Annotated in this window: 47 protein-coding genes, 1 rRNA gene and 1 riboswitch; of the genes, 18 read left to right on the forward strand and 30 right to left on the reverse strand. The window is 39.9% G+C overall.

Features of this window, described 5'->3' with window-relative positions:
• Together IEO70_RS10090 and IEO70_RS10095 are read right to left on the reverse strand one after the other, a co-directional pair.
• Positions 1 to 182: ribosomal RNA gene (locus tag IEO70_RS10090) — 16S ribosomal RNA — on the reverse strand; the annotation flags it as partial.
• 368 nt (positions 183 to 550) lie between these two features.
• Positions 551 to 1,417, reverse strand: a complete 867-nt coding sequence (locus IEO70_RS10095; protein ID WP_190998255.1) for a nucleotidyltransferase-like protein — start codon at positions 1,415 to 1,417, stop codon at positions 551 to 553.
• Positions 1,418 to 1,587: 170 nt separating this feature from the next.
• Between IEO70_RS10095 and IEO70_RS10100 the strand changes: the two genes are divergently transcribed.
• Entirely contained in the window at positions 1,588 to 1,941 is a 354-nt protein-coding gene (locus tag IEO70_RS10100; RefSeq protein ID WP_190998256.1) for a YgzB family protein, read from the forward strand.
• A gap of 211 nt (positions 1,942 to 2,152) precedes the next feature.
• Here IEO70_RS10100 and perR read toward each other — a convergent pair whose 3' ends face one another.
• The 4 genes from perR to IEO70_RS10120 form a co-directional block, all read right to left on the reverse strand.
• Positions 2,153 to 2,590, reverse strand: a complete 438-nt coding sequence (perR, locus tag IEO70_RS10105) for a peroxide-responsive transcriptional repressor PerR (protein WP_190998257.1) — start codon at positions 2,588 to 2,590, stop codon at positions 2,153 to 2,155.
• Between the two features lie 99 nt (positions 2,591 to 2,689).
• Positions 2,690 to 3,244 carry a cob(I)yrinic acid a,c-diamide adenosyltransferase gene (locus IEO70_RS10110; RefSeq protein WP_190998258.1) on the reverse strand — a complete coding sequence of 185 codons (555 nt, stop codon included), beginning with the start codon at positions 3,242 to 3,244 and terminating at the stop codon, positions 2,690 to 2,692.
• 675 nt (positions 3,245 to 3,919) lie between these two features.
• On the reverse strand, positions 3,920 to 4,387 hold the full coding sequence (gene bcp / locus IEO70_RS10115) for a thioredoxin-dependent thiol peroxidase (RefSeq protein WP_190998259.1): 468 nt from the start codon (positions 4,385 to 4,387) through the stop codon (positions 3,920 to 3,922).
• A 66-nt stretch (positions 4,388 to 4,453) separates the two neighbouring features.
• Positions 4,454 to 4,870, reverse strand: coding sequence for a two pore domain potassium channel family protein (locus IEO70_RS10120; RefSeq protein ID WP_190998260.1), 417 nt, complete (start codon positions 4,868 to 4,870; stop codon positions 4,454 to 4,456).
• Positions 4,871 to 5,027: 157 nt separating this feature from the next.
• Here IEO70_RS10120 and IEO70_RS10125 point away from each other — a divergent pair, with 157 nt between their 5' ends.
• From IEO70_RS10125 to IEO70_RS10135, 3 genes are all read left to right on the forward strand, one after another.
• Positions 5,028 to 6,326, forward strand: a complete 1,299-nt coding sequence (locus IEO70_RS10125) for a glutamate-1-semialdehyde 2,1-aminomutase (RefSeq protein ID WP_328820908.1) — start codon at positions 5,028 to 5,030, stop codon at positions 6,324 to 6,326.
• A gap of 335 nt (positions 6,327 to 6,661) precedes the next feature.
• The gene (locus IEO70_RS10130) at positions 6,662 to 11,140 is read left to right on the forward strand and encodes a glutamate synthase-related protein (RefSeq protein WP_190998262.1); all 4,479 of its coding nucleotides are present in this window, start codon (positions 6,662 to 6,664) and stop codon (positions 11,138 to 11,140) included.
• Positions 11,141 to 11,946: 806 nt separating this feature from the next.
• Positions 11,947 to 13,026: an FUSC family protein gene (locus IEO70_RS10135; RefSeq protein WP_190998263.1), complete on the forward strand. Its 1,080-nt coding sequence runs from the start codon at positions 11,947 to 11,949 to the stop codon at positions 13,024 to 13,026.
• Between the two features lie 50 nt (positions 13,027 to 13,076).
• On the opposite strand, the gene IEO70_RS10140 is transcribed toward IEO70_RS10135, so the two are convergent.
• The 4 genes from IEO70_RS10140 to fabL all read right to left on the reverse strand — a co-directional run bounded on the left by IEO70_RS10140 (position 13,077) and on the right by fabL (position 16,735).
• Positions 13,077 to 14,822: an ABC transporter ATP-binding protein gene (locus IEO70_RS10140; protein ID WP_190998264.1), complete on the reverse strand. Its 1,746-nt coding sequence runs from the start codon at positions 14,820 to 14,822 to the stop codon at positions 13,077 to 13,079.
• Positions 14,823 to 14,941: 119 nt separating this feature from the next.
• On the reverse strand, positions 14,942 to 15,469 hold the full coding sequence (gene ntdP, locus IEO70_RS10145) for a nucleoside tri-diphosphate phosphatase (RefSeq protein ID WP_190998265.1): 528 nt from the start codon (positions 15,467 to 15,469) through the stop codon (positions 14,942 to 14,944).
• Positions 15,470 to 15,698: 229 nt separating this feature from the next.
• Positions 15,699 to 15,914, reverse strand: a complete 216-nt coding sequence (locus tag IEO70_RS10150) for a gamma-type small acid-soluble spore protein (protein ID WP_190998266.1) — start codon at positions 15,912 to 15,914, stop codon at positions 15,699 to 15,701.
• A gap of 74 nt (positions 15,915 to 15,988) precedes the next feature.
• On the reverse strand, positions 15,989 to 16,735 hold the full coding sequence (gene fabL / locus IEO70_RS10155) for an enoyl-[acyl-carrier-protein] reductase FabL (protein WP_190998267.1): 747 nt from the start codon (positions 16,733 to 16,735) through the stop codon (positions 15,989 to 15,991).
• An 84-nt stretch (positions 16,736 to 16,819) separates the two neighbouring features.
• Between fabL and IEO70_RS10160 the strand changes: the two genes are divergently transcribed.
• Complete coding sequence (locus IEO70_RS10160) at positions 16,820 to 17,044, forward strand: hypothetical protein (RefSeq protein WP_190998268.1); 225 nt, start codon at positions 16,820 to 16,822, stop codon at positions 17,042 to 17,044.
• Positions 17,045 to 17,785: 741 nt separating this feature from the next.
• Here the strand turns inward: IEO70_RS10160 and mutY are convergent.
• Positions 17,786 to 18,892, reverse strand: coding sequence for an A/G-specific adenine glycosylase (gene mutY / locus IEO70_RS10165; protein WP_190998269.1), 1,107 nt, complete (start codon positions 18,890 to 18,892; stop codon positions 17,786 to 17,788).
• A gap of 359 nt (positions 18,893 to 19,251) precedes the next feature.
• On the opposite strand from mutY, the gene IEO70_RS10170 reads away from it, so the two are divergent.
• Both IEO70_RS10170 and sspK read left to right on the forward strand, forming a co-directional pair.
• On the forward strand, positions 19,252 to 20,235 hold the full coding sequence (locus IEO70_RS10170) for a metal-dependent hydrolase (RefSeq protein ID WP_190998270.1): 984 nt from the start codon (positions 19,252 to 19,254) through the stop codon (positions 20,233 to 20,235).
• Between the two features lie 175 nt (positions 20,236 to 20,410).
• Positions 20,411 to 20,569, forward strand: a complete 159-nt coding sequence (gene sspK / locus IEO70_RS10175; protein WP_190998271.1) for a small, acid-soluble spore protein K — start codon at positions 20,411 to 20,413, stop codon at positions 20,567 to 20,569.
• 43 nt (positions 20,570 to 20,612) lie between these two features.
• Here sspK and IEO70_RS10180 read toward each other — a convergent pair whose 3' ends face one another.
• Together IEO70_RS10180 and recX are read right to left on the reverse strand one after the other, a co-directional pair.
• Positions 20,613 to 20,948: a YfhH family protein gene (locus tag IEO70_RS10180; RefSeq protein ID WP_190998415.1), complete on the reverse strand. Its 336-nt coding sequence runs from the start codon at positions 20,946 to 20,948 to the stop codon at positions 20,613 to 20,615.
• 15 nt (positions 20,949 to 20,963) lie between these two features.
• Entirely contained in the window at positions 20,964 to 21,776 is an 813-nt protein-coding gene (gene recX, locus IEO70_RS10185) for a recombination regulator RecX (protein WP_190998272.1), read from the reverse strand.
• Positions 21,777 to 21,887: 111 nt separating this feature from the next.
• Between recX and IEO70_RS10190 the strand changes: the two genes are divergently transcribed.
• The 3 genes from IEO70_RS10190 (at position 21,888) to IEO70_RS10205 (ending at position 25,056) form a co-directional block, all read left to right on the forward strand.
• The gene (locus IEO70_RS10190; RefSeq protein ID WP_190998273.1) at positions 21,888 to 22,793 is read left to right on the forward strand and encodes a TIGR01777 family oxidoreductase; all 906 of its coding nucleotides are present in this window, start codon (positions 21,888 to 21,890) and stop codon (positions 22,791 to 22,793) included.
• A 60-nt stretch (positions 22,794 to 22,853) separates the two neighbouring features.
• Positions 22,854 to 22,976, forward strand: a complete 123-nt coding sequence (locus IEO70_RS10195; RefSeq protein WP_190998274.1) for a YfhE family protein — start codon at positions 22,854 to 22,856, stop codon at positions 22,974 to 22,976.
• A gap of 463 nt (positions 22,977 to 23,439) precedes the next feature.
• Positions 23,440 to 25,056 carry a M20/M25/M40 family metallo-hydrolase gene (locus IEO70_RS10205; RefSeq protein ID WP_190998275.1) on the forward strand — a complete coding sequence of 539 codons (1,617 nt, stop codon included), beginning with the start codon at positions 23,440 to 23,442 and terminating at the stop codon, positions 25,054 to 25,056.
• Positions 25,057 to 25,437: 381 nt separating this feature from the next.
• Here IEO70_RS10205 and ade read toward each other — a convergent pair whose 3' ends face one another.
• Entirely contained in the window at positions 25,438 to 27,147 is a 1,710-nt protein-coding gene (gene ade, locus IEO70_RS10210; RefSeq protein WP_190998276.1) for an adenine deaminase, read from the reverse strand.
• Positions 27,148 to 27,234: 87 nt separating this feature from the next.
• Positions 27,235 to 27,335: riboswitch (purine riboswitch) on the reverse strand.
• Between the two features lie 239 nt (positions 27,336 to 27,574).
• Between ade and IEO70_RS10215 the strand changes: the two genes are divergently transcribed.
• On the forward strand, positions 27,575 to 29,287 hold the full coding sequence (locus IEO70_RS10215; protein WP_190998277.1) for a hypothetical protein: 1,713 nt from the start codon (positions 27,575 to 27,577) through the stop codon (positions 29,285 to 29,287).
• Between the two features lie 103 nt (positions 29,288 to 29,390).
• Here the strand turns inward: IEO70_RS10215 and IEO70_RS10220 are convergent, their stop codons facing one another.
• The 3 genes from IEO70_RS10220 to pdxR form a co-directional block, all read right to left on the reverse strand.
• Entirely contained in the window at positions 29,391 to 34,064 is a 4,674-nt protein-coding gene (locus tag IEO70_RS10220) for a SpaA isopeptide-forming pilin-related protein (RefSeq protein WP_190998278.1), read from the reverse strand.
• Between the two features lie 9 nt (positions 34,065 to 34,073).
• Positions 34,074 to 34,700, reverse strand: a complete 627-nt coding sequence (locus tag IEO70_RS10225) for a class D sortase (protein WP_235973566.1) — start codon at positions 34,698 to 34,700, stop codon at positions 34,074 to 34,076.
• A gap of 200 nt (positions 34,701 to 34,900) precedes the next feature.
• Positions 34,901 to 36,298, reverse strand: coding sequence for a MocR-like pyridoxine biosynthesis transcription factor PdxR (gene pdxR, locus IEO70_RS10230; protein ID WP_190998279.1), 1,398 nt, complete (start codon positions 36,296 to 36,298; stop codon positions 34,901 to 34,903).
• Positions 36,299 to 36,414: 116 nt separating this feature from the next.
• On the opposite strand from pdxR, the gene pdxS reads away from it, so the two are divergent.
• Together pdxS and pdxT are read left to right on the forward strand one after the other, a co-directional pair.
• On the forward strand, positions 36,415 to 37,299 hold the full coding sequence (gene pdxS, locus IEO70_RS10235) for a pyridoxal 5'-phosphate synthase lyase subunit PdxS (protein ID WP_190998280.1): 885 nt from the start codon (positions 36,415 to 36,417) through the stop codon (positions 37,297 to 37,299).
• Position 37,300: 1 nt separating this feature from the next.
• Entirely contained in the window at positions 37,301 to 37,888 is a 588-nt protein-coding gene (pdxT, locus tag IEO70_RS10240; RefSeq protein WP_190998281.1) for a pyridoxal 5'-phosphate synthase glutaminase subunit PdxT, read from the forward strand.
• Between the two features lie 198 nt (positions 37,889 to 38,086).
• On the opposite strand, the gene IEO70_RS10245 is transcribed toward pdxT, so the two are convergent.
• Positions 38,087 to 38,566, reverse strand: coding sequence for a VanZ family protein (locus tag IEO70_RS10245; RefSeq protein WP_190998282.1), 480 nt, complete (start codon positions 38,564 to 38,566; stop codon positions 38,087 to 38,089).
• 296 nt (positions 38,567 to 38,862) lie between these two features.
• On the opposite strand from IEO70_RS10245, the gene IEO70_RS10250 reads away from it, so the two are divergent.
• The 4 genes from IEO70_RS10250 (at position 38,863) to IEO70_RS10265 (ending at position 42,884) form a co-directional block, all read left to right on the forward strand.
• Positions 38,863 to 39,648, forward strand: a complete 786-nt coding sequence (locus IEO70_RS10250) for an SGNH/GDSL hydrolase family protein (protein WP_190998283.1) — start codon at positions 38,863 to 38,865, stop codon at positions 39,646 to 39,648.
• 367 nt (positions 39,649 to 40,015) lie between these two features.
• Positions 40,016 to 41,206, forward strand: coding sequence for an N-acetylglucosamine-6-phosphate deacetylase (gene nagA / locus IEO70_RS10255; RefSeq protein ID WP_190998284.1), 1,191 nt, complete (start codon positions 40,016 to 40,018; stop codon positions 41,204 to 41,206).
• A gap of 60 nt (positions 41,207 to 41,266) precedes the next feature.
• A complete protein-coding gene (gene nagB, locus IEO70_RS10260; RefSeq protein ID WP_190998418.1) occupies positions 41,267 to 41,992 on the forward strand; it encodes a glucosamine-6-phosphate deaminase in 726 nt (241 codons plus the stop codon).
• Positions 41,993 to 42,161: 169 nt separating this feature from the next.
• On the forward strand, positions 42,162 to 42,884 hold the full coding sequence (locus IEO70_RS10265; protein WP_190998285.1) for a GntR family transcriptional regulator: 723 nt from the start codon (positions 42,162 to 42,164) through the stop codon (positions 42,882 to 42,884).
• A gap of 156 nt (positions 42,885 to 43,040) precedes the next feature.
• Here IEO70_RS10265 and IEO70_RS10270 read toward each other — a convergent pair whose 3' ends face one another.
• The 11 genes from IEO70_RS10270 to IEO70_RS10320 form a co-directional block, all read right to left on the reverse strand.
• Positions 43,041 to 44,057 (reverse strand): oxidoreductase, encoded by a 1,017-nt coding sequence (locus IEO70_RS10270; RefSeq protein WP_190998286.1) that lies wholly within the window; start codon positions 44,055 to 44,057, stop codon positions 43,041 to 43,043.
• An 86-nt stretch (positions 44,058 to 44,143) separates the two neighbouring features.
• Positions 44,144 to 45,055 carry a PTS system mannose/fructose/sorbose family transporter subunit IID gene (locus IEO70_RS10275; RefSeq protein ID WP_190998287.1) on the reverse strand — a complete coding sequence of 304 codons (912 nt, stop codon included), beginning with the start codon at positions 45,053 to 45,055 and terminating at the stop codon, positions 44,144 to 44,146.
• Between the two features lie 20 nt (positions 45,056 to 45,075).
• Complete coding sequence (locus IEO70_RS10280; protein WP_328820916.1) at positions 45,076 to 45,876, reverse strand: PTS mannose/fructose/sorbose transporter subunit IIC; 801 nt, start codon at positions 45,874 to 45,876, stop codon at positions 45,076 to 45,078.
• Positions 45,877 to 45,901: 25 nt separating this feature from the next.
• Entirely contained in the window at positions 45,902 to 46,870 is a 969-nt protein-coding gene (locus IEO70_RS10285; RefSeq protein WP_190998289.1) for a mannose/fructose/sorbose PTS transporter subunit IIA, read from the reverse strand.
• 457 nt (positions 46,871 to 47,327) lie between these two features.
• On the reverse strand, positions 47,328 to 47,702 hold the full coding sequence (locus IEO70_RS10290; protein WP_190998290.1) for a DUF956 family protein: 375 nt from the start codon (positions 47,700 to 47,702) through the stop codon (positions 47,328 to 47,330).
• A gap of 516 nt (positions 47,703 to 48,218) precedes the next feature.
• Positions 48,219 to 49,091, reverse strand: coding sequence for a YitT family protein (locus IEO70_RS10295; RefSeq protein ID WP_190998291.1), 873 nt, complete (start codon positions 49,089 to 49,091; stop codon positions 48,219 to 48,221).
• A gap of 593 nt (positions 49,092 to 49,684) precedes the next feature.
• Positions 49,685 to 51,064: a 23S rRNA (uracil(1939)-C(5))-methyltransferase RlmD gene (gene rlmD / locus IEO70_RS10300; protein WP_190998292.1), complete on the reverse strand. Its 1,380-nt coding sequence runs from the start codon at positions 51,062 to 51,064 to the stop codon at positions 49,685 to 49,687.
• Positions 51,065 to 51,271: 207 nt separating this feature from the next.
• Entirely contained in the window at positions 51,272 to 52,066 is a 795-nt protein-coding gene (gene pdaA, locus IEO70_RS10305) for a delta-lactam-biosynthetic de-N-acetylase (RefSeq protein WP_190998293.1), read from the reverse strand.
• 141 nt (positions 52,067 to 52,207) lie between these two features.
• Entirely contained in the window at positions 52,208 to 52,522 is a 315-nt protein-coding gene (locus IEO70_RS10310; protein WP_190998294.1) for a thioredoxin family protein, read from the reverse strand.
• Positions 52,523 to 52,845: 323 nt separating this feature from the next.
• The gene (locus tag IEO70_RS10315) at positions 52,846 to 54,378 is read right to left on the reverse strand and encodes a fumarate hydratase (protein WP_190998295.1); all 1,533 of its coding nucleotides are present in this window, start codon (positions 54,376 to 54,378) and stop codon (positions 52,846 to 52,848) included.
• Positions 54,379 to 54,928: 550 nt separating this feature from the next.
• On the reverse strand, positions 54,929 to 55,108 hold the full coding sequence (locus IEO70_RS10320) for an SE1561 family protein (RefSeq protein ID WP_190998296.1): 180 nt from the start codon (positions 55,106 to 55,108) through the stop codon (positions 54,929 to 54,931).
• A gap of 187 nt (positions 55,109 to 55,295) precedes the next feature.
• Between IEO70_RS10320 and yfkAB the strand changes: the two genes are divergently transcribed.
• Positions 55,296 to 56,435, forward strand: coding sequence for a radical SAM/CxCxxxxC motif protein YfkAB (gene yfkAB, locus IEO70_RS10325; protein WP_190998297.1), 1,140 nt, complete (start codon positions 55,296 to 55,298; stop codon positions 56,433 to 56,435).
• Between the two features lie 34 nt (positions 56,436 to 56,469).
• On the opposite strand, the gene IEO70_RS10330 is transcribed toward yfkAB, so the two are convergent.
• Positions 56,470 to 57,285: a YfkD famly protein gene (locus tag IEO70_RS10330; RefSeq protein ID WP_190998298.1), complete on the reverse strand. Its 816-nt coding sequence runs from the start codon at positions 57,283 to 57,285 to the stop codon at positions 56,470 to 56,472.
• Positions 57,286 to 57,671 lie beyond the last annotated feature (386 nt).

Raw genomic sequence — 57,671 nt, forward strand, 5'->3', positions numbered from 1 at the left:
TCTATCCGGTATTAGCCCCGGTTTCCCGGAGTTATCCCAGTCTTATAGGCAGGTTGCCCACGTGTTACTCACCCGTCCGCCGCTGACTTCAAAGGAGCAAGCTCCTTATCTGTCCGCTCGACTTGCATGTATTAGGCACGCCGCCAGCGTTCGTCCTGAGCCAGGATCAAACTCTCCAAAAAGTGTTTGATAAAGCTCATAAAATAAAAAGTTTTGTTTCGGTCAATGCCGAAACGTTTTATTAGAATTAACGTTGACGTTTTTGTTTTGTTTAGTTTTCAAAGATCAATCTGTTGTTTCGAACAGAAGCTTTTTTATAATAACATCAGCTCGTTTGTTTGTCAACAACTATTTTGTTTTCTTCACTTCGTTCAGAAGCGACCTCGTTAATATACCATCTTAACCTTTCAGTTGTCAATAACTTTTTTGAAATAATTTTCATTCGAAGTTATTTGATGTTATATTGTCTTATTAACTCATCACCTCTTGGCGACGTATATTAATTTACCATTAAACAATACTATCCGTCAATAACTTTTTTAAAAAAATTTCACTTTAATTTATATCGTCTATGATAAAGGCTTTGACCTTTTGTTTCTACATTAATTACTTCTATTACTTTCTTATCAATTAAGTACTCCAATAGCACCGGCAGATCAACTGAATAATGCTTTAGTCCTTCATGATTCATTAATTCATTAATCGTCCAAGCGTCTTCTTTTTCAGATAAGATTCCAACAAAATGTTCCGTTCCCGTTTGCATATGAGAGAAAATAAGGAACTCGCTTGCAAGGAATACTAACTCTAATTTCTTCTCCATTGACTCTTCACTATTGATTAATTCCTCATACAGTTTATAGATTTGCGGTTCGATGTATCTGACTTGTTCCCAGACAGTTACTTCCGGATAAAAACCGCTATCAATTACTTCCAGGCGCGCTAAATGATGAAGTGCGTGCACCATAAAATTATACGCATCCAAATAATGTCCTCTATCAAACAGCAATTTGCCATCCGTATATCTTCTGACTAACTTGGCAAACTCTAAGCCTTTTTTCAAATTACGTCCATTAAACGGGAATTCTTTTATTTCTTGCTTTAACTTGGCGATATTCTCATTTCTGTCAAATATGATTCTTCCATGATGGAGCCATTCCGTTAATCTTCGATTGCTGCCGAGCACCAGCCATTCATCCAACTGTTCCTTACTGACTGTATATAATGCTGCTTTTTGTTCTTCATATGAATAATGTTTCACCATTAAAGGCACTTCTTTTTTCTCAGTAATAACAAGTAGGATATAATCAAAAGAATCTGTGCTATATGACTCAAAACTTCTTTTTTCAATGAGAAGTATACCTAGAGTTGACGGCGAACTTGCCCTTTCTTGATATATAGGTCGCAATATGTCATCCATTTCTCATTCCTCCAAATATTTAATCCGTTGTATTGATTTCGACATTACTATTATAATTCCTTCTAACATTTTCAACAAATTTCGACAAAGTTTTGTAAATAATTTCGAAGCCTCCGTACACAATCACTATTTTATGGAAAATGTGGTATATTTTAAATGGAGGGATGAGGATGGCGAAACCAAAAAACAAAATCAATAAGATCAGGACTATTGCTCTAAGCTTAGTTTTCATCAGTATGATTGTGATGTACGGCGGAATCTTTTTCAAATCATCACCGATTATTATGACCATTTTTATGGTATTAGGTTTACTGTGTATTGTTGCCAGTACCGTCGTATATTTTTGGATTGGAATGATCTCGACAAACACCGTTCAAGTTGTCTGCCCAAATTGCAATAAAATTACAAAAGTACTTGGACGAGTAGATATGTGTATGTATTGCGATGAACCGCTGACATTGGACAAGAATTTAGAAGGAAAAGAATTTAAAGCTTCTTATAACAGAAAAAAAGTTGGCGAGTAATTACGCCAACTTTTTTAGTAAGTATAGAATTTTGGACATAAATGGCTGTCTAACCTTACACCTGCCATGCTCGGTCCTAAGCTGCCTCCCCCAAGAAACCAAAACCGGGTTTCTCGTGTGATTCATCTTAGTCCTGCCGCATGGCTCCTTTTTCATCGAGGCGAATCTAAGTAGCATATTCCTGATGAAAAAGGACCGGTGACGGTTTTTCCTAGTGCGCTGCCTTTGCAACACAACTTGGACATTCTCCGTACACTTCCATTCGGTGTTGAAACACTTTATAGCCGGTTACATGAGAAGCAAGCTGTTCGACTTCATCTAATCCCGGATAATGAAAATCAACAATCGTACCGCAGTTCACACAAATAACATGGTAATGATCGGACGTTGTAAAATCAAAACGGCTGGAAGAATCCCCGTACGTCAATTCTTTTACCAGACCGACTTCACGAAACACCCGCAAATTGTTGTACACGGTTGCAACACTCATATTTGGGAATTTCCCTTCAAGCGCTTTGTAAATTTCATCAGCTGTAGGATGGGACATTGAGTCGATTAAATACTCAAGTATCGCATGACGTTGTGGCGTGATTCGCACATTTGATTTCTTCAGCATATCTAGTGCATCTTTAAGATGGCTTTCTGACATCGTCATGCACCTCCTTCCCAAATTCAAAATTTTAATTAAATAGATTATTACTTTATAATGTTTATAATTAGTGTAATCTCTCCGTCACACATTTGTCAATTACTCACTCGCATGTAATGTAGGCTCTGTGCGATTTAATTGCTGATTTACATATCTCGCGGCAACAAACAGCAAATCTGATAGACGATTTAAATAAGAAAGTACTAATGGATTGACTTCCCCTTCTATCCTCACAGCACAACGCTCTGCCCTTCTCACAACTGTTCTAGCCGAATGAAGGGCCGCTCCGCTCGGGTGACCGCCCGGCAAAACAAAATTAGTCAGCGGCTGCAATACAGCATCCCATTCATCAATAGTTTTCTCAAGAAAATTAATATGATTCTCCTCTAGTTTCCACAATACTTCTTTCCCTTCAGGCGTTGCCAATTCAGCTCCTACATGGAACAATTCTGTTTGGATGCGGTGAAATGCTTTTTTGACCCCATCTTTTCCATCAAAATCTTCATCCTCTATAAAGCTCATAGCTAACCCGATTAAGGAATTGGCTTCATCACACGTTCCGTACGCCTCTACGCGGTCATCTGTTTTAGAAACACGTTGGCCGTACACTAAAGAGGTTGTACCTTTATCTCCGCTACGCGTATATATTCTCATTTAAACAACACTCCCTATTGATATTTACTATAATTAACTGATAATTATTCTTACAAGTCAAATTATAGGTCTATAAAATAGAATAAAAAACACGAACCGAGTGCAGTCCGTGTTTGAAATGAAAATGTTTTGAGGAGGTACTCCATAATGTATGTATATGCAAGAAGTTGTACAACGCCCTCGGACAAACACCTTATTTTTTTGAACTTAGATAGCTGTCTAACCTTATACCTGACATGCTTGAGGCCTACAGGATGTAGGTCTCATCGGTGTTGCCACAGGACGTGGCGTTTTTAGCCGATGTTCATTAATTGCCATCCCTCCCAAGAAACCAAAACCGGTTTTCACGGCGCGGAGGCTCTCAAGACGAGAGTCACAGCGAAGTTGCTACAGCGCTGTTCCTTCTTAGAATTTGTCTAGCTGCAGCGGCCAGCTCCTCGAGGTCATAAGCCAAACCACTCCGGAAATTTTACAATTTCCTACATGATTCGTCTTATGCAGGTTGGAGGCTCTCAGGACGAGAGTCACAGCGACGTTGCTATAGGACGTAGCGTTCTTAGTCGCTGTTCCTTACTTGTGGGCCACTTCCACATTTTGGTTCCCGCATGTCTCCTTTTTCATTGAAGTGTAGCAAGGAGTCGAATCATAAATAAAAAAGGACTGGTAACGGTTTTTCTATAAAGCTTCCTTCACATAGGCCAAAACTTCTTCAATGTGCCCCTTCACTTTAACTTTTCTCCACTCTTTCACTAATTCGCCTTCTTTATTAATGATGAAAGTCGATCGTTCGATACCCATATATTCTTTGCCGAAATTCTTTTTCAGTTTCCATACATCATAGCTTTTCGCCGCTTCCTGGTTCTCATCAGACAATAACAAAAACGGCAGCCCGTATTTTTCAATAAATTTCTCATGACGGCTGATCGGATCCGGACTGATACCGAGAACAACCGTGTTCTCATCTTGGAACTGCTTATGCGAGTCGCGGAAATCACATGCCTCTGTCGTACATCCTGGCGTCATATCTTTCGGGTAAAAATAAAGAACAATATTTCTGCCGATAAAATCCGATAATGAAACTTCTTTTCCTTCATTAGAAGGTAAAGTGAAATTCGGTGCTTTTTCTCCAATAATCGCTGTCATTGATTTCAACCTCCAATCATTACTACCATTAGCGTACTAAAAATACCTTCCTCATTCAAATGACAGTTACTGATTCGGATTTATATCCATATCGATGACCGTCCTGACAACAAATGCTGCCGGCAGTGTATATCCAATAAATGCTTGAATGGTCGCAATGATTCTCCCTAAGCCAACCGGTATTAATTCACCATATCCCACTGAAAACATCGTCATTGCACTAAAATAAAATGCAGTCTCAAGTTTCATAAAAAAATGGCCGCTAATCTCCAGACCATGATCGAGCATGACACTTATATCCCGTATTTCAAACAGCAAATATATGAGAGCAAAACCAATACAGATGGTTCCGTATAAGCAGGCAAGCCAAAGAAAATGACTGAAAGATATTTTTTGCTTGCCGCCCTCAGCCGGCAAAAAGAGCACTCGAATACTCATGAACATGCAAAAAACGACTGCCAATGTCAAAAGAAAAAAGTCCACAATCATCCCTCACTTCTGCTCTCTATTACAATTTACTCTTTCTTGTCCATTTTTATGAACATTCCTACAATTTCTATTAATAGAAAACAGTAATAAAGCGGAGTACAATGGTGATACAATGAGTTAGGACATGAAACATGTAAGGAGAGGAATACAATTGAAATTCACTAATTCAGAAGCTTTACATAAAGAAGCATTAGAAGTCATCGTCGGTGGCGTTAACAGTCCGTCACGCTCTTATAAAGCAGTAGGAGGCGGTTCTCCTGTCACTATGGAAAAAGCGGACGGCGCTTATTTCTGGGATGTGGACGGCAACAAATATATCGATTATTTAGCGGCATTTGGACCAATCATCACTGGATTTAACCATCCTCATATCACAAAAGCAATCACAAAGGCAGCTGAAAACGGGGTTCTATACGGTACACCGACTCGCCATGAAATTGAGTTCGCTAAAATGATTCAAGAAGCGATTCCTGGCATGGAAAAAGTTCGATTCATGAACTCTGGTACTGAAGCAGTTATGTCAACAATCCGTGTTGCACGTGCCTATACTGGACGCGACAAAATCGTAAAATTCGCCGGCTGCTACCACGGACATTCAGACCTGGTGTTAGTTGCAGCAGGATCTGGCCCTTCAACACTTGGAACACCTGATTCTGCCGGTGTTCCGAAAAGCATCGCGAATGAAGTGATCACAGTTCCGTTCAATGACATCGAAGCATATAAAGAAACTTTGGCTAAATGGGGTTCTGAAATAGCCGCAGTTCTAGTAGAACCGATTGTCGGTAACTTCGGAATTGTTGAGCCACTTCCAGGTTTCTTAGAAGAAGTAAACACATTAACACATGATGCTGGCGCTCTAGTTATTTATGATGAAGTCATCACAGCATTCCGCTTCATGTATGGAGGTGCGCAAAACTTACTTGGTGTTACTCCTGACTTAACTGCACTTGGTAAAATTATCGGCGGCGGTCTTCCGATTGGAGCATACGGCGGCAGAAAAGAAATTATGGATCAAGTTGCTCCTCTTGGACCTGCCTACCAAGCCGGTACACACGCAGGCAACCCAGCATCAGTTCAAGCAGGTATCGCTTGCCTGGAAGTGTTGAAACAAGAAGGCGTATACGAAGAGTTCGACCGTTTAGGAAAAATGCTTGAAGACGGTATTTTGGCAGCTGCTGATAAATATAACATGCCAATTACAACAAATCGTCTGAAAGGCGCACTTACACTTTATTTCACTACAGAAAAAGTAATCAACTATAAACAAGCAGAAGACACTGATGGCGAGATGTTCGCTAAGTTCTTCCATCTAATGCTGAATCAAGGCGTTAACCTTGCTCCTTCAAAATATGAAGCTTGGTTCCTTACAACAGCTCATACAGAAGAAGATATTAAATATACAATCTCTGCTGTTGAAAATGCCTTCAAAACGTTACAAGAAGAAAAATAATATGCATTTTTATGCAACCTTGAAGATAATTATTCTTCAAGGTTGTTTTATTTCTCTTGCAAAAAATCATTAAAAACATTGATTTTATATACTTTTGTTCATAAAATGGACATCTAATATTATCCAATATTTTGCATAAATAATTGATTTCTGAATATTTTGATGATATCATTATGTAACGATTCTCTTTTGGTTCATTCCTATTTTCATATAATCCAAAAGTGTTCAATGATTAGAATGGATTATGGATTTTTCAAACCATTTTTTCACATATATCATTTTACTTTAGGAGGTGAACGGCAACCTAAGGCAATCCCTTATGTTTGCCCTTATTTATGACACAGCAATGGAGCCCAAGTTTATTTCATTCGTTCCGTAACCAAGAACACGATGCTTGCGGAATCGTGTCTTGTATCGAAAAGAAAAGAATTCCCACTCGCGAAAATATATTCACTTGCATTGATGCGTTAGTAACGATGAATCATCGTGCCGGATTCATAAACGGTGAAGGTGATGGAGTCGGTATTCATATTGATATTCCGAGAGCGCTCTGGAAGAAAAAATTAAAAGAACAAGGTTTAGATGCCAATCTTGCAGATTCCGAGCAATTTGTTGTAGGGCATTTTTTTCTGAGTCAAAAAGAAAATAGCAGCACACTGCAAGCCGAAGTTAAGCAAAAATTTCTCCAATCAGGTTTAACGCTTCTTTTCGAAAGCGATAAAGCCTATAATTCGGATGCTTTAGGTCCGATTGCCATCCAAGAAAATCCGATGTTCTGGCAAATAGCCTGCATCGCCAACAACCTTACAAAACAAGATCTTTCCAACACACTATTCACTCTTACACATTCAATTGAAGAAAATCTCAACATTCATGTCGCTTCGTTAAGTCAATACCATTCCGTATACAAAGTGATGGGCGCCGGGGATATTTTGCCGAAATATTATTCGGATTTAGCAGACCCATTCATTGCTTCCACCATGACATTAGGACATAACCGTTTCTCTACGAATACACTATCCAGCTTCTTTCGTGTACAACCTTTTAGCGTACTCGGGCATAATGGCGAAATTAATACAATCGCAAAACTTCGTGATGAAGCCAAAATGATTGGAGTGCCTCTCGTAAAAGGCGGAAGCGATTCACAAGACTTGAACAGAACAGTTGAAACATTGATTTGCAGACATAACTATTCGCTTTTCGAAGCAATTGATGTCCTGTTTCCTCCTATCATTAATGAAATTAAAGCTTATTCTCATGAGAAAAGAGATTTATACACATATATTCGCGAAGCTTGGGGCCATTTTGCCCAAGGACCTGCCGGCATTATTTCCCGTTTTGGGGACGAAGCCGTATTCTCGGTGGACGCTTTAGGTTTAAGACCGCTTTGGCAGGTTGAAACAGAGACTTCTTACTTGTTCTCATCTGAACCAGGTATTATTCCGTCAGCAGAGTTTTGCGGTGAGCCAAAGCCGATTGGACCCGGTGAGAAGATAGGACTCAAATGGGCAGATGGCGATATTAAAGTTTATCCGTACGATTGTTTCCAACAAGAGGTGTATGCACGTTTCTCTAAACGATTTGAGCTATGTAACGACAGTGAAAGACTGCTTGACCCAAAAATTCATCAGCAGCTTTCCCATAATACTGCTGTCAAAATTCACAATGGCCAATATAAAGCGATGGGTTGGGAACGAGAGCATATTCAATTCATCGAACAGATGGCTGAAAAAGGCGTAGAGCCGATTCGTTCCCTCGGGCATGATGCACCGCTCGCCGCCTTAAATAAAGAACGGAAAAACATTGCTGATTTCATAAAAGAAAGCGTTGCGGTCGTAACCAATCCAGCAATTGACCGCGATCGTGAAACAGAGCATTTCTCTACCAGAACAGTAATCGGCAAGCGACCGTCTTTATTTGCTCAAGAAAAAGCGGAGCATGTAGTAGAATTGCTGTCTCCTATTTTAATAGAGGGCGAAGTTGGGCTTGATTGTTCAAAAGACTTAAACCAGCCTAATTATGATAGCTTTAAAGGATATTTTGAAGATTTGAACTTAACTGCGACATTGTCAATTACCTTCCAAGAGGATGAATCCATTGCCGAAGCGTTAGAGCGTCTAAAAAAAGAAGCAATTAACTCAGTGCAAGAAGGGAAAATCATTCTTATTCTTGATGACGAGAAAGCACATCAAGAAGGTCATCTATGGCTTGACCCTCACCTAGCGACATCAGCCATCGATCAAGCTTTAGTAGAAAAAAATCTGCGCAGAGAATGTTCAATCTTGCTTCGCTCCGGTTCGATCCGCTCCTTGCATGATATCATTACAGCCTACGGACTCGGCGCAAACTTAATTAGCCCTTACTATATGTTCCTGACTATAGTGACTGAAGAAGATTCAACAAAAGCAGTAAAAAATGTATATACAGCTTTAAATAAAGGTCTTGAGAAAGTAATTTCTACAATCGGCATTCACGAGTTGCGCGGATATGGCAGACTGTTCTCCAGTATCGGCCTTCATACAGAAATAGCCGACACATTGAAAATCGTTAATTTCCTTGGTTCTGAAAAGCTATCAGCTAATCTTTACTCATTCAAAGAAGATGCTTTTCAGCGTGCCATTGATTTCAATAATGAAAAGGAACGAATCGGAAAAACTTTTAACCTCTTCCCTCGAATTTGGAAAGCAATCGGCGAAGTGGCTTCATCCGGTACTTATGACGCATATCGCGAAAAGATTACCGAGCAGGAAGAAAATAATCCGACTACCATCCGCCATTTGACGAGTTTTAAAACAAGCGACAAAAATATTTCGTCTAACGAGGTATCTATTGCTGTCGGCGAACATAGCCTCCCGTTCGTGATCGCATCGATGTCGTTCGGCTCTCAAAATGAAATAGCTTTCCGCGCCTATGCGGAAGCTGCTAATAGGTTAAATATGATTAGTCTAAACGGCGAAGGCGGAGAAATTAAAGATATGCTCGGTAAATATCCGAAAACGCGAGGCCAGCAAGTGGCATCCGGCCGTTTTGGTGTCAATGCTGAACTATTGAATTCCTCCAACTTGCTTGAAATCAAGATTGGCCAGGGCGCAAAGCCCGGTGAAGGCGGACATTTGCCCGGATCAAAGGTCACTGCCAAAATTGCCGAAGCTCGAAATGCAACAATCGGATCGGATTTAATCTCGCCATCTAACAATCATGATATTTACTCAATCGAAGACTTGGCTCAAATGATTCATGAATTGAAAACGGCTAATGACCAGGCACGCGTAGCTGTTAAAGTTCCGGTTGTACCGAACATTGGAACAATCGCAGTCGGCATCGCCAAAGCAGGTGCAGATATCATTACACTGTCCGGTTTCGATGGAGGTACAGGTGCCGCACGTATACATGCTCTTCAGCATGTCGGTTTACCGGTTGAAATTGGTGTGAAAGCGGCACATAACGCTTTATTGGAAGCCGGGCTGCGTGACAGTGTCGAGCTCTGGGCAGACGGCGGTATTAAAAGCGCCTCTGATGTCCTAAAAGTCATGCTATTAGGCGCAAACCGTATCGGGTTCGGTACATTATCTATGATTGCAGTCGGCTGCACAACTTGTCGCGGCTGTCATTTGGATACTTGCCATGTCGGGATCGCTACCCAAATTGAAACCGAAGCTCAGGCAAAAGAGCATGGTTTACGCCGCTTCGTTCCCCGAAAACCTGATTTGGCTGTTACTAATCTTACAAATTTCTTTACAGCTTTCGGTGAAGAGCTAAAAGCTCTGACTGCAGCTTTAGGCTCTATAAATCTGCAGGATCTTGTCGGCCGCTCCGATCTCCTTCAACAAGTAAGAGGCAATGAGTTGCTTGATCTATCTTATATGTTGAAAACACTGGATATCGGACAATTAAACTACCAAGATTCCGCTGTTCATAATAATGATACTTCGATGCAAGTGGCTGTCGGAGCTGAATATCTGGATAGCTCCGTTGAACAATTGCAGGATTCGAGAGAATTCAGCACCATAACTTCTGAGCAAAGAGTACTTGGCAGCCGTGTTTCCTGCCACCGTGTAAGAGGACGTTTGGACGGTTCTTATTTATCTCTTCCAAAAGTGAAACTATCTTATAAAGATGGCTCTATTCCTGGAAATGGGCTTGGCGCTTATAACAGCAGCGGCATTGAGATCCATGTGGACGGTGGCGCTCAGGATGGTATCGGTAAAACATCTTTCGGCGGCACCATCGCTATTCTAAAATCAAAAGGTAAAGACGGTAACTATTACAACGGTTCTGTCGGAAAAGGATTCGGCTACGGTGCTCAAAAAGGCCTGCTGATTGCCCAAGGTAATGCCGATGCGCGGGCAGGCATTCGTTTATCAGGCGCAGATATGATTATCGGAGGTCAAGTGACTACACCAATCGCCGCTCAGGAGCACGGCAATATTGCTGTCCATTCCAATATTAAAGGATTTGCCTTTGAATATATGACTAATGGCAGAGGTCTGGTTCTTGGCGATATCGGTCCGTGGGCATGTGCCGGAATGACCGGCGGCGTCATCTACCACCGACTGCAGCCGGAAATGGGCTTGACGCAAGAAGCCATCTCACGCAGAATGGCGATTGGCGCTAAAGTATCAATCCAAGAATTGAATAAGCAAGGCATTAGCGATGTAAACGAGCTACTGTCTCAATATATCGCAATATTGAAAGATCACGATCAAGAGTTAGAAGCTTCCCGACTGGAATCTTTGTTGCAAAATCCAGCTGAACATTTTGTTCAAATCGTGCCAATTAAAGAGCAAGCAGACCCCTCCATTTCTACTGAGTAAGAAAAACTGGCACCGGTCCTTTTTGGTATGACGCATACTCAGATTTGCAGCCATCTTCAGATAGTTACCATCTTGAATATGTTGCAAGTCAAAAAGGAGCTATGCGGGAGGACTAAGATGAATCACACGAGAAACCCGATCTTGGTTTCTTGGGGGAGGCAGCTTAGGACCGAGCATGGCAGGTGTAAGGTTAGACAGCTATCTAAGTTCAAAAATATAAACCTTCTTACCTTTGAACAAAAGCGCAAGCGCCCTGTTTAGCACCGTATGAACTGAGGCTCTCAGGATGAGAGTCACAAAGACGTTGCCACAGGACGTGGCGGTTTTAGTCTTTGTTCCACCCTCCCGAAGATAAAGGAAACACGAAGAACAACAGTGATTCGATGTTGACTTATCGAAGGGAGGTTGCCGAAGGGCAATAGGTGCTGGGCGCTGGATCTGGACGTCGATACACTTGTTTTAACTTATAAACAACGTAGATTTTTATAATTTCAGAAAGAGTAGAAAAAACGGCACCAGTCCTTTTTCACGCTACAGATTTAGAAAAGAGCAATTAAAAAATATGAGGCAATTTCAATAGTTTTCGAACGACTGTTGAAATCTGCCTCTTTTCTTTATTCTAATGAGACTTCTTTTCAAGAATAGTAAATACTATCAGAAACGGAAATAAAGTTCATACTTTTTCATCTTGCTTATATAAAAGATCTGTTGTATATTACATAATTGTTTATTGAAAATGTCTGTATAAAACAGAAAAAAGCAATAATTTACTAGTAAATATGAAGAAAGAAAGGAACCATTTCTGAATGAAAATTGGTGCCCGTATATTAAAAACCGGAATCGCCATCATTTTAGCACTGACGCTAGCACAAATGTTGAAATTGCCATCCCCGGCATTCGCCGGAATCGCGGCAATCTTTGCGATTCAACCTACTATTTTCCGATCATATCGCACTATTATAGAGCAGGTGCAAGGTAACGTGATCGGCGCGATTGTCGCCATTTTATTTGTTCTAGCTTTTGGCAATCATGCTTTTCTTGTTGGGTTGGCGTGTATCATCATTATTATCATTAATGTTAGATTAAAATCCGAAAACACCATTTCTTTATCAGTTGTTACAGTTATTGCCATAATGGAAAGTCAGACAGGACATTTCCTCGAGTTTGCCTTGTTGAGATTCTTCAGTATTATGCTCGGGATTTTTTCCGCCTTTATCGTGAACCTGTTTTTCTTGCCGCCTAAATATGAGACTAAGCTCTATACGACAATTACGGAAGTAACTGAAGATATTTACAGATGGATTCGCATAAGCACTCGAAATCTATCTGAACATACACATCTAAAAGGCGAAATTCAAAACTTAAAGGAGCGCATCCTTCGCCTCGAACAGTTTTATTTAATGTACAAGGAAGACCGAGAGCTCTTTAAGAAAGATAAACGTGCTAAGGCAAGAAAACTGGTTGTATATCGACAAATGATTGCTACAACACGCCGGTTGTTTGATATTTTGCGCAAAATGAATAAATACGAAAATCAAATTCACCATATGCCGGAAGAGTTCAGGACCACCATCCGGGATCAGCTCGATTACCTAATAGTTCAACATGAGCAAATTCATCTGAAATATGCTAGACGAATCAGAACATCTGTTACATTTGAAAAAGAGCAAAACAAGACAAATAAAGAATTGTTCGATCTTGTTTTATCGCTTCAACACAAAACGGATGAAGATACTGAAGCGTACATTTATCATATGATGGGGCTTGTTTCCACAATCATTGATTACGAGGAAATGATTGAGCATCTCGATAAATTGATCAACAGCTTCCAATCATTCCATAAAGATGATGATGAAATTAAAGTAGTCACTATGGTGGAAAATTAGAAAGGATGGTTGATAAGACACGTTCGTCTTTTCAACCATCCTTTTATCATTTAATTCAATTGCTGAACTTGAAACAGTTTATAGTAAGCTCCCTGTTTTTCCATCAGCTCACGATGGGTGCCGGTTTCAATGATTTTGCCATGCTCAATCATAACAATCCGGTCCGCATGTGTAATCGTAGTTAATCGGTGTGCAACAATGAATGTCGTGCGGTCTTTTGCCAGAAGCTCAAGCGAATCTTGGATTGATTGCTCGCTTTCTAAGTCCAATGCAGATGTCGCCTCATCCAATATAAGAATTGGAGGATTTTTCAAAAACACACGTGCAATCGCAATTCGCTGTTTCTGCCCGCCGGAAAGCTTCACTCCTCGTTCCCCTACCTTCGTAGCGTATCCATCCGGTAAGTCTTCGATGAATTCATGGGCATTGGCAAGCTTTGCAGCGGCAATTACTTCTTCCTTCGTAGCTGTCGGTTTCCCCAGCAAAATATTCGTCTCAACCGAATCACTGAATAAAATGTTATCCTGCAGTACCATACCGATTTGATCGCGAAGAGAATGAACTTGGTAATCTCTCAAATCGATGCCATCGAGCAGTATTTTCCCTTCCGTCACATCATAAAATCTCGGAATCAAGCTGACGAGAGAAGATTTCCCTCCGCCGCTCATACCGACCAGCGCCACTGTCTCACCTTGCTTAATATGCAAATCAATATGATTGAGTACCTTCTCTTCCCCTTCGTTATAAGAAAAGCTCACTTTATCAAATATGATTTCGCCTTTCGCTTCTTTGCATACTACTGCATTTTCCTTATCTTCAATATCATATTTCTCGTCAATTAATTCGAAGACACGGTCCATGGAAGCGATTGATTGTGTCAATGTTGTCGAAGAATTCACCAATCGGCGCAGCGGTCCGTACAATCGGTCAATATAGGCAATAAATGCAATCATTGTACCAATCGTCAAATTCCCCTCAATTACCTGATAAGCGGCATAGCCAATAACTAAAAGCGGTGCAATGTCCGTAATCGTATTAACGACAGCAAATGATTTAGCATTCCATTTCGTATGATATAAAGCTTTTGTCAAAAAGTGATGATTTTCCTTATTAAAATTGTTCTGCTCATGTTTTTCAATTGCAAAGCTCTTAATAACTGGCATTCCTTGTACACGCTCATGCAAAAAACTTTGCACTTGCGCTAACGCCTGTGATCGCTCACGTGTAATGCTGCGCAGTTTTCCAAAAAAGTAACGAACAGAAAATGCATAGAATGGTAGTAAAACCAATGACACAATCGTCAGTTTGACATCCATCACAAACATAACCGCAACAGCAATCAGAATCGTCGCCATATCGAGCCAAATATTCATCATGCCTGAAATGACAAAGTTCTTCGTCTGCTCCACATCATTTACGACGCGGGATATCACTTCCCCCGATCTTGTATTGCTATAATATTTGAAGCTTAGCTTGCTGATATGCGCAAATAGTTCGTTACGGATATCAAATAATATTTTGCTTCCTGTCCACTGCGCGAAATATTGTCTGTAATATTCTATAGGCGGCCGTAAAACGACAAATACAATAAGTGTGATGCCCATCAGCATCAGCAGTTGTTCATTTTTTTCTGTAGATGTCATGACGTCACTCCCGATAATATCGTCAACGACATATTTCATGATCAACGGCATCAGTAAAGGTATCGCAAATTTAATGACCCCGATAATGATTGTTCCAATAATAGGCCACTTGTACGGTTTAACCCATTTCAAGTAGCGCCTGATGCTCCCCATAATTCCCCATCCTCCAACTTTTTATTTTTAATATTCTGAAACAAACCTATGCTTGACCGGAAGTTCAACTACTCCAAAAGAAAAAACCTGTTTGTTCAACAGGCTCGGACATTTTTCACTTATCGATAAGTTAAATATCTTTCATACCATGAATCAATAAATTCTGCTGAAAAAGGACCCTTTTGTTGGCGTATCAAAGAAATAAGTTCATTCACATTCCGTCTCAAAATGCGGTCTATTGCATCAGGATAGTTCATCTCTCTGCTATGTCTTTCGTATTCATCTTCGTCCAGTAATTGAAATGTCATATCCGGATACACTTTAATATCAAGATCATAATCAATATACTTTAATGCCTCTTGATCATAGACAAATGGAGAACTAAGATTGCAATAATAATACACACCGTCTTCTCTTAGCATGCCAATCACATTAAACCAGTACCGCGAATGAAAGTAGCAAACTGCGGGTTCTCTGGTAATCCAGGAACGTCCATCAGATTCTGTCACACGAACACGATCATTTGCTACAATAATCATATTTTGCGTGGCCTTCAATACAGTTGTATCCTCCCAGATTCTATGTATGTTTCCATCATGCTTGTAGCTTTGTATTTGAATTACTTCTCCTTCCGTGGGGATATTCATTTTTCCTCCCTACTTTCCGATCAACACACTGCGACCTTAAATACCAATAACCAAATATATTGTCAATCTAATCTTATTACTATTATAGCGATTAAAAATCAAATTTAAAACTATTGCGCATAGAAAAGACGCTTCAACCATGACATTCCGATTTAGAATGCCCGATTGAAGCGTCTACCAGTTAATCATCCTGCATAAGCTTTCATACTTATGCACGAGTGGGATGATATTATTGTTGGCTGTTTTGTCCGTATTGTCCAGAAGCTTGAGCTTTTCTCGCTTCAGCCTGTTGGTTTTGTTTCTTTACTTGTTGCACATCAGTTTGACTTGAAAACTCAGTTCCATATTGTCCAGAGCTGCCAGCTGAACCAGCGTTTTGCTGCTTCACATGCTGAATGCTTGTACCAGATTGAGTTTTGTTTTGTTGGTTATAACTGTTTGCCATCTCATATCACCTCCACGCTCATTAATCTATCCAAGAGCGCAGAAGAATATCCTTGAACCATTTGGAAATTACTGTTACACCAATAAAGAGATGCCACCGTCAACAATAATGGTCTGCCCTCTGATCATGTACGATTGCTCGGATAATAAAAACATAATCGTATTGACCATGTCTTCCATTTCAACTAAGCGGCCAGCTGGAGTTGATTTAGCTGCTTCAGCCAATAGCTCCTCCCGATTCGGAAAATGTTTCAAAGCCTCCGTGTCAACTGCTCCGCCCGAAACAGCATTCACACGAATTTGATGCGGCGCCAGTTCGACAGCCAAGTATCTCGTCAATGCTTCTAAGGCTGCTTTTGATACACCGACAGCAGTGTAGTTTTCCAAGTAGCGAATTGAGCCAAGCGAACTGATATTGATAATATTGCCGCCCCCTGATCGCTGCATAAGCTTCGCTGCTTCTTGAGCGCAAAATAATGCTCCCTTAGCATTGATGCCCATCGTCCAATCATAATGCGATTCCTCGAGCTCCAATGCCGGCTTCAAAACACCGGAAGCCGCATTATTAACGAGTACATCAAGCCGACCGAATTCCTGCTCAATTTGTTCGAACATTGCTTTTATTTTTTTCACATCGCCAATGTTTGCCTTAATAAGGGTAGCCTTTCTTCCAAGCGTTTCAATTTCCGATACGACTTCTTCAGCAGCTTTTCTGCTTCTCGCATAATTGATAATGATATCGTAACCTTCCTTTGCCAAGCGCAAAGCTGTCTGCTTCCCGATTCCCCGGCTGCTTCCTGTCACTAATGCCACTTTTTGCATGTAAATCACCCTTCTTCTTAGAATAAGATTGCTCAGATCAAATACACTAAAAAACAAATACTTAATTATGATAGGAGAATGCTTATGTACGTTGGTCGTGATATGACTGAATTATCCATGATTCCTAAAAATGAATGGAAAAAGTCAGAACTGCTCTATTTCCACAACTCTTTACAACAAATGGTACCTTATTTGAATAGTGAAGGCCAATCTATTCATCGACAAATTATAGAAGAAATTGAAAACCGTGGAGGCTTGAAACGGAACGAAGCCGATTATACGCATGGCACTGAGAATGTTTATGATTAAGAAAAACCGCCGCTTTTCGGTTCCCGCATGGCTCCTTTTGATTTGCGTCACATTTAAGAAGGTAATCATCTGAAATTGACTACAAATGCAAGTATGTGCCATACCAAAAGGACCGGTAGGCCCGTTCAGCCCCGACTTGCATAAGACGAATCACGTAGGAAATTGTATAATTTCTGAAGTGATTTGGCTTATGACCTCGAGGGGCTGGCCGCTGCAGCTAGACAAAATCTAAGAAGGAGCAGCGACTAAGAGCGCTACGTCCGCATATCTTCGTCGCTGTGACTCTCATCCTGAGAGCCCCACACGAGAAACCCGGTTTTGGTTTCTCGGGGGAGGCAGCAAGTAATGAACATCGGCTAAAATCACCACGTCCTGTGGCAACGCCGATATGACCTACATCCTGTAGGCCTCCGAGCATGGCAGGTATAAGGTTAGACAGCCATCAGAGTTCAAAAATATACTTTCTTACCTTATAAAAAAATTAGGGTTTTGTTCAATCTACAACATTTAGCCGATATCTGTCAGATTCCCTTCAAATTTAGCTGCTTTTCATGGATTGAGTGAGAATATAGAGTGCAGATGACCAAGGATAGAGCGCCACTTCAAATTATAGAGCGCGAGCACCGGAGATAGAGCGCCAAGTTAAGTTATTAAGCGTAATCACCTGGGAAAGAGCATCGTTCCGATTAGTTCCTCAACAAATTGAAAAAAGAGCCTCAATTAGAAGCTCTTTTTTCAATACTAGGATCGCTCTATATATTCCTTAAACATTTTCTGATACGGCACCGGAAATGCTAGTTGTTTCATTTCTTTTTCGGTTACCCATCTTAGTCGATTTTGCTCGAGCATTTCATCGCTAACGTCTTCTTCAATGACTGCTTCATAGGCATCTATTGACCACTTTAAGTGAGAGAAAACATGCGTAATTTCTGCAAAACGTTCTTTCTGAAGCTGAACGCGACCATTATAGGTAATAGCGAATGTGTCTTCATACATATCTTTCGTCACTTTTTTTGTTTTTTCAAAGCTTATGCTCGGGAACTCCCAAAGCCCGGCAAGCAGTCCCTGATCAGGACGCTTCTGAACGAGTATCTCGCCTTTCTTATTTTTGATAATAGCTGAAATCAGCTTCACTTGCTTAACCTTTGTCACCTTTATCTTTACCGGCAATTCCTTTTGCACACCTTCGGCAAATGCAGCACAATGTTCATTGACCGGGCAAAGCATACAAGATGGGTTAGTCGGCGTACATATTAAAGCCCCGAGCTCCATAAGCGCCTGATTAAACGAAGAAGGATTTTCATGAGAGATTAATGCCCGAACCGCATCTTCAAAAACCTTCCTTGTTTTCGGCTTCGCTATATCATCATAAATCAAAAGAATTCGAGAGAGCACACGCATCACATTGCCGTCGACAGCTGGTTCCGGCACTCCGTAGGCAATGCTTAAAATAGCTCCTGCTGTATACGGTCCGACACCTTTTAAGCTAATAATATCTTCCGGAGTATCCGGCACGATGCCATTGTAAGATGCCTGCACCTCGCGCACAGCAGCCTGCAAATTGCGGACGCGCGAATAATAACCCAGCCCTTCCCAAGCTTTCAATATCTCTTCCTCACCCGCATCAGCTAAGTGATGTAATGTAGGGAAGCTTTCCATGAAACGGTTGAAATAAGGGATAACCGTATCGACCCTTGTTTGCTGCAGCATAATTTCCGATACCCATACTCTGTAAGGATCTTTATTTTCTCTCCAAGGGAGCTGCCGCTGCTCCGCTTCAAACCATTGAATTAAATCATTTTGAAACGATTTTATACTAATTGTTTGTAACGCATTTATTTTTTGCAAAACCTTTCCTCCATCATGTTACTTTCATAAAGAATAGGGAATAAACATATAAAGCAAGATAATTGTTAACAAATTAGGAACTTACACACATACTCTATCCAATGTCGATGAAAACATCTCACGTCCACCTATCCAATCGTGATACAATTGAAGTAAATGGATACTGTATTGTATCAAATCAAATACTAAACATGCTATCTTTAAGGATATTGGTATTTAATAGTAGTGTTCATGTAAGCCATTCACCCGGTTAAATGAATGCTCTGCGAGAGTATCTCTCTCTGGGCAAATTTTTTCTTTGATCTTTAAAAAATTGAAGCGAAAACTTCTCAAGCTTCAGTATGGGGAGGTATCTGCAATTGGATACAGGCACACATGTCGTTATGGGATTAGGGCTTGGAGCTTTGGCAACTCTTGACCCTACCGTTGCCGGCAGCGCCGTCACTGCTCAAGCAGTAATGATTGGCACCATTATCGGCTCGCAAGCACCTGATATAGACACCGTACTTAAAATGAAAAACAACGCAATATATATTCGAAATCATAGAGGGATTACACATTCCATTCCTGCTGTACTATTGTGGCCGATTTTAATAACAGCCGTTATATACGCTGTTATGCCGACTGCAAATTTATTGCATTTATGGCTCTGGACTTTTTTTGCCGTATTCCTGCATGTCTTCGTCGACATTTTTAACGCATACGGTACGCAGGCGCTACGGCCACTCACATCCAGATGGGTTGCTCTCGGCGTCATCAATACATTTGACCCATTCATATTCGGAATTCATATAGTCGGCTTGATTATGTGGGGATTCGGAACAGCACCTGGTCCGACTTTTCTGCTGATTTATATCATCATCATCTTTTATTATATCGCCCGTTTCCAGGAGCGACGAAAAATTAAAGAAACCATCAGACAACAGTTGCCTGATGCGAAGAAAATCGTTCTCGGACCGACAATTCGTTACCATAAATGGAAAGTGGCTGTAGCAACTGATGACAAATATTATGTGGGGCGATGCATAAATGGAGATGTTCGTTTATTAGATCAATTCCCAAGAGAATCGATTCCGGATCATCCGGCAATTGATGTCGCTAAACACGATAAAAACTTGGCAGCATTCTTATCCTTTTCACCAATTTATCGTTGTGTCCTGACTGAGTATGAAAATTACTATGAAGTGAAATTTATTGATCTGCGCTACCGAAATAACGGACACTATCCGTTCGTTGCAGTCGTTCATCTTGACCAAGACTTAAACATATTGAATTCATATACAGGCTGGATTTTCAGTGAAGAAAAATTGCAAAACAAACTGAAAGTGGCGACGGAAAACTAGAAAAACGGTGTAAGGTTAGACAGCCATTCAAGTAATAGAGGGAGTGTACGCTACGGCATACACTCCCTCTTCTTTGTATAATTCACGCTTTAATACTCATACTATGATTACGCAAGTTGATATTTGCGTACAAACCATTTCTTCTACCTTGTCATCCAAAGGAGGACTCCTCAACATGCGTAACAAGGCAAAGAACTTCCCGATTGGAAATCGCTCTGACGGCGACAAAGCGAGGGCTAAGGCACAATATGCATCCACTAGAGCAGACGGATCCATTAATACCCACCCTCAAGAAAGAATGCAAGCATCCTCCCACCGCAACACAGAAGAGTAAATAATGTTTTGGTCAGGAAGAGTTTTTTCTTCCTGACCATGCGTTATTCTTGCTCTTCTTTCGGCAGTTCTTCCAACATCGAAATCGGCAGACCTTCTTCTTCTTTGTCCCCATTCAGCCGATAACCCCAAGCAAAGATCCCATTCAAATAATCGATTTTGAAGTACGTGCCCGGATCCCCTTTTATCGCATAAATTTCTCCCGGCTTAAAATCATCCGGATTCAGCAAGTAAGCTCTTATGACAATTGCCTTTCTTTCTAATACAGCGAATTCATTGACCATCCCCATCTGCTCAGCTTTTCTCGCTTGCTCATGAAGAACACCCAATTCCTGTTGAAGCTCATATACCGACATTGTGCTATAGCGTTTATCCTGCATCATTCATTCCCCTATCTATTCTTCTTGTTGGATTTCTTCTAAATATCTTTCAATCAGTTCAAGCGGAAAACCCTTGCGGTAAAGCGCACTTTTCACTTTTTGCTTAAACTCATACCCTTCATACTTACTGTATCTGCGAACAACTTTGTCTCCATGACTTCGCAAAGAATCCCATTCCGCTTCTTCTTCCTGAGAAAAATCTACTTCACGCAATGCTTCTTCTATTATAAAGGATGTATACCCTTTTCTTATAAGTGTCTGCTCGGCTTTTCGTTTCATTTCGACAGCAGAACGATTTTTAGATGTGCCGGCCATTTTTTCCGCGAGCTTGATCGCATGAGAAAGCTGCTTTTCGTCTGTATATTGCAGCATCGCCTTCTGAATAAGACTCTCCTCTATCCCTTTTAATTTCAGCTCTTGCGCAATGACAACCGGACCTTTATCCGCCCCGTTTATCTTCGTGGACACAAACGCCATGGCAAACTCTTCATCGTTTATATAATTTAACTGATACAACTTATGTATCACTTCCTTAATGATATCATTTCCGTAATCTTTTTCCTGCAAGTGTGATTTCACTTCGTATTCTGATCTCATTCGGAAGGATAAGAAGTTCAAGGCTGTGTTGAAGCCCTTCTGAATGTCTTCTTGATAGGCAATTTCCATCGCATCCATCTGGTCGATGACTTTGCCTTTTTTTAAATCGAGCTTAATAAGCACATCTTCACTGACGCTAAAGCCGTATTCTTCACCATTTCCTTGATCAATGAAAATGTTATAGCGACTTTTATTCTTTTTACCAACTGTGATTTTTGTAATAACAGTCACAAACGATCACCTCTATTCTAACTTTAGCATAAGAAAAAAGTCTTTGCCTTTCTCAATTTTTCGAACTCTGCTTTATAATGGAAATAATTACGTAAAGGGGGACTTTAGCTGATGAAAATAGTCATTGCCGGCGGAACAGGATTTGTGGGCAACGCATTAACAGCAGAGCTACTCAGACAAAAGCATGAAGTTTATATCCTTACCCGCCATGCGCATTCCTCACCGAAAAACCAAAACATACACTATGTACAATGGTTGAACGAAGGCGACCAGCCGGAGAATCAGCTTCAAAATATTGATGTATTTATTAATTTAGCCGGAGAATCGCTTAGCAGTGGGCGCTGGACAACGGTAAGAAAAAAATCGCTGTTAGAGAGCCGACTCACTTCCACCAAAGAACTGATACGCATTATATCCTCCTCTGACAAGAAACCGAAGCTTGTCCTAAGCGCAAGCGCCATCGGTTATTATGGTACATCACTAGCAGAAACATTCACCGAACGCTCAATTAAGTATCCTTCAGACTTCTTGTCTGCTGTGACAGATCAGTGGGAAAAGACAGCTAAACAATTGGAGAATGAGGGCACAAGGACGCTTTATATGCGCTTTGGCGTCATTTTAGGTAAAGATGGCGGAGCTTTGCCGCGAATGGTAATGCCTTATCAGTTATTTGCGGGAGGAACAATCGGAAGCGGCAAACAAATATTATCGTGGATTCATTTGCATGATGTGGTCCGTGCGATTTTATTTTGCATCGACAATGAAAGCATAAACGGAGCCGTCAACTTCACAGCGCCGCAGCCGATGAACATGAAAGACTTCGGTAAAGTAATCGGACGAACGCTAAAAAAGCCGCATTGGCTACCAGTCCCATCCTTTGCACTCAAGATATTGCTTGGCGAAATGAGCATATTAGTTTTAGAAGGTCAGCGTGTTTTACCGGAGAAGCTATGTGAACACGGTTTTGAATTTACGTATCCAAAATTGGATGCTGCTTTACAGGATATATTTAATTAAACCGTATGATTACCCCTAAATAAGGAAAAAATGGAGACATAACTTTTTAGGAGTGATTTTATGGATAAGAAGAAACGTGAAAAAATGAGAAGCACCATGAAAAAGGCGCAGGAAGTTGTGTACAACCGTGAGTTTAAAAGCGCTAACCGCGCCGGAGGATTCAAAAATAAACCGTTACTTTAACCATCAATATCTCTTTTAAAGTGAAACATTGTTCGGCAGGATTGATTATTCATCCCCTGTCGAACATTTTTTATGTTTAAAGTGGCATAAATATTTGAACTCGGGTAGCTTTCTATCCTTACACCGGTAAAGGTTTTTCTTATTCGCCTCAATTCGATAAGATTCGCTACTATCTGTCGAAAAATTGGAAATTAATTAATCACAACTTTTGAACATATCTGTTGATAATTTATACACAAAGTTGTGAATTGTGTGTATAATTCAGTGAATAACTCACAGTAACCACCCTACTTATCCACAAATACTATTGAATATTCTAATAACTCTGTGTATAACTTTTCAAAATTTCCATTTTTCACTTACAGAAAACTTATAGCGAGCCAGTCCCATTCTAACCGATTGATTCAATAATTCGCTATAATAGTAAATACATAGCTTCAAAACTTATATTGGAGGGATTCATATGGCACAGTCGTATTATTTGAACCACCCAGATCAAATGTTATCAGTTTTGAATGATCTCGTTTCAGTTGGCAGCATTACCTTCAGCAATGAAGAAAAACATTTGCCGTTAAGAGTTAAAAGTCATCTCATGAATATGCACTATTTCCAGGAGCATCCTGAATACTTGGAAAATCATTTAACAACAGACGGACGATTATTTACAACCGCTTTATACAAAAATGAACATGCAACAAAAACAATCGTTATGATTAGCCATTTTGATGTCGTTGATGTCGAGGATTATGGAGAACTAAGCCATCTTGCCTTTAGACCATTAGAATTAACGAAAGAGTTGCAGCAGCATAAAGAGAAGCTCTCAGCTGATGCATTAGCTGATTTGGAAAGCGGTGATTGGCTGTTTGGACGCGGTACAATGGATATGAAATGCGGACTCGTGCTTCAAATGTCACTATTGGAAAGAGCCGCAATTGAGAACTGGAAGATCAATTTGCTGCTTTTGACTGTTCCGGATGAAGAAGTCAATTCTGTTGGTATGCGTGAAGCTATCCCCAAATTATTAGAACTCAGTAAAAAATATGATCTAAACTATACGCTGTTTCTAAACTCGGAACCGATGTTTTCAAAGGTACCGGCAGATCAGCAATATTATTTTTATACAGGGTCAATAGGCAAAATATTGCCGAGCGTTCTATGCTTCGGCAAAGAAACACATGTCGGTGAGCCGCTTTCCGGCGTCAATGCCGCTTGGATGTCATCCGTCTTTTCTGAAAAAATAGAGTGGAACGAACAACTTTGCGAACAAGTTAACAGAGAGATTTGCCCTCCTCCAACAATCCTTTGGCAAAAGGATTTAAAAAAAGACTATTCAGCCCAAATACCGCATCGTTCGGTAAGCATGTACAATATGTTTTTAATGAACCGCAATCCAGCTGAAGTAATGGAGCAATTCAAAAACATTGCCGATGAAGCCGCTGCGCAAATGAATGCCTTTATTGAAAATAAATATAAAGCCTTTCAGTTACAATCAGCGCCTGCCCATAAAATACGCGTTTTGACATACGAGCAATTAAAAGAGCATGCTTGCAAAAGAACAAGCCCTGAGCATGTGGAACGCATCGAAAACTTCGTAGCAAAAGAACGCAAAGGCGACAACAGACAGCAATCGATTACGATTGTCGATCAATTATCGATTATCTGTCAGGATCTTGCACCGATGATTGTCCTCTTTTATGCACCACCATACTACCCGGCCATCAATTCGACTGAGGATCCTATTATTAAAGAACTATCTGAAAAACTAATTACATATGCTGATGCCGCATTTAATATAAACTTGCAACCTATTGAATATTTTAACGGTATTTCTGATTTGAGTTACGCCGGGCTCCAAGCTTCACTAGACTCAATGACCACGTATACTAACAATTTACCTGGCGATGAAGAACTGTACCATATTCCGTTTAAAGAAATGGCAAAATTTCATGCCCCCGTCATCAATGTCGGCCCAATCGGAAAAGACGCCCACAAAAATACTGAGCGCCTGCATTTGCCGTTTGCCTTTCAGGAACTGCCGAAATTATTGGAGCACGTAATACATGTTCATTCCAATCAATAAAGAAAAACCGTCACCGGTCCTTTTTCATCATGAATATTCGACTTAGATTCACCTCGATGAAAAAGGAGACATGCGGGAACCGAAAAGCGGAAGCGGCCCGCAAGTAAGGAACAGCGACTAAGGACGCTACGTCCGCATATCTTCGTCGCTGTGACTCTCATCGTGAGAGCCCCATACGAGAAACCCGCCTTTGGTTTCTTGGGGGAGGCAGGAGGGGTACATCGGCTAAAAGCACCACGTCCGCATGTCTTCGCCGATATGACCAACTTCCTGTTGGCCTCCGAGCATGGCAGGTGTAAGGTTAGACAGCTTTTTAAGTTAATTATATATTTTCTATAAATCAAAAAGGGTCTCGAATAGTTGCGAGACCCTTTTCGTATATCATTCTTCTACACTAACATCCACAAATGTAAATGTATCTACGTCAAACAATCCTTGGTTCGTTAGTTTTAAAGAAGGAATAACCGGTAACGCCAAGAATGACAATGTCAATAATGGGGAAAATTCATCTGTAATGCCTAGAGAAGCTAGGGCTAACAGTAATTCGCTGTATTCATCGTTTAGTTGCTCCGGCGAAACAGTTGTCATTAAGCCGCCGAACGGCAGAGACAACGAAGCAATTGTTTCACCATTGCAAGCAATCGAAATACCACCGCCAATTTTCTCAAGTTCTCTGATGGCCACATCCATATCTTCATCATTTGTACCGAGGCAAATAATGTTATGAGAATCATGCGCAATAGTTGTTGCGATAGCACCATTTTGCAGATTAAATCCTTTGACAATCCCCACCCCTGCGCTTCCGGTACCTTTATGGCGCTCAATCACTGCCATTTTCGCAAATTCCTCATCGGCTGTAAATAATCCATTTTCTTGAGGGACTTTATACGTTGATTTTTTCGTTACAATTGAATTCGGAATGATCTCAATGACTCTTGCAATATCTGAAGTCAAAGGCAAGTTCAATAGTTCTTTCGTATAATTGCCTAACACAACCGTATTTTCAAAAGAGCATTCCTTCACTTCCGCTGTTTCTTCCTCATAGCGAGTGCCGTTTACCCATACAGAATCAATATCAAATTCTTCAATTTCATTCAGTAAGATGAAATCAGCATCAAATCCTGGAGCAATCGCGCCTTTGCCTTTTAAATTATAGCATTGAGCTGCATTGAGCGAAGCCATTCTCATAACAGAATAAATATCAATTCCCGCTTTCAAGCATGAACGAACATGGTAATCGATGCTTCCTTCTTCTAATAAGTCATCAATATGCTTATCGTCTGTGCAGAACATAAGGCGATGTGACAGCTCTTTTCTGTAGCCATTTAATAAGTCATGGAGATTGCGGGCAGCGGAGCCTTCACGTAGCGCAACATACATCCCTCTTCTGACACGCTCAATCATTTCCTCCGGCTTAACGCACTCATGATCTGTAATAATGCCTGCTGTCAAATACGCATTAATATCTTTTCCGCTCAATCCGGCACCATGACCATCAATCGGCACATTGTTCTTAATTGCATCTGACAGTTTTTCCATCATATCATCCTGACCTGATAAAACTGCCGGGAAATCCATGACTTCAGCCAAGCCGAGAACGAGCTCATGTTCATAAAGTGGCGCCAAATCTTCAGCTGTCAATGTTGCTCCATTGTCTTCAAAAGAAGTCGCCGGAACGCAGGAAGGAAGTTGATAACGGTAATTTAACATACAGTTTTCGCTGTCTTTCAACATCCATTCTATTCCTTTTACACCTTGGACATTTGCTATTTCATGGGGATCCGTGACAATAGTAGTGATTCCTCGCGGCAGTACTGCTTTTTGAAATTGAGAAGGAGAAAGCATGCTGGATTCAATATGAACATGCGCATCAATAAGACCCGGGACCATTGTATATGCGGTGCCATCAATTTCTTGTTCGCCATTATAATCGCCGATGCCGACAAATTTCCCATTATGAATGGCAACATCCGCACGTTCCATTTCATCGGTGAATACATTTACGAATTGGACATTTTTGATGACCAGATGAGGTAAAATCACATTTTTCGCTGCTAATATTTGGGATTTGATTTGTTGTGGGGTTTTCATTGTTATTCCTCCTCAAAATGATATTGGCAGGAGAAATAGTAAGTCAGGATAGGAGTATATAACAGAATCTTATAGTTGCCCATACATTCTGTACTTATCTATTCTCGTAGCCGAACTATTTACGGTAGTTTGTAGAAACTTTTGGACCATATTACCAAGATTATACGAGTTTGTTTTACTAATATAGAAGTTTTGTTTTCATTTCTTTAACCTTTTTATGCATTTTATCAACGCTTGAACGGATAGTCAATGAAAAAGTTCCTCTAACTATCACTTTTGTGAAATACAACACTTTCCATTATAAGGAAAAATATGCACTGAATTTATAGATACATGTGCAAAAAATTGACAAAACCCTCCCTCCTATTTCACAGCTACTACATAAACGATGAGAATATGTAAAGAGACATGAAAGGAAGTGTGTTAAATGCAGAAAAAAAATCGGATACCTCTAATTGCAAGCTTAATAGTGGCTATGGTTATTTCCGCCTGCAATCAAGCTTCTGATACGGATTCAACATCGAAAGAGACAGACTCCTCTACAAAAGAGACTATTTATCTAGGGGAAGTTACATCAATTAAAGACGACACAATTGTTCTCGCTCTTGGAACTGAAAAAGAAATGTCAGAGCCTCCAGCTAGTGATGAATCAAATACCAGCAAACAACCTGAACAAAGCCCTCCGGATAATAACGGCTCTGCACCTTCGAAACTTGATTTAACGGGTGAAAGTGTAGAAATCACTATTACGGATGATACAAAGATCACCGTTGAAAACAGCGAAAACTCAAACAAAGGAACTGTTTCAGATATTGAAGCAGGTGATGTGTTATCAGTTACATGCGAAGAAGACGATAGCAATGCGATTACTGTAGCCATTGAATCCGCTTCTCCCGGAGATGCATCAATGGGCGAAGGGCCATCCGATAAAGAAAGCATAGATTTAAGTAGTGCCTATACAGTAGACGGCAAAGAAGAAACCTCTGATGATGAGACATTCTCTTCTAGCAGTAAAGACGAAAATGCTATTTTAGTTAAAAATGGCGGCAGTCTGACATTGCGTAAAGCCACCATCACAAAATCTGGCGACACATCAAGCGCCAATGACAGTAATTTTTACGGTCTAAACAGCATTATCGCAGCAAATTCCGGCAGTTCGATTACAGTGAGCGATACAGAAATGAGCTCGGATTCTGAAGGTTCAAATGGGATTTTTGCAACAGGGGAAGGCTCAAAAATAACTGTTTCAAATGTTATCATTAAAACAACCGCAGATTCTGCCCGCGGCTTGGATGCTACTTATGGCGGCACAATTATCGCTAAAAATGTTGAAATTGAAACAGAAGGCGCACATTGTGCTGCCTTGGCAACCGACCGCGGAGAAGGTACGATTGCCGTAACGGAAGGAACATTGAAAACAGCTGGCGATGGCTCGCCTTGTATTTATTCGACCGGCAATATTACAGCGGAAAAAGTGACCGGTACGGCAACTGGCGCACAAGCCGCTGTCATTGAAGGGAAAAACTCTATCACTTTAATAGAAAGTGACTTAACCGGCTCCGGCGAGAATGGCGTCATGCTTTATCAAAGCACCTCTGGGGATGCCGCTGAAGGCACAAGTGTGCTGACCGTCAAAGACAGCATATTGACAAGCAACTCTTCCGGCCCGATGTTTTACGTAACAAATACAACTGCTGAAGTGAATCTGACAAACAGTCAACTATCTTGTCAATCCGATACATTAATTGATGCAGCCGGAAATGAGACAAACAATTGGGGTACACCTGGTTCAAACGGAGGCATATTGACCTTTAAAGCGAGCAATCAAAATCTTCAAGGGAAAGTAAAATGCGACAACATCAGCAGTGTCGATCTTACACTGAAAGACCGCAGCACATACTTAGGAGCAATTGATAACGATAACACAGGAGAAGTATCTGTCTCCTTAGATAAAAACAGTATTTGGGATGTTGCCGATGATTCCTACGTCGCTTCATTAACTGATGAAGATGAAAAACTGGAGAATATTAATTCAAATGGATTCAATATTTATTATGATGCGGGCAACAGTAAAAATGATTGGCTGGACGGAAAAACAATCACATTGCAAGGTGGAGGAAAACTTGCTCCTGTTAAGTAATAAATATGTGTTATTGATGTAAAACTTGAAAAATAAGAGGCTGTCCGAAAAAGTCTATTAGACAATTTTTCGGACAGCCTCTCTACTTTTCAATCTAATTAGTTTAATTGTTCATAGGCACTTTCTTTTTCCAAAGAATACACCCTATAAGTATTAGTAAAATTCCTAATACTATTTTTCCTATTGGATAGTTTTCTCCAGTTTGAGGTAGCTTTTTGCCGTCTTTACCTCCGTTTAGTTTCCCCTCACTGCTCGAGTTTCCTTTGTCCGCAGATTCAGGATTTTTGGAGTCTACAGCATCCTTTACGTCAACTGATTCGCCTGAATCAGTTGGATTTGCAGGTCCTTCTGGATTCGAATCGTCAGGATTTTCCGGGTTATTAGGTTCTTCCGGTTTTGAATCATCTGGGTTTTCTGGGCTTGGTTTTTCCGGATATACAACTGGTATTCTCTCATTCTTTTTCACTAATTGCTTAACCTCAATCTGATCATCTTCAATAACAAAAGAGATTGGTGTACTATCTACTCTATAGCCTGCAGGTGCTTTCGTTTCAATAAGCTGGTAAGTACCTGCATCCAGATTCTCTACGTAAATTACTCCGTCTTTATCCGTTGTCAGCTGCTCTTTTCCAATAACTTCAGTGTATTCATCAGTTTTCTGCTTTTTGTATAGCAGTTTAAATTCTGCACCTTGCAAAACAATATCAGTGTTGCTGGCATTTACTTTCGTTAACTTGAAGGCACGGATGATTTTATTATTTTTAATTGTTAATTGCTCAACGGCTCCATTTGTGTCTGAATCAAGTACCACTTCTCTTTCAGCAGTGTCCAGAACGTAGCCTTCCTTTGCTTTAGTCTCTTTTAACGTATAACTGCCATACGGTAAGTCAGTAAATTCAACTTTACCATTTTCGTCGGTAGTACCCTTTTGAGTTACACCGTCTTTGTTGGAAAGTTCAAACTCTACACCATCTAATAACGTCTCATTATCAACAGCATCAACTTTAGTAATGACTACTTTACCTGTACCACGCTGATTTACTTTAGTTACATCTACCGCTTCTCCTTGGTTTTCCTTGATTTCAAAGATAGCCGTCTTTCTTTCCTCTTCATTGCTGTCCAACACATAATGATCAGGTGCTTTTGTTTCTTTGAAATAATACTTGCCTGGCTCTAAGTCGCTGACAATGATTTCACCTTTCTCATCTGTTGTCAGCTTCGATAGTTCTATATCATTGCCTTTTTCATCTTTAACGGTAACAATTTCTCCGCTTTCCTTGTAAAGAGTGAATTGCGCACCTTTGAGTGTGACTGGCTGACCGTTTTTATCTTTTTCTTGAGCATCTACTTTCGTCAGTTTTACCGCATGAGTAATTTTCACGTTTGCTACTTCAATGACTTTATTTTCATTGTCTTCAATCAAAGTATCTGTTTTTTCATTCATCGTGAAAGGTAAATCTTTCGCTGTTAAATAACCTGCTGGTGTTGTCGCTACTACTTCCCGTATGATGTACTTGCCATAGCGGACTTTCTCAAATTCCACATGGCCATTCGCGTCGGATGTTGCTTCAGCAAGCTTATATTGACCAGTTTTATTGTAAAGTTCAAACTTTACACCTGCTAAATTTACTTTTTCTCCAGTTACAAGATTATGCCCTATTTTGTGAAGTTTGATTGTCCCTTTGCTAGATGAGATGGAACCTGAAGAACTGTTGTATACATATTTGTCTGAAAAACCGTCCTCTATTAAATCACTATCTATTGCACTGCCTGTATAATTGATTGATGCTTGGTTGCTAAACTGTTCATTATTAGCGCCTGTGAAGAAAGTCTTATATTGTACTTGATAGCCTGTCTGCGTCAAATTTCCTAGAGTTAAAACAAATCCGCCATCTGTAAGAAATTCCACTTTTTCGCTTTCAACTTTCTTCCAACCATCATATGAAATTGAACCATTTTTATTAATCTTGTATTTTCGGATCTCAAATGTATCTTTCAATAGCAGCTGATTAGCAGATGGTTTGTCGGTTAACTTAATTTCTCCTAAATGGGAGTGAGATTTGTTAATATCGACTGTCCAGGTAATTGTTTCTTCATTAGGATTTGTCTGCGCTGTTTTCGATATTAATTCGTTAGCATTTTTAATATCGACTTTACCATTATAGGTATAGGTCTTCTTATCATCCGTTTTAAATACAGCTGTATTTGTGTACATTGAAGCTGAGCCTTCACTTTGACCGATAATGTCATCAGAATCTTTTGTCTGATACGTAATGATATAGGCTTGATTATTTTGATTACTGTCTAAGTCTTTGAAGGTAATCGTAAATCCAGTTATGCGATTTTCTATTTTACTTGATGAAATCTCATAATTGTCTTCCGATAACTCTACACCAGGAGTTCCTGTGTCATTATTAGTCAAATTCAATTGTCTTATTGATACGCTTCCTAAATTCTCAATATGATGCCCCGCACCTACTGTATCGGTTACTGTCGCTCCGTTAATATCCTGCTTGTTAATATTGACCGCGATGTTCCAATTGAATGTTTGCGTTACATGATCAAACTCACCGTTTTTGTAGCCATTGTTTCCCGTTGGTGTGTTTCCAGGTTTATAAACCGCATCTTTCGTAATGGTGTTATTAGTTGAAGTCTGACCATTCCATGTTGCTACAGCTTTATTGCCATATTGTTCATACACCGTTCCATCTGGCAAAATATCAAACTTTGTTTTATACGTAATAGTTACTTTTGAGCCTTTTGGAATTTTCTCCATGAATTCTAATGTGTATCCTTTTCTTGCATCTAGTACTGTTAAAGTAGTTTCGTCATCATAACCTGTTATTGTGACGTACTGGCCAGTACCTTCATTTGGTTTCAAAAGTGATTGATAACTGTTGCCGTCTTTCTCAATAAAAGTATCTACAACCTTAAAATTCTCTAAATCTTTTTCCGCATTAATCTCTAGTTTCCACGTAATCGTTTTATTGCTAAAATCAATCGGCCCACGAGATTTTACAAAGATTCCTTCACCTAACGGGAGGATACCTTCTTTGACATACTGATTACTAGAACTGTCTGTGTTTGTGCTCGTTACAGTGTTTTTCACCGTCGAGGTTGTTGTAATGAATTCTTCTGTTGACACAGTGTCGTATGTAACTTTGAAGGCTTTTGTTACAGAGCCATTTTCCGCACTGTTGGCAAATTTGACAACAAGCTTTTTGCCATCCTCACTAAAAACAACTGTATAACCACTTTTCGGAAGAGCAGTACTGCTCGCTTCTTTACCTTCCTCATTTACAACCACTTCATACACCTTAATAGAATCAGAATCGATTTTATGTGCTCCCTCTAATGTATCGGTGATTTCTGCTTTTTCAGCCTCAATACTTGCTCCCAGGTAGTTGTATTGGATTTCCCATCCAGCTCTATACTTATCACCTGATGGACCCACTTTTGCTAAAGGTGTACCATACGTAATTGTCACCTTTCCTTCAGCGGTCTCTGTAATAGATTCATTATTTTTGAGACTGGCATTGTTTGTGAATGTTTCTGCCACATTCTCCGCTTTTCTTGTCACCTCTGTTTGGTATATGACTTTGTAAGCAAATTTTCCATCTTCTAGAAACTTAATCGGAAATGTATTCTCAACTGAAGATACTTTCGAAGATTCAATAACTCCATTGATTCCGACTTTGTATTTTTCAACTGTAATAGAGTCTGGAACCAATATATGTCCCTCACCTATACCATCATTCAGCTCAGCATCCTTCAACTCTTTTCCGGCTCTGTTCGTCCAGACGGTCCAGTTAATGTATTTCTTGCCATTTTTCGATTCAACTGTGCCTACTTTCGTCATCTTTTCTGATGAAGATGATGGCAGGAAAGTGAGATTCAAAGAAATCATATCACTGCCTTTAATCGGAATCTCAAGACTTTGTTCTAACTCTTCGTTACTTGCGAAGTTACCAAACTTGGCCGCAAAATCTAGCGTCATTGTATATTCGCCTGGCTCTACATCATCAAGGTAAGTAACTGTCACTAAACCTGTTGCATTTGTTTTATATTCAAATGGAGGCTCACCCGGCACTTCTACTGTTCCTTCTAAAGCCGACTCATCAAACACTACAATTGACTGCGGCAATTGAAATGTAAAAGTAGAGCCTTTCGCATAGGGGGTTTCTATATTCAAATCAAAGCTGTAGAAAATCTTTGCCTCTTGATTCTCTTGTAGTTGTATATCGTCAGCATCTTCAGAATTTTTTATTGATAAATCACCTACTTTAAGTTCGATAAAATTCATCTTTACATCTGAAATTTCTACGACTTGTCTAGCTGATCCACCAATTGCTTTTATAGATTGTACTTGTATGGTGTTATCCTCTTCATCAACTGTTTCTTCTTGCACACCTGTAACTTCAATAACACCTGTCGCGTCTTGCTTTTGATTGGCGAAAAGTACTGCGATTACTAGTCCGTCAACTGTAATGGTATATGTACCAACCGCACTTTCACCTTTTGACAATGTACCCGATAATTCATTTTCCAGCTTCAGCCCGCTATTATGTGTGTACGTTTGTTCAGTTATTTCATCCCCTGCTGTCAATATCCATGGAATACTTGCTGCACCAGCTTCTTTCACTTCTATCTCACCAAAAGTAAAACTTTGCTTTAACGTATTGGCTTCAACAGTATTAGCACTTGCCATTAGCGGTCCTATGAAAGACTGAATGACTAGCAAAAATACCAATGCCATTAAACTCATTTTTTTCATCATTTTCCCCACTTATCTTTCAGTTATTAACTTTGCTTGAACAATTAATCTGTCAGTTGGATCTTTCACGCCTGCCGGGGTGCAAGTCACTAATGTTAAAAGTGGTGCATTCGCATCTTCCAGCACTTCAACCTCTGTTCTGTCTACAATAAAAGTTTTGACTACTTCAAATTCGTAAGTTGCTTCTTCCGTTTTAACTTCCAGAATGTCGTGATGCTCAAGTTCGTCTAACCGATTGAATTGTTTCCCAAAAGTAGTGGAGCGGTGGCCAGCAAGTCCAACATTATTAATCCCGATTTCTTTATGCGGTTCAATCATACCGATACCTTTTCCGAGCACATCTTCACTTGCCCCATCAAAAATAACCATTTCAAAATCAATTTCCGGAATACGTAATATGCCTCTGGCTCCATCTAGCAACGACAGCTTGCCCTCTCTATCACTGATTTGTACTTCTGATGCTAATATGGCTTGACCAGATGCACTTGTACTCCCTAAGCTCTCAAAAGCCTCTATAAGTTCCTCTTGGTGGTGATCTAAAAATAGTTTCTCAAGCTTAGAATGAAACAGAAAGAAAAAACCTAAAAGTAAAAATACTACACCGATGGCTCTGCGCAATTCAGCCTCTTCCTTTCTCAATCTTCCTGTTTAACCATTCAGAAGCTTTTATGCAAAAAAGCACAATATTCGTCCCTCCTATAAAACTCCCATTTTTTTCCTTGTAATCGCAGACAATTATAAACAATAAATCCATTTTTATCCATAAAAATCACTTAATTTCGCCAAAAAAAATAACGCTATTCTGCATTTGCGCGAAAATAGCGTCATATCTCAAGATCTTAAATGATCCTCCAGCTCTTCAGTAGCACAGTAAGCGCTTCTTCTAATTGCTCAATCGGTATGCCCGCAAAACCTAAAACAATTGTCGGTGTGAGATTTTGTTTTTTCACTAGCATATAATCTGATAGCGGGTATACCTTCATCTGTTCCTTGGCAGCCCTTTCGACAAGCTCTTCCTCTGTCATGCCATTTTGAATTTGCAGTACAACATGCAAACCTGAATGGCCTCCGATTATCGATATTTGCTGAGAATAGCTTTTCAACTGGCATAAAACAAGTTCCAGCTTTTGACGATACACCTTTCTCATTCTATTTAAATGTTTTTCAAACAGACCTTTCTGTATGAATTCTGCTAAAATGTGCTGATCAATTCTGGAAACAGTGCAATGATAGAATGATAGTTTCTTTTCATATTTTTTCAGTAAAGTTTCCGGTAAAACCATATAACTTATTCGGATCGAAGGCATTAATGATTTGGAAAAACTGCCTAAATAAATGACTTTCCCTCCTTGGTCCATACTCTGCAACGAAGGAATCATTTTGCCGCTGTAACGAAATTCGCTGTCGTAATCATCTTCAATAATATAGCGTTCTTCGTTAGCCGATGCCCAATTTAGAAGCTGCATTCTTCGGTTCACCGGCAAAACATTTCCATACGGAAAATGATGTGAAGGCGTGACATAGGCAACATCTATCGCCAACTCATCCAATCGTTCAACAATCAGCCCTTCCTCATCTACTTCAAGCGGATGAACCCGCTTCGGATATGTACTTAAAATACGGTGAATTAAATGATAGCCCGGGTCCTCAACCCCGTAAACTGTTTTCTCATTCAACAGCACCAATAGTTGCTGCAGCAATATTTCAATGCCGGCTCCAATGATAATTTGTTCCGGCGAGCAGATCAGGCCTCGCGCATGATATAAATAATTGGCTATCTCTTTTTGAAGCGCATATTCACCTTTATGATTGCCTAGCAATAGCAGCTGCTGATTTTCTTCCGCGACATATTGCTTCAAAAGCTTTCTCCATGTATGAAATGGAAAACTGCCAGTATCAATTTGACTCGGATGAAAATGATAGCGCACTTCGCAATGTTCTTTCTCAAGACGCTTCGGCCTTTCCTGCTTAGGAATGTAAGCCAAATCTTCATAGGCCATCACAAAATAACCCTTTCGCGGGACTACTTCCACATATCCTTCAGCAACTAGCTGATTGTAAGCTGTATCAATCGTATTATGGCTAATCTTCAAAAAATCCGCCAACTTTCTCTTCGAAGGTAGCTTATCTTGAAAACTTAATCTTCCCTCTAAAATTTCTTTTTTTATATATTCATATAACTGTTCATACAGAGGCACTCTATCCAAACGGTTTAAATGGCAAGAAAGCATATCCACTTCTGTCTCCTCCTCAATCTGATACCATCATTTTAATTAAAACTGATACTTTTAATGTGGTCTGACTCTCATTATACTTTAAAAAATAAGAATTTTACGAAGGGATTGAAAATAAGATGAAAACAATTGCTAGTGAAACCGTAAAACGAGGAATGGCTCATATGCAGAAAGGCGGAGTCATCATGGATGTCGTCAATGCCGAACAAGCAAAAATTGCTGAAAGCGCTGGGGCTGTAGCTGTTATGGCTTTAGAGCGTGTGCCATCAGATATTCGCGCAGCTGGCGGAGTGGCAAGAATGGCTGATCCCCGCATTATTGAAGAAGTAATGAATGCTGTTTCCATCCCGGTCATGGCTAAGGCACGGATTGGACATATCGTTGAAGCACGGATTCTTGAAGCGATGGGTGTCGATTATATTGATGAAAGTGAAGTACTGACGCCGGCAGATGAAGAGTTTCATTTATTGAAAAGTGCATTTACTGTTCCATTTGTTTGCGGTTGCCGTGATTTAGGTGAAGCAGTGCGCCGGATTGGTGAAGGTGCTTCGATGCTGCGTACAAAGGGAGAACCTGGTACAGGAAATATCGTTGAGGCTGTTCGCCACATGCGTAAAGTCAACGCCCAGGTACGTAAAGTCATTCATATGAGCGAGGATGAACTGATGACGGAAGCGAAAAATTTAGGAGCATCCTTTGAGTTGCTAAAGCAAATTAAAGAAGCAGGCCGCCTCCCTGTCGTAAATTTCGCAGCCGGTGGAATTGCGACTCCAGCTGATGCGGCACTAATGATGGAATTAGGCGCTGACGGCGTATTTGTCGGCTCAGGCATTTTTAAATCAGAGAATCCTGAGAAATTCGCCTCTGCCATCGTTCAGGCAACCACTTATTACACGGACTATGATTTAATCGGCAAGCTTTCAAAAGAACTTGGTTCGGCTATGAAAGGCATTGATATTGCTAAACTTTCTCCAACCGAACGAATGCAGGAACGAGGCTGGTAACATGAAAACAATCGGAGTACTTGGACTGCAAGGAGCTGTTCAAGAACATGTAAGTCATATAGATGCAGTTGGCTGTAAAAGTGTGGTCGTCAAAACTGTCGAGCAGTTAGAGCACATAGACGGCTTGATCATTCCGGGCGGTGAAAGCACAACGATGAGACGCTTCATCGACCAATACGGATTTTTGGAGCCTTTAATGAAATTTGGCAAACAAAAACCGATATACGGTACTTGTGCCGGCATGGTGCTGCTTGCCAATCGCTTAGCAGGAGGTGAGAAACCGCATCTTCAGCTCATTGATATTACCGTTAAACGTAATGCTTTCGGCCGCCAACGCGATAGCTTTGAAGCTAAATTAAATGTAAAAGCAATGGAGACGCCATTCCCGGCTGTCTTTATCCGGGCCCCATTTGTTGAAGAGGCAGGTGCTAATGTAGAAATACTTGCGGAATATGAAGGACACATCGTCGCGGCACGGCAAGACCATATTCTTGTCACTGCCTTTCATCCTGAATTAACGGATGATACTCGATTTATGAAGTTGTTTCTCCAAATGGTTAAATTAAACAAAAGTGCAAGCACCCTCTAAGAAACACCGTATGAACAGAGGATCTCAGGATGATAGTCACAAAGTCGAAGACATGCGGACGCGGTGGTTTCAGTCTTGTCCACCCTCCAAAAGATATAGGAAACACGAAGAACGACAGTGATTCAATGTGTAATTTGCATCGGCTAAAGCAAAATAAAAGAGATGAGCATTCCAAGTCTGGTTATACTCATCTCTTTTTCACATTTTTCTTTTATAAAGAAAATAAAGAACTAATGCCACAATGCCGCACAATCCTCCAACGCTATCTAAAATGACATCCTGCAATAACGGTGTTCTTCCCCCTGTCAGCTTTTGATGAAATTCGTCTAAGCATGCATAAAGCACAACAAACATGAAAGATACAGCGAAAGTCATCAGACTTCCATTCCACTTATTTCTAAAGAAAGCATAAGTAAGAAAACCTAAAACAAAGAAGATGCCAAAGTGAGCAGCTTTTCGGATGAAAAATTCAAGAACGCCCTCGACTCCTATCGCATAGATGCTAATTTCACTTCCCGCATAATAAAAATGGACTCTTTGCAATAGTTGTTCTACAGGAGTACCCCTGAAGTTCGCCAATATGTACGATAAGCTTTGTTCCTCATATGTTTGTGAAGAAAACATATAGATAATTCCCATCCAAACTACTAACATAATAAATATGTATTTCTTTTTCATTCTTGGACCTCACTTTAAGCAGAATATTCTCGCCGCACCTTCCTTATTATTTCTTTTTTATTATTTACACTAGTTTTTCTGAATGAAACATCACCCTAATGGTAATTCCATAATAAACCTCTCTTTAACCCTTTCAATATATCTGCTCAAAGATTTACTCATTCTTTCATATTTAAAGGCAGGCTCGATATGTTACTCTCTTGTTAGAAGTATGTTAGTGTGGCATAATCTAAGAGTTGTAATTATATTAGAAATAATCTAAACACTTAAACAAATCACTATTTCAGGAGGAACATATGAAAGTATTTCTCACAAGTTTTCTCGCACTCATCTGTTTTGCTGTGCTGATTTTCGGCAATGTATCTTGGAATGAAAAAATCGAAGATGCCTCTGCCGATAATATTACAAAGCCAAGAACGGCTGATCTGTCTTCATCTGGACAAGTTGAAAAACAAACTTCCGATTTAGTGAAGTTCATTAGCAACTGGCCAGAAGAAAGCGCTGAAGTATTTAAAGAACGATTAAAGGATGACAAACCTTTTAAAATTGTACTCGCAGGCTCATCAGAAATAGAAAATGATACGTTTTCGTTAGAGAAAGCACTGCAAGAAAATATTATGGAGACATACGGTAACGCAATCGAATTATCCTCAATCACATTTGATGTTACATCTACAGAGTTTTTAGAAGAAGGACATGAGCAAGAAATAGCAGATTTGAATGCGGACATGATTATCTTTGAATCATTGACTTTAAAAGATAACGGAGAGGTCATTATTGAAGATTCACACGAAAATATTTCCACTATAATGCAAGCAACCGAAGCTGCAAATCCTAATATCAGTTTTATCGTACAACCGCCTCCACCATTATTTGAAGCAAACTTTTATCCTAGACAGGTAGAAGAGTTGAAAAAATATGCTGAACAAAGCGGCATTGTTTATCTAGATTATTGGAACTCCTTCCCGGAAGAAGGGACAGCGGAACGCGCTTCATATTTCACTAAAAGCCGTGATTCACTAAACGCTGAAGGCTATGCTTTATGGACAGACTACTTGTTAAATTATTTGATCAGCCAATAACTTTATTACTACAAAACCGGAGCAACGATGCAGTTTGCTCCGGTTTTTTAAATTGTTTCATTTTTAATTATACTCATATAACTAAACGCAACTTAGGTTTTGCCTGCATAATCAGTAACAATCCTGAATAATTACCTTCTCTTAATTTATGTATTCAATTTATTATGTCTTTTTCTTTATGTCAAAGCTTTCAATAAAAAATTATATTAAGAAAACTCTATAATCGATTTCCCTCATGCTCATTAATCCGTTGGAATAATTTACATCACCCAGTCCGGTTAAGTTGTCTAGACAACTAGTCATTTTAATATGTAAAATAAGAGCAAGGAAGTCCACATTATTATTCCCATCTATAAGGAGGAGCATCATGAGTCATTCTTCCCAAACCTTAATTAAAAATGCTGAAATTTATTTAGAAAATGAAATTATCGAAAATGGTTACTTGCTGATTCAAGATGGCAAAATCGCCGAGGTCGGAACAATGGAGCAGCTTAAACTGGATTCATTTGAACATATAGAAGTGATTACGCTGAATGATGGCGACAAACTTATCCCTGGATTTGTTGATGTGCACATTCACGGAGCTGGAGGTGCTGATACGATGGATGGCACAACCGAAGCACTCCGTACGATGGCCGTTCATCTTCCTCAAGAAGGTACTACCAGCTTTCTAGCAACAACAATGACGCAATCTCAAGAAAATATTCGTCACGCTTTGCAAAATGCCGCACACTATCAAAATACACATAATGAAGCCGGGACAGCGGAAGTGATCGGCGTTCATCTCGAAGGTCCTTTTATTAACCCGGACAAAAAAGGCGCTCAGCCAGGAGAGTATGTTCTAGAACCTAATATCAATATTTTCAAGGAATGGCAGCAGCTTGCCGATGGAACAATAAAACTTGTTACAGTTGCGCCGGAAATGCCGAACGGACTTGAATTTATCCAATATCTTTCTGATCATGGTGTTACAGCTTCCATCGGTCATACGGACTCTACTTTTGCCGAAGTGAAAGCAGCTGCAGAAGCAGGAGCTACTCAAGTCACTCATTTGTATAACGGCATGCGCGGTTTGCACCATCGTGAGCCAGGTACAGCAGGCGCAGCCCTTTTAATCGAAGAATTAAAGGTCGAGTTGATTTCTGATGGCATTCATATTTGTCCGGAAATGATTCAGCTTGCTATTAGAGCAAAAGGAAAAGACGGTGCCCTTCTTATTACAGATTCAATGCGAGCTAAGTGCTTAAAAAACGGACATTATGAGTTGGGTGGTCAGCCAGTTGTTGTAACTGACGGTAAAGCAACTCTTGAAGACGGCACCCTAGCAGGCAGTGTTTTAAAAATGATTGATTCCGTGAGAAATATGCTTTCATTTACTGATTTAACTTTGCACGATATTGTAAAAATGGCCTCAAGCACACCTGCAAAGCAAGCTCATGTTTTCGACCGTAAAGGAAGCATTGCTGTCGGCAAAGATGCTGACTTAGTTATCTTAAATAAAGATGTTGTTATTGAAAGAACGATTTGCCGAGGCAAATTAGCATACAAAAAAGCGTAATGATTATATTGCCGCTAACAGAATAAATAAGACATGAAGGAAAAGGCGATTACTATGACTATTCAAATTATCAAAACTAACAACTATGAAGAAATGAGCCGCGTTGCTGCTGAAAAAATCATCAACCTTGTTAAAAAGAAACCGCATGCTGAATTGGGGTTAGCTACAGGAGGAACCCCTGAAGGCGTATACCGCTTATTAATTGAAGACCACCAAGCAAATGGAACATCTTATAAACAAGTAAGAACTGTTAACCTTGATGAATATATCGGGTTACCGAAAGAAGATCAGAACAGTTATTTCACTTTCATGAAAGAAAAGTTATTCAACCACATTGATATTCTTCCTGAGAACACACATGTTCCTAATGGAATGGCTGGTGACGTAAATGCTGAAGCCGATCGTTATGAAAGTTTCGTGCATGAAATCGGCGGTGTTGATTTGCAAATTTTAGGCATTGGTCACAACGGACATATTGCTTTTAACGAACCAGGGACACCCTTCGATAGCACGACACATGTAATTGATTTGACAGAAGATACACGTCAAGCCAATGCCCGCTTCTTTAACAGTATCGATGAAGTGCCGACTAAAGCAATAACAATGGGAATCCAAACGATTATGGACAGTAAAGAAATCATTTTATTGGCATCCGGCGCATCGAAAGCAGAAGCTCTCAAGAGACTTGTTCACGGAGAAATAACAGAACAATTCCCAGCCTCTATTCTGCAAAAGCACAGTCATGTTACAATAATTGCAGACGAAGCTGCCTTGCAGTTGATCTAGAAAAACCGTCACCGGTCCTTTTTCATCATGTATATACTACTGAGATTGACCTCGATGAAAAAGGAGCCAAGCTAGGTGTAAAGTTAGACAGCCATCTAAGTTCAAAAATATATACATTTTTGTTTAGAAGAACCGTCACCAGTATTAAAATTCCAAGGAGCTGATTGAAATGATTGATAAAAGTTCACCTGTGCCTATTTATCACCAGCTCGAGGAACTTATCAAAACACAAATCGAATCAGGAGAACTGAAGCCAAACGAAGCTATCCCTTCTGAGCGGGAATATACTGAGAAATACCACATCAGCAGGATGACTGTCAGACAAGCTTTAACAAACCTAGTGAATGAGGGGCTCTTATATCGAAAAAAAGGATGCGGTACATTTGTCAGCGAGCATAAAGTCGAACAAGTATTAAATCGTTTGACGAGCTTTTCAGAGGAAATGATCCAGCGTGGTTTGAAACCGCGAAGCAACATTTTATCCTTTGAAACGGTAGCGGCAAAGCGCTCTGTTTCTGCAAAACTAGGAGTTGCATTGGGCGAGCCTGTCTTAAAAATTGAGCGTATCCGTTTAGCTGACGATGTCCCGATGGCTATTGAAACATCGTATATGCCAATTCACTTGACTGCCGGCCTTACAGAGGAACTGGCAAAGGATTCGATTTACAACTTCATTGAAGAACAACTATCATTAAAAATCAGTGATGCTAACCAAGAACTTGAAGCTATCTCCGCTAACGAACTCGAAGCCCGGCACCTTCAAATCCAAAAAGGCAGCCCGGTATTACGAATCAAAATGGTCTCCTATCTGGAAGACCAAACTCCATTCGAATACGTAAAATCATCCTTCCGGGCTGACCGGTATCGATTTTATGTGCAGCTGAAAAGGTAGCTACGGTGCCTGTCACCACCCGAAATTCGTCGCCCTGGCGCACAAAAAGGATAGATGCAAGCGGGTTTCCCCTCTTATCATCTATCCTTTTTATTTTTGATATAATCTACTTATAGGCCGATTATCGTATTGAAAATTCTACCTTCTAAGTATGTATCACTTTAAATCTTTAATTCCTGTTTCTAATATTTCCATTTGCAGCAGTGTCTGTTCGTCAGTAATGGTTTTATTTTTACCATTCACAACAGCTTCATATAAATCATCGTAAACTCTTCCGTAATCACCGTTGATTGATTTCACTTTTTCTTCGTGAATTGTACCTTCTTCGTCTATATACGTCAGCACGCCATATTCTTTTAGCGTATCGACCCCAAAATCTTTGTGACCAGGCATGTAAAATAATTTCAAATGTTCTTCCTGGCGATCTTTCGTTTCTTTCACAAAGCAGCCCTTTTTACCATACACAACGAAGCTAGGTCTTTCTTTAATCCTAAAATAACTAGATTTTACAGAAACCTTTAATCCGCCATAATATAAATCCAGGTCAAAATAATCATTCATTCTGCCTTGTCCTAATAATTGGCGAACATCATAATGGATATGATCCGGTTTGCCAAAATAGCTGATTACCTGATCCAATGTATGACAGGCATGTCCATATAAATATGACGATGCAGGATCAAAAGTATGAGCGGACTCTGGTACTTCGGGACGGTAATAGTCATAATGCATTTCCACTTCCAGAAGATCTCCTAACTTCCCTTCTTCAATCACTTTTTTAACCGTTAAAAAGTCACTATCAAAACGTCGATTTTGATACGCTTGAACAATTAAGCCTTTCTCTTTTGCAAGTGCAAATATTTCTTTTGCCTGCACAGAAGTTTCCATAAAAGGTTTTTCAACCAAACAGTGTTTATTATGCTCTAATACTAATTTTGCGTATTCATAATGGCTATCATGTTTCGTGCAGATGACGATAAGTTTAATATCCTGATCATTTAATAGCTCGTCTAAATCAGATATGTAATTAATGCCGGCAATTCTATCCCAGCTTTCATGCTCAGGATTTCTTTGATAAATGGTTTTCACCTTAATATTCTCTCTTTGCAAAACGAACGGCAAATGATATCTGTTTGTGCTTTTGCCGTTCCCAATATAACCAATAGTAAGCATAGCAGCCTCCAAAGTAAGTTTTATATGCTCTTATATATGAAAAGCACCACCTAATATAATCAGGGGGTGCTCCTCTATTTGTTTCATTACATGATATTTAATACGTGGAATACTACACCAACTACGAACAATCCAAGGATCATTACGATTGGTGAAACTTTCTTCTTAAGTAACCACATGCATAGAAGTGTTAATAATAATGCAGATAAGCCAGGGATTAAGCTATCTAAGTTGTTTTGTAATGTTGTTACACTCGTATCACTTAATGAAAGGCCGGCTGCTTGTTGTTCAAGCGCTGTTTTAATTCCTTCAGAACCCGCAGGAAGGTTTTCCCAGTCAATGTAAGCACCTTCATCAAGTTGAACGGAAGATACAATTGGTGTAAATGATATTGATACCCAACGGTTAACTAGCGCACCGAGGATAAACATACCGAGTATCGACGCACCCTTCGTGATATCTTGAAGTAATCCGCCAGATAAATCGTCTGTGATTTTTGAACCAGCTTTGTAACCAAATTCTTGTGTATAGTAAGTGAATCCCATACGGATAAGATTCCATAAAACGAAGTAAAGAATAGGTCCAAGAATATTACCTGTCATAGCAAGTGAAGCTGCTAATGCTCCAAGAATCGGTTTAACTGTGAACCAGAAAACCGGATCCCCGATACCTGCTAAAGGTCCCATCATACCTACTTTAACCCCTTGAATAGCTACATCGTCAACCGGTGCGCCATTCGCACGTTCTTCTTCAAGAGCTAACGTAACACCAAGGATTGGTGATGCTACATACGGATGTGTGTTAAAGAATTCTAAGTGACGTTTTAAAGCCGCAGAACGTTCTTCTTTTGTTTTATATAATTTTTTGATAGCAGGAATCATTGCATATGCCCAACCACCATTTTGCATTCTTTCGTAGTTCCAAGAACCTTGAATGAAGGTTGAACGCCACCAAACAGAAATACGATCTCTTTTTGATAAAGTCAATTTTTTCTCCATTTTCTCTTTCCTCCTTCTTATCAATAATCGTCAATAATGGCGCCTAATGGATCTCCCATGTTACCGTTTCCGCCATTACCTGATCCGCCTTGTTTAGAAAGAGCTAAATAGATAAGTGCAAGAGCCACACCGATAGCACCTAGTCCGATAAGTGTGATTTGTGAAACTGTCGCTAATACGAAACCGATTGCAAAGAATGGCCATACTTCTTTTGTAGCCATCATGTTAATAACCATTGCATAACCTACGGCTACAACCATGCCACCGCCGATTGCCAGACCGTCTGTTAACCAAGCTGGCATAGATTCAAGCAAGCTTCGAACCGGACCCGCACCAATTGCTAAAATTAATCCAGCCGGAATTGCAATACGTAAACCTTGCATGCAGATAGCAGCGATATGCCAGAACTCAACTACTTTAATATTTCCTTGTTCAGCTGCAGCATCCATAAAGTGAACAAATGCTGTTGCGATTGTACGGCAAATGATTGTTAATAATAAACCTGCAACTGCAAGCGGTACAGCGATTGCAATTGAAGATGAGATACCTGCTTGACCTTGACCACTTAAAACCAGAATGATAGCAGATGCAATAGATGCTAATGCAGCATCCGGTGCTACAGCAGCTCCAATGTTTGCCCAACCTAAAGCAATCATTTGAAGCGTACCGCCCAAGATAAGACAAGGAACAAGTTCTCCTGTAACTAGTCCGATTAACGTACATGCAATAATTGGCTGATGGAAGTGGAATTCATCTAAAATCCCCTCTACACCAGCTAAAAATGCTACGATAAGGACTAATATTATTTGAATAATAGTCAAATCCATAAGGATTCAGCCTCCCTTATTATTTTTGTTTTTTCAACTCTTCTCGAGCCTTTTTAAGAATTTCGTCCATATTATCTTTTGAATCATTTGGAACTTTACGTACATCGAATGCTATGCCACGTTCCTTCAACTTATCAAAAGTTTCAATATCATCATTGCTGAATGCCAGCACTTTATTCGGTTGAACTTTACCAGGCGAGTGCGCCATAGAACCAACGTTGATTGTCTCTAACGGAACTCCGCCTTCAATTGCTCTAAGTGCATCTTGCGGATTTTCAAATAGAAGCAATGCGCGTTGACCGCCAAAATGTTGATCATCTTTGGCAAGTTCAATCATTTTATTAATAGGGACAACGTGCGCTTTTACTCCCGGTGGAGCCGCTTGTTGGATTAGTTTCTTACGAAGGTCATCCTTAGCTACTGTATCAGAGACTACAATGATACGAGTAGGCTGTGTAGCTTTTGTCCAAGCTGTAGCTACTTGCCCGTGGAGTAAACGAGAGTCAATACGAGCTAAAACATATTCGAATTTACCCGGAGCTCCTCCAGTTGGTTGCTGAGCAGCTTGTGCAGAAGCTTCCACTGGTTCTAATGCTTCCGGTCTTACTTTGACTCCTTCTTTTGCAGAACCTAGAATACTTGAAGCAATTTCATGAGCAGTGTTCATTGAAAAACGTGAAGCGAATGCTTCAATTACCATCGGTAAGTTCATGCCAGCAACGATTGCCCATTTATCTTTGTGTTCTTCAAACAAGCTGTTGGCTTGATTGAAAGGAGTGCCACCCCAAAGATCGACTAAGAATAATACTTCATCTTGGTTATCGAAAGATGCGATTGCTTCTTTCATTTTTGCCTTTACATCATCAGGTCCTTCACTAGGCATTAATGTAACTGCTTTTACATTTTCTTGCGCTCCAAAGATCATTTCTCCAGATTGCAAGATGCCGCTAGCAAATTCGCCGTGACTAGCAATGATAATCCCTACCATCTTTTTACCTCCTATGTCTTTTTCAACCATCTGTAAGCGATTACACCACCGATAAAAAAATCATGCATAAAGTAGATTAAATGAATCTATAAGTACATAGTCCTTCTTTTCATCAAATAAAACTTCCCCATGCAATTCGAATAAGTGATACGCAAGAATTAATTGGGATGGTTATCGCCAATAAAATTATTCTAATATAATTTCTTGTTTATTATACATTCCATAAAAAACGCTTTCAAGTAGATTTTTTAAAACGCATTCATATTCTTTTATTTTCTTGTTGAAAACGCTTGTAACCGTTGATATTAATACATTTACTTTAAACATAGAAATTTTTTCATTGGTGTTTTTTGGGTGTTTTTATTAGTGTTTATTTCCTAAATAAATCCTTATCTTCTATAAATTAATTATCTCAAAATACATTTATAACAAAAAATCCCAATTTTTTTCAGGTAAATTATTTCTTTTTAAATTTGCTGCCTATAGCGCGTTTGACCACATCAAAGAAACTTAATGATTGAACCATGTGATTAGAATCAACATATTTACGAATCTGTCGCAAAACTTTTTTCGGATCTTTAGAAGAAAATGTGTAAGTTCCATTTCGCTTTGTTCGAATAGCATAACGTGGAATCCATTTTCCTTTGAACATGATAGAAGCTATCACATAATCAACTTCTTCCCATGGAATCTGAACAAATTTGTGAGGGTCACGGTCATTAAAAAACTCAAACCCTTTATCTCCAATCATAATCTTCCCATACTCAGGAAGACCCAAATGTGAGGTTGCATCCATAACTAACTCAGCTTTCGTATTAATCGATTGAACCATATTATGTACTCCGTTTCTCTCTGTTAAAATTCAGATAAATAATTTAATATCACCTTTTCTTATATTACAATAACTTTTTGAAGAAAAAAGAAGAACTATTGAATTAGAGAAATTTGGTAACAGCGCCTGCCACCACCGGAATTTGTTGATATTTGTCGATAATACCCCTCCTCCAGAGCTACATGAACGGAGAAGGTGCTTTCATAGTTCAGCTATTTCATGTTTTTGATAATTGCTTCCCTACAGCGTTCCTAAGTCATTGCATATTACGCTCCTTGTAAACGATTACCACCAACAGTTTACACCCACCTGGAAATTCTGCTTCCTCGCTTTCCGCTTTCTTATATGATATCCAGTTAAGCTATTCTGATTCATTAGATGCCTGTCATTGAAGCTTGTCGACCCCCCCCTAAAACAAAGCGGCTAGAGGGGGTATTACAGAAAAAAGGATAGATGAAAAGCGGGCTTTCCCTCTTCTCATCTATCCTTTTCTATAAAATATAACTTACTTTATGCTTAGTGGATATTGTTCTTTTTGAAGTTTCCACCCTTCACTTCTGCCGCGTCATATACGGTTACAAATGCGCGCGGGTCAATGTCTCTTATTATTTCTTTCATTTTGTTTTCTTCCAAGCGGTTAATTACACAAGTGATTTCTTTAAACATCTCATTAGAATAACCTCCGTATACTTCTGTATACGTTGCGCTTCGGCCTAATCGATCACGAATCGTTTCAATCATCGTATCAGGTTGCTGTGTGATAATCTTAAATGTTTTAGAACCGCTTAAACCTTCTTCAACGATATGAATGACTTTAGACGCAATGAAGTAGGCAATTGCCGAAAGAATAGCCCCTTGCAATCCAAATACAGTTGCTACCAAAATGAAAACAAAGGAATTTAAAAATAGGATTAAATCACTTGTTCCAAATGGCAATTTTCTCGAAAGCAGAACAGCCAGCATATCTATGCCGTCTAACGCACCGCCGTTACGGAGCGCAAGACCCATACCGAAACCAATAATAATCCCTCCGACAACAGTAACTAACAAAGTATCTCCGTGAATTATCGTCGGTATATGATGCATCATGCTTGTCCCAACCGCTAATGAAGCAATTCCGATCACCGAGAAAATAGCAAAGCTTTTCCCGATTTGTTTATAACCTAAAAAGACAAAAGGAACATTAAGGATGGCAATCAAAATTCCTAACGGTAATCCGAATTGTTTAGAACCAACAATGCTGAGACCTGTCACTCCCCCATCCGATACGTTATTTGGTATTAACACAGCTTCTAATCCATAAGCCGTGATGAAACCGCCGAGAACAATTAAAATACCCTTCATGATATTTTTCATTATTCGCACTTTTTTATTTGCTTTTTTATCCATGTCATTTCCCCATTTTCAAAGTATTTTCTTATAATGTATTTAGATTAAGATTAGTCTTCACCCTCTTACTTTTACGTTTGACTATAATTCACAGTTTCACTATTAAGTATAAATTATTTACCTAAAGTTTTAACAGAATAATTTATTAAAATATTTCTAATTAGCAAAAAAACTTCAGGTAACAATCTTACTTAAAAAATGTTTTTAATCTAAATTAATTCTAAAACTGTACTACTTTACAAGATGTGTAAGGTATATGGCAACACATTGGTGCGGGTAGACTTAATTAGTTCCTATTAAATGAAATCGGTTCTTCGCATCCTAACAGATTCACCGGCTTTTAAACAAGGTAGATCTTATTTAATATCCTTCTATGGCATTTACTTTTATCATTTCGAATTAACAAACTGATGTGTTCCTTTTCGAATCATCTCAATAAGAACCTATAGATGAAACAAAATTAGCCCACCTTTCTACCAGATGGGCTAATTTGTTCCCAGCTTTACGTTTGGAAACCTTCATAAAGAATATCATTCAAAATCTGACCCGATTGTTGAATAAACTAACTACAATTTCTGACCTAAACTGTATCTTTACTTAAATAACTCCAACAAAGCGACCGCTTCGCAATGCGCCGTATGAGGGAACATATCTACAGGCTGAATGTAGTTTACTCGGTATAGCTTACTTAATTGCTTTATATCTTTTGCTAATGTTGACGGATTACATGATACATAAACGATTCGTTTCGGCATAGAATTCAAAATCGTATTAATCAGCTTTTGGTCACATCCTGTTCTTGGTGGGTCGACAACAAGTACATCTGGTCTCCATCCTTCAAGGCCGATCCACTTCGGCATAATATCTTCTGCTTTTCCAACTTCGAATTTCACATTCGTTTTACCATGTCGTTTTGCATTTTTCTTCGCATCTTCAATTGACTCAGGAATAATATCCATCCCACGGACTTCCTTCGCTTCATCGCTCAGCCATAACCCTATTGTTCCGACACCACAATAGGCATCAACGACATTTTCTTTTCCTGTCAGAGCCGCTGCTTTTTTCGCTTCATTGTACAACTTTACTGTTTGCGCCGGATTCAATTGGAAGAATGTTCGTGCAGACAATTCATAAGAAAGCTCGCCTAATGACTCATTAATAACTTCCTCTCCAGCCAGTTGGATCGTTTTATCACCGAAAATTAACGACGTATTCTTGTTGTTGACATTTTGTACAATTGATTTTACTTCCGGATGCTTTTCCAAAATCATTGGGATCAGTTGATTTTTCTTCGGAAGTTTTTCAGAAATCGTTACGATTACAACTTGTACTTCTCCCGTCGCAAAACCTGTTCGGACAATGACTGTACGGACAATACCAGACTTTTTCTTTTCGTCGTAAGCTGGAATTCCAAGCTGCTGCATCGCTTCTTTCACCGTAACCGTGATTTCATTACTGAAAGGATGCTGCACAATACAGTTTGGAATATCAATTAAATCATGTGAGTTAATCCCATACAGACCGGCAATAATTTGGCCGTCCTTCGTTCCAACTTGGAACTGGCTCTTATTGCGGTAGTTCCACGGGTTATCCATGCCGATTGTATCTTTAATGCTCAAATTTTTCGATGGCATATATTTTTCGAATGCCTGTTTAACGATGTCGCGTTTTTCCTTCAGTTGCTGCGCATAATCCAAGTGCTGAATTTGACAGCCGCCGCATTGGTCGTAAATAGGGCATTGCGGTGTTACGCGATGTTCAGATGCTTTACGGATTCGTTTCACCCTTGCTTCAGCAAACTTCGGATGCACTTTAGTCGCTTCTGCTACGATTTCCTCGCCCGGCAATGCTCCCGGAACGAAGACAACTCCACGTTTAAAGTAGCCGACACCTTCCCCGTTTATTCCCAGTCGCTTTATCGTTAATGGAAACGTCTGACCGACTTCCAGCGTCATCCCTTGTTGTTTCTTCATTTTCACTTCACTCCATCTCTTAAAAAAACCGCCCCTTTGGCAGTTGCATGTATCTAAATCAAAGTCGCCTTTTCAATCAGACGATATGTTATAGTCTTTAATGACTTTAGTATTATAGCACTTTTAACAGGCGAAATATAACTTGGCATATTTAATCAAAGAAAAACTCCCCCTGCCGCTGTCGCTTTAGAGAGAGTTTGTCATTAATTATCTGAAGCCTTCAGGTAATTCTCGTTCTAGCATAAAGTCATCAAGGCTTTTAAAAGTGTAGCCCTGTTTCTTCGCATCCACGATGATTCGTTCCAATGCATCAGCATTATCTTTGGAGACACTGTGAATTAGCATAATTGACCCCGGATGGAGTTGCTTCATTACTTGGTCATAAGCATAATCTGCACCTCTTTGCTTATCCACTTCCCAATCACGATAAGCCAGTGACCAAAAGATATGCGTGTAGCCTGCTTTCTTAGCAATATCCATTGTTCTCGCACTGAAAACCCCGCGAGGAGGACGCAAATATTGCATCACTTTTTGCCCTGTCAATTCCTTCGTTTTATCACGGACCATGTTCAGCTCTTTCACTATTTCCGCTTCCGACATCGTCGTTAAATCCGGGTGGCTCCATGAATGATTGCCGATGATATGTCCTTCTGCAGCCATTCTTTTTGCCAAATCAGGGGCTGTTTCTAAATAATGACCGGTAACGAAGAAGGCTGCCGGCACTTCGTGCTTTTTCAAAACGTCGAGCACTTGCTTCGTATAGCCATTCTCATAACCGTTATCAAAAGTTAAATATAAATATTTTGCATTGCCCTTTCTTTTATAATGGGCACTGTGCATTTCGACAAGCGCATTCAGCTCAGCACCGGCATCGGCCGGCACACCATCGCGGCTCTTCACAAAACCCCAACCGTAAGCTTTATTAGATAACTCCGCATGAGTAATGCCGCTAAAAGAAATACTTAATATGCAAACACAAATAAAAATCCATGCTTTTCTCATATACCAATATCCTCTCTATCACGTTCGTATGTTTATTATTTGTGTTCTTGAGCAAAACGATGAGAGTAAATAATGGCAGTTACCATGCGCTGAGGCAATAAAAGAGGCTGAATCAAAAAACCCATTCAGCCTTTCATTTACTTATAAGCTATCCAAAAATTCCCCGACTGCTTCCGGTGTTTTCGCATTTGCGCTATGAAGATGCGCTAATTTCTCTCCGTTTTTGAAAACTAATAATGAAGGAATGCCCATGACATTTTGTTCGTCAGAGATTTCTGGGAATTCATCACGATCGATTGTAAACCATTTTAGATTCGGATGCGCTGCGATCACTTCATCTATAAACATATCGAGACGCTTACAGTCAGGGCACCAAGTTGTTGTAAAAATGCCGACTGTCAGCTCGCCACTCTCAATTTGCTCTTTATATTCCTGCTCAGATGTAATTTGCTTCATTATAATGCCTCCTTATCGATTATATTCATATATTATAACCGTTTATTCCGATAGATTATAAAGAAATTGCTTAAACATTGATCTATAGTGGCTTTTCATTGAATTTTCCGTTATTCCCGACACCACATTCAGTCCAAATTTATGTAAAATCAATTCACTATCCGGAATAATCAGTCCACATTTGAAATTAATCGGTCTATATTTCCAAACAATCGGTCCACTTCCGATATTTTTCAGTCCTAAAATGAAAATATTCAGTCCAAACCATAATGTAAAAAAAGCTGCCCTTGTCTATTGACTTTGAGCAGCTCTCATAGTTTTAATTAAAATACTTTTTCAGCGAATTTTGATAATTTTTCCAACGAAGATTTGTCAATATCTTGGTGAAGACTGTTCCCATGAGAATCCATTGTGACAACCGCTTTGAAGCCTTCAACTTTTAAGTGCCACATTGCTTCAGGGATACCGAATTGCATTAAGTCTACGCCTTCAACAGATTTGATGCAGTCTGCATAGTATTGCGCTGCTCCGCCGATTGCATTCAAGTAAACGCCGCCGTGCTCTTCTAAAGCAGCAAGTGTTTTCGCACCCATACCGCCTTTACCGATAACTGCACGGATACCGAAACGTTTCATGATATCGCCTTGGTAAGGCTCCTCACGAATACTTGTAGTCGGACCAGCTGCTTTTACATGCCATTGTCCTTCTTCATCTTTCAGCATAACCGGACCGCAATGGTAAATTACTTGGCCATTTAAGTCGATTGGCGCATCGTTGTCGGATAAATATTTATGGATTGCGTCACGACCTGTGTAGATCATGCCGTTAATCTTAACAACGTCACCAACTTTTAAAGAACGGATTTGTTCTTCTGTAATCGGTGCTTGAAGTACGATTTCTTTTGCTTCTTCTGTTTTTTCAGTTTTTTCTTCGGAAACAAGATTTACTTTTTCGCCTTCTTGGTATAACCATTCGTTAATTGAACCAGTTGCTGGGTCAACTTTTACGCCTAGACGACGGAACGCCCAACAGTTATATGCTACAGAAACGAAGAAGCTTGCCGGAATACGGTGCATAACGCCGACTTTACAACCAAGCAAAGTTGTTTCTCCGCCGAAGCCCATTGTTCCGATTCCAAGTTCATTTGCATGCTCCATAACGTACTCTTCTAATTTGCGAAGATCTTCGTTAGGGTTCACATCATCCGCACTGCGGAATAGTTGTTCCTTAGCTAGATCATAGCCGGAAGAACGGTCACCGCCGATACCGACGCCGATGAAGCCGGCACTGCAGCCTTGACCTTGCGCTTGGTAAACGGAGTGCATGATACATTTACGAATACCATCAAGGTCACGGCCGGCACGACCAAGTCCTTCTAATTCGCACGGAAGGCTGTATTGGATATTTTTATTTTCACATCCGCCGCCTTTAAGGATTAGGCGAACATCGATATAATCTTTTTCCCACTGTTCAAACTTAACGACTGGTACGCCAATCCCAAGGTTGTTTCCGCTGTTTTCGCCAGTTAAAGAGTCAACAGAGTTCGGGCGCATTTTTCCGTCCTTAGTCGCTTGAACCATTGCATCATAAATCGCTTGTTTCAATTCAAGCTGATTAACGCCGATTGGTGTTTTAATTTTAAAAGTAGGCAGTCCTGTATCTTGGCATATAGGTGAAACGTTTTCATCTGCCATTTTAATATTGTCTGCAATAGTTGCCAAACTCATCGCTGAACGTGTTCCCGCAATCTCACGTTCCTTCGCTTGTTTTAAGGCGCGTCTAACGTCTTTAGGCAAGTTTGTTGATGTTTCTACGATAAGCTTGTACATGCTTTCTTGAAATTTTTGTACATTCATGCTTATTCCCCCCTCAAAAATATGACCAGCTAAACTGTAAATGTTAGAAAGTTAAAACTTTTCCCCAAAATTTATTATACTTTTTTATTGTGACAAGGAAAAGAAATAAGAAGAAATAGGAGGAAAATTCATACTTTTACACATTAAGAAAAACCGTCACCGGTCCTTTTTCATCATGATTATGCTACTTTGATTCACTTCGATGAAAAAGGAGACATGCGAAAACCTAAATGCGGAAGCGGGCCGTTTAGCCCCGACCAGCATAAGACGAATCACGTAGGAAATTGTAAAATTTCTGGAGTGATTTGGCTTATGACCTCGAGGGGCTGGCCGCTGAAGCTAGACAATGACTTAGAAGGAACAGCGACTAAGGGCGCTACGTCCTGTAGCAACGTCGCTGTGACTCTCATCCTGAGAGCCCCACACAAGAAACCCGAACTTGGTTTCTTGGGGGAGGTAGCTTAGGACCAAGCATGGCAGGTGTAAGGTTAGACAGTTATCCAAGTTCAGGAAACACATTTTGAGAACAAAAAAAGAGCCGAATAGGCCCTTATCTCGTTTTGAATTGCTCACATTTCACTTCTAGCTCATCTAATATTTCAAGTAGACGGTCTACGTCCTCAAGATCCGCCTCTTCCGGATCAAGATTGTCTAAAACCTCCAGGAACATCGTCAATCTATGCTTTAGGAAATTGACTTGGTCATCTTTATCATATATCGGTTTACCCATCTTTGTTGTGCTCCTTTCAGCGCCAGGCGTATGTAATATATGCTTTAGTATACCTATTTTCCTATAAAAAACAATAAGTTCGTATGAATTGTATTTATCAATCAAAAAAGATACAGTAATAATGTTTTAATGAAAAATAACCTCACATATACTTTCTTAAAAGCCCATCTGTAAGGAGACTTTATATATGATAACGAATGAAAAAAACGCATTGCAGCCGATCACCACGAGCTACGATCCATGGGAAGCCTATCTTGATATAGAACAGTTCGGAAAACCGCAGCTTACGAATATCGAATTTACGACGACGAACTTGTGCAATATGCGATGCGAACATTGCGCAGTCGGCTATACATTGTCGAATAAAGATGCGGACGCGCTTCCGCTTGATTTGATCTTGCGACGGTTGGATGAAGTCGAGCATTTGAAGGCTATAAGCATTACCGGCGGAGAGCCGATGTTATCGAAAAAAAGCGTAGAAAACTATGTTGTACCGCTATTGAAATATGCACATGAACGCGGCGTTCGTACACAAATGAATTCGAATTTGACAGTTGAGCTCGGTAAATACGATAGCGTCATTCCTTATTTGGATGTACTCCATATATCACACAACTGGGGAACGATTGACCAATTCATCGACAACGGTTTTTCGATGATGGAAAGACTGCCATCCCGTCAGCAAAGAGCCAAACTTTTCGATCGGATGATTGAAAACAGCCGCGAGCTGTCTAAACAAGGAGTGTTTGTATCCGCCGAGACAATGCTAAATAACCGGACGCTTCCATATTTAGAGAACATTCATAAGCAAATTGTCGACGAAATGCTCTGCAAGCGCCACGAAGTGCATCCGATGTACCCAAGCGACTTCGCTTCCGCGCTGAAAGCTGTATCACTTAATGAAATACGAGATGCGATTTCATACCTGCTTGACATCCGTGATGAAAATGTATGGATGTTATTCGGTACCTTGCCTTTTTATCCTTGCAGCAGCAACGAAAAAGATATCGAACTATTAAAAAAGCTCTACACCGGCAAAAATGTCACAGTCCGCAATGACCCGGACGGACGCTCTCGTTTGAACGTCAATATTTTCAACGGTGAAGTCATTGTCACGGACTTTGGCGATGCGCCACCTTTAGGGAATATTCAACATGACCGTTTAACCGATGCTTTTGACAACTGGAATAATACTGCCCTTGCTCAAACATTAAACTGTCATTGTCCAGCCGTAAAATGTTTAGGGCCAAACGTGCTTGTGAAAAATTCCTATTATCCGGATACGGACTTTAAAGTACGCTCAGCACACCCCTCTTTAAAGCGCTAAAAAACGGGCCTCTACAATATAGAGGCCTATTTTTTTATTTTGGCTGAGCTGTTGCAATAAAGCCAAATGAAAGATGGTCTTGTACCGGAATCCAAGCACCAATCCCTTGCGATGTAACATTTTTAATCACAAGCGATTTCTTATTACCTTTTAAGACCAGATACACTTCTCCATATGTCACTTTTCCTTTTTCATTCACAGCGCTGGCATATGCATATAAATAACCGATTCTTGATGGAGGCAAATCATAAGCACGTTCATTTTTGGTGCCTGCCCCAATAATGGTTTCAAATGATAGCGGCAAATTTGTTTTTTCAGATGCTTTCAGAAGCATCATCTTTTGAACATCCTTAGCACCTGGAATTTTAGCAGTCAGGCCACCTTGCACAACCTTTTGCATTTCCTGTACGTAATGCATTCGATACGGCGTGTTCGAGCCTCTATTGTCATGAAAATTAGTATTGATTTTTTGATATTCCCAATTAGGTGCCGTTTCTGCTGATTCATAATTCAGCGCCCAATGTCCCAAATAAATGGTGGCACGGTAGCCTAATGCAAAAGGAGCCTTTGAAATTGACGATTCATTTAATATTTGAATAAGTTCCGGATTCTCGATTTTCACATCAGCTGATGATATTAAACTTTTTGTCAAATCGCTCGGCTGTAAATAAGGCAAATCTTGACTCGGATTTGGATACGTATTTTCTTTGGCAATTTGAACGACAGATGGGGGTATTTTGAACGCTTCTTCTTTTTTTGGAACCGGTACAGATTTTGCATTCGCAAAAGCAAGGCATGGACTTAGCAATAATAGTAACCCGAAGCCTATACTAATCATTCTTTTTTTCATATTTACAACGAACTCCCTTTCAGAGAAGTATTAAATTTAATGGTAGGTAAAGCCGCTTTGAAATTTAGCTTTTGTATGGAAGCCAGAGAATATGCAAAAAGTTAAGGCATCGGAAAACAATATTTATTTTTAAATGTTTTGAATATTTACTTTTTAAATAAACCGTATTATAATTAACGTAATCTTAATTTAAAGGAGGGGAATCGTCAGACCACACCATCCAAGTTAAGGGGGTATGTCGACCGATTGAACCATTCCGATTTACCAAATGATTTGAAGTCAAAAAAAGAAAGCGGTGAATTTTCCTACAAATTTTATCTTCCAGGTTGTCATGCACGTTTGTTTTGAACAAGTAAGCGAAAACGATCAGTAAGATTAGTTGTCGG

It is taken from the genome of Peribacillus faecalis, from assembly GCF_014712675.1.
GTDB classification, from domain to species: domain Bacteria; phylum Bacillota; class Bacilli; order Bacillales; family DSM-1321; genus Bacillus_AD; species Bacillus_AD faecalis.

What these genes read in the sequence shown, in the direction of transcription:
- IEO70_RS10220 (WP_190998278.1), bottom strand. Translation starts at nt 34,064, where the DNA reads ATGATGAAAAAAATGAGTTTAATGGCATTGGTATTTTTGCTAGTCATT.
- IEO70_RS10290 (WP_190998290.1), bottom strand. Translation starts at nt 47,702, where the DNA reads ATGGTTCAATCGATTAATACGAAAGCTGAGTTAGTTATGGATGCAACC.
- IEO70_RS10110 (WP_190998258.1), bottom strand. Translation starts at nt 3,244, where the DNA reads ATGAGAATATATACGCGTAGCGGAGATAAAGGTACAACCTCTTTAGTG.
- IEO70_RS10270 (WP_190998286.1), bottom strand. Translation starts at nt 44,057, where the DNA reads ATGCTTACTATTGGTTATATTGGGAACGGCAAAAGCACAAACAGATAT.
- IEO70_RS10330 (WP_190998298.1), bottom strand. Translation starts at nt 57,285, where the DNA reads ATGAAAAAAAGAATGATTAGTATAGGCTTCGGGTTACTATTATTGCTA.
- IEO70_RS10250 (WP_190998283.1), top strand. Translation starts at nt 38,863, where the DNA reads ATGAAAGTATTTCTCACAAGTTTTCTCGCACTCATCTGTTTTGCTGTG.
- IEO70_RS10285 (WP_190998289.1), bottom strand. Translation starts at nt 46,870, where the DNA reads ATGGTAGGGATTATCATTGCTAGTCACGGCGAATTTGCTAGCGGCATC.
- pdxS (WP_190998280.1), top strand. Translation starts at nt 36,415, where the DNA reads ATGAAAACAATTGCTAGTGAAACCGTAAAACGAGGAATGGCTCATATG.
- fabL (WP_190998267.1), bottom strand. Translation starts at nt 16,735, where the DNA reads ATGCAAAAAGTGGCATTAGTGACAGGAAGCAGCCGGGGAATCGGGAAG.
- pdaA (WP_190998293.1), bottom strand. Translation starts at nt 52,066, where the DNA reads ATGAGAAAAGCATGGATTTTTATTTGTGTTTGCATATTAAGTATTTCT.
- IEO70_RS10320 (WP_190998296.1), bottom strand. Translation starts at nt 55,108, where the DNA reads ATGGGTAAACCGATATATGATAAAGATGACCAAGTCAATTTCCTAAAG.
- ntdP (WP_190998265.1), bottom strand. Translation starts at nt 15,469, where the DNA reads ATGAATATCCCCACGGAAGGAGAAGTAATTCAAATACAAAGCTACAAG.
- pdxT (WP_190998281.1), top strand. Translation starts at nt 37,301, where the DNA reads ATGAAAACAATCGGAGTACTTGGACTGCAAGGAGCTGTTCAAGAACAT.
- IEO70_RS10190 (WP_190998273.1), top strand. Translation starts at nt 21,888, where the DNA reads ATGAAAATAGTCATTGCCGGCGGAACAGGATTTGTGGGCAACGCATTA.
- IEO70_RS10245 (WP_190998282.1), bottom strand. Translation starts at nt 38,566, where the DNA reads ATGAAAAAGAAATACATATTTATTATGTTAGTAGTTTGGATGGGAATT.
- perR (WP_190998257.1), bottom strand. Translation starts at nt 2,590, where the DNA reads ATGTCAGAAAGCCATCTTAAAGATGCACTAGATATGCTGAAGAAATCA.
- IEO70_RS10265 (WP_190998285.1), top strand. Translation starts at nt 42,162, where the DNA reads ATGATTGATAAAAGTTCACCTGTGCCTATTTATCACCAGCTCGAGGAA.
- yfkAB (WP_190998297.1), top strand. Translation starts at nt 55,296, where the DNA reads ATGATAACGAATGAAAAAAACGCATTGCAGCCGATCACCACGAGCTAC.
- IEO70_RS10095 (WP_190998255.1), bottom strand. Translation starts at nt 1,417, where the DNA reads ATGGATGACATATTGCGACCTATATATCAAGAAAGGGCAAGTTCGCCG.
- nagA (WP_190998284.1), top strand. Translation starts at nt 40,016, where the DNA reads ATGAGTCATTCTTCCCAAACCTTAATTAAAAATGCTGAAATTTATTTA.
- rlmD (WP_190998292.1), bottom strand. Translation starts at nt 51,064, where the DNA reads ATGAAGAAACAACAAGGGATGACGCTGGAAGTCGGTCAGACGTTTCCA.
- IEO70_RS10150 (WP_190998266.1), bottom strand. Translation starts at nt 15,914, where the DNA reads ATGGCAAACAGTTATAACCAACAAAACAAAACTCAATCTGGTACAAGC.
- IEO70_RS10215 (WP_190998277.1), top strand. Translation starts at nt 27,575, where the DNA reads ATGCAGAAAAAAAATCGGATACCTCTAATTGCAAGCTTAATAGTGGCT.
- IEO70_RS10295 (WP_190998291.1), bottom strand. Translation starts at nt 49,091, where the DNA reads ATGGATAAAAAAGCAAATAAAAAAGTGCGAATAATGAAAAATATCATG.
- IEO70_RS10100 (WP_190998256.1), top strand. Translation starts at nt 1,588, where the DNA reads ATGGCGAAACCAAAAAACAAAATCAATAAGATCAGGACTATTGCTCTA.
- IEO70_RS10195 (WP_190998274.1), top strand. Translation starts at nt 22,854, where the DNA reads ATGGATAAGAAGAAACGTGAAAAAATGAGAAGCACCATGAAAAAGGCG.
- IEO70_RS10135 (WP_190998263.1), top strand. Translation starts at nt 11,947, where the DNA reads ATGAAAATTGGTGCCCGTATATTAAAAACCGGAATCGCCATCATTTTA.
- IEO70_RS10315 (WP_190998295.1), bottom strand. Translation starts at nt 54,378, where the DNA reads ATGAATGTACAAAAATTTCAAGAAAGCATGTACAAGCTTATCGTAGAA.
- sspK (WP_190998271.1), top strand. Translation starts at nt 20,411, where the DNA reads ATGCGTAACAAGGCAAAGAACTTCCCGATTGGAAATCGCTCTGACGGC.
- IEO70_RS10275 (WP_190998287.1), bottom strand. Translation starts at nt 45,055, where the DNA reads ATGGAGAAAAAATTGACTTTATCAAAAAGAGATCGTATTTCTGTTTGG.
- bcp (WP_190998259.1), bottom strand. Translation starts at nt 4,387, where the DNA reads ATGACAGCGATTATTGGAGAAAAAGCACCGAATTTCACTTTACCTTCT.
- IEO70_RS10140 (WP_190998264.1), bottom strand. Translation starts at nt 14,822, where the DNA reads ATGGGGAGCATCAGGCGCTACTTGAAATGGGTTAAACCGTACAAGTGG.
- IEO70_RS10160 (WP_190998268.1), top strand. Translation starts at nt 16,820, where the DNA reads ATGTACGTTGGTCGTGATATGACTGAATTATCCATGATTCCTAAAAAT.
- IEO70_RS10180 (WP_190998415.1), bottom strand. Translation starts at nt 20,948, where the DNA reads ATGCAGGATAAACGCTATAGCACAATGTCGGTATATGAGCTTCAACAG.
- IEO70_RS10205 (WP_190998275.1), top strand. Translation starts at nt 23,440, where the DNA reads ATGGCACAGTCGTATTATTTGAACCACCCAGATCAAATGTTATCAGTT.
- IEO70_RS10130 (WP_190998262.1), top strand. Translation starts at nt 6,662, where the DNA reads ATGACACAGCAATGGAGCCCAAGTTTATTTCATTCGTTCCGTAACCAA.
- IEO70_RS10310 (WP_190998294.1), bottom strand. Translation starts at nt 52,522, where the DNA reads ATGAAGCAAATTACATCTGAGCAGGAATATAAAGAGCAAATTGAGAGT.
- ade (WP_190998276.1), bottom strand. Translation starts at nt 27,147, where the DNA reads ATGAAAACCCCACAACAAATCAAATCCCAAATATTAGCAGCGAAAAAT.